54 protein-coding genes and 9 tRNA genes (1 of these 63 running past the window's edge) are annotated in these 57,671 nt (G+C 45.2%); 38 read left to right on the forward strand and 25 right to left on the reverse strand.

Annotation, left to right across the window (positions count from 1 at the left end):
- Positions 1-50 precede the first annotated feature (50 nt).
- The 9 genes from AC4EG4_RS14660 (at position 51) to AC4EG4_RS14700 (ending at position 1,402) form a co-directional block, all read left to right on the forward strand.
- Positions 51-134 (forward strand) — tRNA-Tyr (locus tag AC4EG4_RS14660).
- Positions 135-140: 6 nt separating this feature from the next.
- Positions 141-214: transfer RNA gene (locus AC4EG4_RS14665), tRNA-Trp, on the forward strand.
- Between the two features lie 19 nt (positions 215-233).
- Positions 234-309, forward strand: a tRNA-His gene (locus AC4EG4_RS14670).
- Between the two features lie 42 nt (positions 310-351).
- Positions 352-427 (forward strand) — tRNA-His (locus AC4EG4_RS14675).
- Positions 428-436: 9 nt separating this feature from the next.
- A tRNA-Gln gene (locus tag AC4EG4_RS14680) sits at positions 437-508 on the forward strand.
- A 6-nt stretch (positions 509-514) separates the two neighbouring features.
- Positions 515-589, forward strand: a tRNA-Gly gene (locus AC4EG4_RS14685).
- 6 nt (positions 590-595) lie between these two features.
- A tRNA-Cys gene (locus tag AC4EG4_RS14690) sits at positions 596-669 on the forward strand.
- Positions 670-679: 10 nt separating this feature from the next.
- Positions 680-763, forward strand: a tRNA-Leu gene (locus AC4EG4_RS14695).
- A 555-nt stretch (positions 764-1,318) separates the two neighbouring features.
- Positions 1,319-1,402, forward strand: a tRNA-Leu gene (locus AC4EG4_RS14700).
- Between the two features lie 64 nt (positions 1,403-1,466).
- Here the strand turns inward: AC4EG4_RS14700 and AC4EG4_RS14705 are convergent.
- From AC4EG4_RS14705 to AC4EG4_RS14715, 3 genes are read right to left on the reverse strand one after another with little or no spacing between them, the layout of a single operon-like run.
- A complete protein-coding gene (locus tag AC4EG4_RS14705; protein WP_490979771.1) occupies positions 1,467-1,919 on the reverse strand; it encodes a hypothetical protein in 453 nt (150 codons plus the stop codon).
- Positions 1,903-2,736, reverse strand: coding sequence for a DUF3100 domain-containing protein (locus AC4EG4_RS14710; protein ID WP_490979772.1), 834 nt, complete (start codon positions 2,734-2,736; stop codon positions 1,903-1,905). Before AC4EG4_RS14710 ends, AC4EG4_RS14705 begins: the two co-directional genes overlap by 17 nt.
- Positions 2,737-2,785: 49 nt before the next feature.
- Positions 2,786-3,982 (reverse strand): M20 family metallopeptidase, encoded by a 1,197-nt coding sequence (locus AC4EG4_RS14715; RefSeq protein ID WP_490988241.1) that lies wholly within the window; start codon positions 3,980-3,982, stop codon positions 2,786-2,788.
- Positions 3,983-4,153: 171 nt separating this feature from the next.
- Here AC4EG4_RS14715 and AC4EG4_RS14720 point away from each other — a divergent pair, with 171 nt between their 5' ends.
- Together AC4EG4_RS14720 and AC4EG4_RS14725 are read left to right on the forward strand one after the other, a co-directional pair.
- A complete protein-coding gene (locus AC4EG4_RS14720; RefSeq protein ID WP_490988242.1) occupies positions 4,154-6,814 on the forward strand; it encodes a cation-transporting P-type ATPase in 2,661 nt (886 codons plus the stop codon).
- A 149-nt stretch (positions 6,815-6,963) separates the two neighbouring features.
- The gene (locus AC4EG4_RS14725; RefSeq protein WP_490988243.1) at positions 6,964-8,043 is read left to right on the forward strand and encodes a C45 family autoproteolytic acyltransferase/hydrolase; all 1,080 of its coding nucleotides are present in this window, start codon (positions 6,964-6,966) and stop codon (positions 8,041-8,043) included.
- A gap of 19 nt (positions 8,044-8,062) precedes the next feature.
- On the opposite strand, the gene AC4EG4_RS14730 is transcribed toward AC4EG4_RS14725, so the two are convergent.
- Entirely contained in the window at positions 8,063-9,109 is a 1,047-nt protein-coding gene (locus AC4EG4_RS14730) for a C45 family autoproteolytic acyltransferase/hydrolase (protein WP_490988244.1), read from the reverse strand.
- 189 nt (positions 9,110-9,298) lie between these two features.
- Complete coding sequence (locus AC4EG4_RS14735; protein WP_490988245.1) at positions 9,299-9,961, reverse strand: B3/B4 domain-containing protein; 663 nt, start codon at positions 9,959-9,961, stop codon at positions 9,299-9,301.
- A 65-nt stretch (positions 9,962-10,026) separates the two neighbouring features.
- Between AC4EG4_RS14735 and queG the strand changes: the two genes are divergently transcribed.
- The 3 genes from queG (at position 10,027) to AC4EG4_RS14750 (ending at position 12,287) form a co-directional block, all read left to right on the forward strand.
- Positions 10,027-11,172: a tRNA epoxyqueuosine(34) reductase QueG gene (gene queG / locus AC4EG4_RS14740; protein ID WP_490988246.1), complete on the forward strand. Its 1,146-nt coding sequence runs from the start codon at positions 10,027-10,029 to the stop codon at positions 11,170-11,172.
- Positions 11,173-11,181: 9 nt separating this feature from the next.
- On the forward strand, positions 11,182-11,655 hold the full coding sequence (trmL, locus tag AC4EG4_RS14745; protein WP_490979779.1) for a tRNA (uridine(34)/cytosine(34)/5-carboxymethylaminomethyluridine(34)-2'-O)-methyltransferase TrmL: 474 nt from the start codon (positions 11,182-11,184) through the stop codon (positions 11,653-11,655).
- Positions 11,656-11,978: 323 nt separating this feature from the next.
- A complete protein-coding gene (locus tag AC4EG4_RS14750; RefSeq protein ID WP_490979780.1) occupies positions 11,979-12,287 on the forward strand; it encodes a hypothetical protein in 309 nt (102 codons plus the stop codon).
- A 40-nt stretch (positions 12,288-12,327) separates the two neighbouring features.
- Here the strand turns inward: AC4EG4_RS14750 and AC4EG4_RS14755 are convergent, their stop codons facing one another.
- Positions 12,328-13,629 (reverse strand): NCS2 family permease, encoded by a 1,302-nt coding sequence (locus tag AC4EG4_RS14755; protein ID WP_490979781.1) that lies wholly within the window; start codon positions 13,627-13,629, stop codon positions 12,328-12,330.
- A 148-nt stretch (positions 13,630-13,777) separates the two neighbouring features.
- Between AC4EG4_RS14755 and AC4EG4_RS14760 the strand changes: the two genes are divergently transcribed.
- Positions 13,778-14,608 carry an aldo/keto reductase gene (locus AC4EG4_RS14760; protein ID WP_490979782.1) on the forward strand — a complete coding sequence of 277 codons (831 nt, stop codon included), beginning with the start codon at positions 13,778-13,780 and terminating at the stop codon, positions 14,606-14,608.
- A 37-nt stretch (positions 14,609-14,645) separates the two neighbouring features.
- On the opposite strand, the gene AC4EG4_RS14765 is transcribed toward AC4EG4_RS14760, so the two are convergent.
- The 3 genes from AC4EG4_RS14765 to AC4EG4_RS14775 are packed head-to-tail and all read right to left on the reverse strand — an operon-like array spanning position 14,646 to position 16,444.
- Positions 14,646-15,491 (reverse strand): RluA family pseudouridine synthase, encoded by an 846-nt coding sequence (locus AC4EG4_RS14765; protein ID WP_490979783.1) that lies wholly within the window; start codon positions 15,489-15,491, stop codon positions 14,646-14,648.
- 54 nt (positions 15,492-15,545) lie between these two features.
- Entirely contained in the window at positions 15,546-16,016 is a 471-nt protein-coding gene (locus AC4EG4_RS14770; protein ID WP_490979784.1) for a thioredoxin family protein, read from the reverse strand.
- Positions 16,013-16,444, reverse strand: coding sequence for a disulfide oxidoreductase (locus AC4EG4_RS14775; protein WP_490979785.1), 432 nt, complete (start codon positions 16,442-16,444; stop codon positions 16,013-16,015). The genes AC4EG4_RS14770 and AC4EG4_RS14775 overlap by 4 nt, the downstream gene beginning before the upstream one ends.
- A gap of 132 nt (positions 16,445-16,576) precedes the next feature.
- On the opposite strand from AC4EG4_RS14775, the gene AC4EG4_RS14780 reads away from it, so the two are divergent.
- The 4 genes from AC4EG4_RS14780 to AC4EG4_RS14795 all read left to right on the forward strand — a co-directional run bounded on the left by AC4EG4_RS14780 (position 16,577) and on the right by AC4EG4_RS14795 (position 22,040).
- Complete coding sequence (locus tag AC4EG4_RS14780) at positions 16,577-18,121, forward strand: GNAT family N-acetyltransferase (RefSeq protein ID WP_490979786.1); 1,545 nt, start codon at positions 16,577-16,579, stop codon at positions 18,119-18,121.
- 190 nt (positions 18,122-18,311) lie between these two features.
- Positions 18,312-20,012, forward strand: a complete 1,701-nt coding sequence (locus AC4EG4_RS14785) for a phospho-sugar mutase (protein WP_490988247.1) — start codon at positions 18,312-18,314, stop codon at positions 20,010-20,012.
- A gap of 255 nt (positions 20,013-20,267) precedes the next feature.
- Positions 20,268-21,383: a GAF domain-containing sensor histidine kinase gene (locus AC4EG4_RS14790; protein ID WP_490979788.1), complete on the forward strand. Its 1,116-nt coding sequence runs from the start codon at positions 20,268-20,270 to the stop codon at positions 21,381-21,383.
- A 15-nt stretch (positions 21,384-21,398) separates the two neighbouring features.
- Entirely contained in the window at positions 21,399-22,040 is a 642-nt protein-coding gene (locus AC4EG4_RS14795; RefSeq protein WP_490979789.1) for a response regulator, read from the forward strand.
- A 34-nt stretch (positions 22,041-22,074) separates the two neighbouring features.
- Here the strand turns inward: AC4EG4_RS14795 and rsgA are convergent, their stop codons facing one another.
- A complete protein-coding gene (gene rsgA, locus AC4EG4_RS14800; protein WP_490988248.1) occupies positions 22,075-23,130 on the reverse strand; it encodes a ribosome small subunit-dependent GTPase A in 1,056 nt (351 codons plus the stop codon).
- Between the two features lie 341 nt (positions 23,131-23,471).
- Between rsgA and AC4EG4_RS14805 the strand changes: the two genes are divergently transcribed.
- From AC4EG4_RS14805 to AC4EG4_RS14820, 4 genes are all read left to right on the forward strand, one after another.
- Positions 23,472-24,536: a phosphotransferase family protein gene (locus AC4EG4_RS14805; RefSeq protein ID WP_490988249.1), complete on the forward strand. Its 1,065-nt coding sequence runs from the start codon at positions 23,472-23,474 to the stop codon at positions 24,534-24,536.
- A gap of 81 nt (positions 24,537-24,617) precedes the next feature.
- Positions 24,618-25,805: a cytochrome P450 family protein gene (locus tag AC4EG4_RS14810; protein WP_490988250.1), complete on the forward strand. Its 1,188-nt coding sequence runs from the start codon at positions 24,618-24,620 to the stop codon at positions 25,803-25,805.
- Positions 25,806-25,905: 100 nt separating this feature from the next.
- Positions 25,906-27,195, forward strand: coding sequence for a DUF2254 domain-containing protein (locus tag AC4EG4_RS14815; protein WP_490988251.1), 1,290 nt, complete (start codon positions 25,906-25,908; stop codon positions 27,193-27,195).
- A 51-nt stretch (positions 27,196-27,246) separates the two neighbouring features.
- Positions 27,247-28,302 (forward strand): mechanosensitive ion channel family protein, encoded by a 1,056-nt coding sequence (locus AC4EG4_RS14820; RefSeq protein WP_490988252.1) that lies wholly within the window; start codon positions 27,247-27,249, stop codon positions 28,300-28,302.
- 49 nt (positions 28,303-28,351) lie between these two features.
- Here the strand turns inward: AC4EG4_RS14820 and AC4EG4_RS14825 are convergent, their stop codons facing one another.
- Positions 28,352-29,245: a cation diffusion facilitator family transporter gene (locus AC4EG4_RS14825; RefSeq protein WP_490988253.1), complete on the reverse strand. Its 894-nt coding sequence runs from the start codon at positions 29,243-29,245 to the stop codon at positions 28,352-28,354.
- Between the two features lie 329 nt (positions 29,246-29,574).
- On the opposite strand from AC4EG4_RS14825, the gene chrA reads away from it, so the two are divergent.
- The 3 genes from chrA to kynB are packed head-to-tail and all read left to right on the forward strand — an operon-like array spanning position 29,575 to position 32,643.
- The gene (gene chrA / locus AC4EG4_RS14830) at positions 29,575-30,747 is read left to right on the forward strand and encodes a chromate efflux transporter (RefSeq protein ID WP_490988254.1); all 1,173 of its coding nucleotides are present in this window, start codon (positions 29,575-29,577) and stop codon (positions 30,745-30,747) included.
- A gap of 19 nt (positions 30,748-30,766) precedes the next feature.
- Positions 30,767-32,020: a kynureninase gene (kynU, locus tag AC4EG4_RS14835; protein ID WP_490988255.1), complete on the forward strand. Its 1,254-nt coding sequence runs from the start codon at positions 30,767-30,769 to the stop codon at positions 32,018-32,020.
- Positions 32,020-32,643 (forward strand): arylformamidase, encoded by a 624-nt coding sequence (gene kynB / locus AC4EG4_RS14840; protein WP_490988256.1) that lies wholly within the window; start codon positions 32,020-32,022, stop codon positions 32,641-32,643. The genes kynU and kynB overlap by 1 nt, the downstream gene beginning before the upstream one ends.
- A gap of 100 nt (positions 32,644-32,743) precedes the next feature.
- Here kynB and AC4EG4_RS14845 read toward each other — a convergent pair whose 3' ends face one another.
- Together AC4EG4_RS14845 and AC4EG4_RS14850 are read right to left on the reverse strand one after the other, a co-directional pair.
- Positions 32,744-33,187, reverse strand: a complete 444-nt coding sequence (locus tag AC4EG4_RS14845) for an arsenate-mycothiol transferase ArsC (protein WP_490979800.1) — start codon at positions 33,185-33,187, stop codon at positions 32,744-32,746.
- Positions 33,188-33,354: 167 nt separating this feature from the next.
- The gene (locus AC4EG4_RS14850; protein WP_490979801.1) at positions 33,355-33,873 is read right to left on the reverse strand and encodes a universal stress protein; all 519 of its coding nucleotides are present in this window, start codon (positions 33,871-33,873) and stop codon (positions 33,355-33,357) included.
- A gap of 479 nt (positions 33,874-34,352) precedes the next feature.
- On the opposite strand from AC4EG4_RS14850, the gene AC4EG4_RS14855 reads away from it, so the two are divergent.
- Positions 34,353-36,089: an ABC transporter ATP-binding protein gene (locus AC4EG4_RS14855; RefSeq protein ID WP_490979802.1), complete on the forward strand. Its 1,737-nt coding sequence runs from the start codon at positions 34,353-34,355 to the stop codon at positions 36,087-36,089.
- A gap of 2 nt (positions 36,090-36,091) precedes the next feature.
- Positions 36,092-37,846 (forward strand): ABC transporter ATP-binding protein, encoded by a 1,755-nt coding sequence (locus tag AC4EG4_RS14860; RefSeq protein ID WP_490979803.1) that lies wholly within the window; start codon positions 36,092-36,094, stop codon positions 37,844-37,846.
- A gap of 109 nt (positions 37,847-37,955) precedes the next feature.
- Here AC4EG4_RS14860 and AC4EG4_RS14865 read toward each other — a convergent pair whose 3' ends face one another.
- Entirely contained in the window at positions 37,956-38,159 is a 204-nt protein-coding gene (locus AC4EG4_RS14865; RefSeq protein WP_490979804.1) for a YheE family protein, read from the reverse strand.
- 81 nt (positions 38,160-38,240) lie between these two features.
- Between AC4EG4_RS14865 and AC4EG4_RS14870 the strand changes: the two genes are divergently transcribed.
- The 3 genes from AC4EG4_RS14870 (at position 38,241) to AC4EG4_RS14880 (ending at position 40,621) form a co-directional block, all read left to right on the forward strand.
- On the forward strand, positions 38,241-39,383 hold the full coding sequence (locus tag AC4EG4_RS14870; protein ID WP_490979805.1) for a DUF445 domain-containing protein: 1,143 nt from the start codon (positions 38,241-38,243) through the stop codon (positions 39,381-39,383).
- A 21-nt stretch (positions 39,384-39,404) separates the two neighbouring features.
- Positions 39,405-39,752: a YlbF family regulator gene (locus AC4EG4_RS14875; RefSeq protein ID WP_142828736.1), complete on the forward strand. Its 348-nt coding sequence runs from the start codon at positions 39,405-39,407 to the stop codon at positions 39,750-39,752.
- 89 nt (positions 39,753-39,841) lie between these two features.
- On the forward strand, positions 39,842-40,621 hold the full coding sequence (locus AC4EG4_RS14880) for an enoyl-CoA hydratase (protein ID WP_490988257.1): 780 nt from the start codon (positions 39,842-39,844) through the stop codon (positions 40,619-40,621).
- Positions 40,622-40,661: 40 nt separating this feature from the next.
- On the opposite strand, the gene AC4EG4_RS14885 is transcribed toward AC4EG4_RS14880, so the two are convergent.
- The gene (locus tag AC4EG4_RS14885) at positions 40,662-40,847 is read right to left on the reverse strand and encodes a YhzD family protein (protein ID WP_490979807.1); all 186 of its coding nucleotides are present in this window, start codon (positions 40,845-40,847) and stop codon (positions 40,662-40,664) included.
- 127 nt (positions 40,848-40,974) lie between these two features.
- On the opposite strand from AC4EG4_RS14885, the gene AC4EG4_RS14890 reads away from it, so the two are divergent.
- From AC4EG4_RS14890 to yhaM, 5 genes are all read left to right on the forward strand, one after another.
- Positions 40,975-41,874, forward strand: coding sequence for an ABC transporter ATP-binding protein (locus AC4EG4_RS14890; RefSeq protein WP_490979808.1), 900 nt, complete (start codon positions 40,975-40,977; stop codon positions 41,872-41,874).
- Positions 41,867-43,117, forward strand: a complete 1,251-nt coding sequence (locus AC4EG4_RS14895) for an ABC transporter permease (RefSeq protein ID WP_490988258.1) — start codon at positions 41,867-41,869, stop codon at positions 43,115-43,117. Before AC4EG4_RS14890 ends, AC4EG4_RS14895 begins: the two co-directional genes overlap by 8 nt.
- A 146-nt stretch (positions 43,118-43,263) precedes the next feature.
- Positions 43,264-44,481 (forward strand): metallophosphoesterase family protein, encoded by a 1,218-nt coding sequence (locus tag AC4EG4_RS14900; RefSeq protein ID WP_490979810.1) that lies wholly within the window; start codon positions 43,264-43,266, stop codon positions 44,479-44,481.
- 4 nt (positions 44,482-44,485) lie between these two features.
- Positions 44,486-47,326 (forward strand): ATP-binding protein, encoded by a 2,841-nt coding sequence (locus AC4EG4_RS14905; protein WP_490988259.1) that lies wholly within the window; start codon positions 44,486-44,488, stop codon positions 47,324-47,326.
- Positions 47,323-48,261, forward strand: a complete 939-nt coding sequence (gene yhaM / locus AC4EG4_RS14910; RefSeq protein WP_490979812.1) for a 3'-5' exoribonuclease YhaM — start codon at positions 47,323-47,325, stop codon at positions 48,259-48,261. Before AC4EG4_RS14905 ends, yhaM begins: the two co-directional genes overlap by 4 nt.
- 50 nt (positions 48,262-48,311) lie before the next feature.
- On the opposite strand, the gene AC4EG4_RS14915 is transcribed toward yhaM, so the two are convergent.
- From AC4EG4_RS14915 to AC4EG4_RS14945, 7 genes are all read right to left on the reverse strand, one after another.
- Positions 48,312-49,208 (reverse strand): peptidylprolyl isomerase, encoded by an 897-nt coding sequence (locus AC4EG4_RS14915; protein ID WP_490988260.1) that lies wholly within the window; start codon positions 49,206-49,208, stop codon positions 48,312-48,314.
- A 108-nt stretch (positions 49,209-49,316) separates the two neighbouring features.
- Positions 49,317-49,502 carry a hypothetical protein gene (locus AC4EG4_RS14920; RefSeq protein ID WP_490979814.1) on the reverse strand — a complete coding sequence of 62 codons (186 nt, stop codon included), beginning with the start codon at positions 49,500-49,502 and terminating at the stop codon, positions 49,317-49,319.
- Positions 49,503-49,563: 61 nt separating this feature from the next.
- Positions 49,564-50,109, reverse strand: a complete 546-nt coding sequence (locus AC4EG4_RS14925) for a DUF3267 domain-containing protein (RefSeq protein ID WP_490979815.1) — start codon at positions 50,107-50,109, stop codon at positions 49,564-49,566.
- Between the two features lie 101 nt (positions 50,110-50,210).
- Positions 50,211-50,774, reverse strand: coding sequence for an HTH-type transcriptional regulator Hpr (locus AC4EG4_RS14930; RefSeq protein ID WP_490979816.1), 564 nt, complete (start codon positions 50,772-50,774; stop codon positions 50,211-50,213).
- 220 nt (positions 50,775-50,994) lie between these two features.
- The gene (locus AC4EG4_RS14935) at positions 50,995-51,414 is read right to left on the reverse strand and encodes a YtxH domain-containing protein (protein WP_490979817.1); all 420 of its coding nucleotides are present in this window, start codon (positions 51,412-51,414) and stop codon (positions 50,995-50,997) included.
- Between the two features lie 125 nt (positions 51,415-51,539).
- On the reverse strand, positions 51,540-52,070 hold the full coding sequence (locus AC4EG4_RS14940; protein WP_142828760.1) for a tryptophan transporter: 531 nt from the start codon (positions 52,068-52,070) through the stop codon (positions 51,540-51,542).
- Positions 52,071-52,173: 103 nt separating this feature from the next.
- Entirely contained in the window at positions 52,174-52,605 is a 432-nt protein-coding gene (locus AC4EG4_RS14945; protein ID WP_490988261.1) for an HIT family protein, read from the reverse strand.
- Between the two features lie 240 nt (positions 52,606-52,845).
- Here AC4EG4_RS14945 and AC4EG4_RS14950 point away from each other — a divergent pair, with 240 nt between their 5' ends.
- On the forward strand, positions 52,846-53,595 hold the full coding sequence (locus AC4EG4_RS14950) for an ABC transporter ATP-binding protein (RefSeq protein ID WP_490988262.1): 750 nt from the start codon (positions 52,846-52,848) through the stop codon (positions 53,593-53,595).
- A complete protein-coding gene (locus AC4EG4_RS14955) occupies positions 53,579-54,781 on the forward strand; it encodes an ABC transporter permease (protein WP_490979820.1) in 1,203 nt (400 codons plus the stop codon). The genes AC4EG4_RS14950 and AC4EG4_RS14955 overlap by 17 nt, the downstream gene beginning before the upstream one ends.
- Before the next feature lie 42 nt (positions 54,782-54,823).
- Here AC4EG4_RS14955 and AC4EG4_RS14960 read toward each other — a convergent pair whose 3' ends face one another.
- From AC4EG4_RS14960 to AC4EG4_RS14970, 3 genes are all read right to left on the reverse strand, one after another.
- On the reverse strand, positions 54,824-55,993 hold the full coding sequence (locus AC4EG4_RS14960) for an amidohydrolase (protein WP_490979821.1): 1,170 nt from the start codon (positions 55,991-55,993) through the stop codon (positions 54,824-54,826).
- Positions 55,994-56,142: 149 nt separating this feature from the next.
- Positions 56,143-57,138, reverse strand: a complete 996-nt coding sequence (locus tag AC4EG4_RS14965; RefSeq protein WP_490979970.1) for a sodium:calcium antiporter — start codon at positions 57,136-57,138, stop codon at positions 56,143-56,145.
- Between the two features lie 61 nt (positions 57,139-57,199).
- Positions 57,200-57,671, reverse strand: the 3' portion of a protein-coding gene (locus tag AC4EG4_RS14970; RefSeq protein ID WP_490979822.1) for an antibiotic biosynthesis monooxygenase family protein. It continues 41 nt past the right edge of the window; the window shows 472 of its 513 coding nt (coding positions 42-513); its start codon lies beyond the right edge, outside the window; its stop codon occupies positions 57,200-57,202.

Raw genomic sequence — 57,671 nt, forward strand, 5'->3', positions numbered from 1 at the left:
TGTAATCAGTAGGTTGAGGGTTCAAGTCCTTTCTCCGGCACCATTTTTACGGTGGGGTAGCGAAGTGGCTAAACGCGGCGGACTGTAAATCCGCTCCTTCGGGTTCGGCAGTTCGAATCTGCCCCCCACCACCAGTTTTTAGGGGCATAGTTTAACGGTAGAACAGAGGTCTCCAACACCTCCGATGTGGGTTCGATTCCTACTGCCCCTGCCATTTTTAAAATTTTATGTTGGCGGTCGTGGCGAAGTGGTTAACGCACCGGATTGTGATTCCGGCACTCGGGGGTTCAATTCCCCTCGTCCGCCCCAAGTTTTCATTCACGTTTTTGTACTTATAAATTTAGTAAAGTGGCGGTCGTGGCGAAGTGGTTAACGCACCGGATTGTGATTCCGGCACTCGGGGGTTCAATTCCCCTCGTCCGCCCCATCTTATTAGTGGGGTATAGCCAAGCGGTAAGGCAACGGGTTTTGATCCCGTCATGCCCTGGTTCGAATCCAGGTACCCCAGCTTTATGCGGAAGTAGTTCAGTGGTAGAACGCCACCTTGCCAAGGTGGAGGTCGCGAGTTCGAACCTCGTCTTCCGCTCCAATTTTTGGCGGCATAGCCAAGTGGTAAGGCATGGGTCTGCAACACCCTTATCACCGGTTCGAGTCCGGTTGCCGCCTCCATAACTATTTTGCCGGCGTGGCGGAATTGGCAGACGCGCGGGACTCAAAATCCCGTTCCTTCACGGGAGTGTCGGTTCGACCCCGACCGCCGGTATCATCAAAGGGCCTGCCTGCCCTTTCAAAACCTCCTACAGTGAGTAATCACTGTAGGAGGTTTTTTGTTGTGTCAGTCGATTGTCTGATAGCTTTATATTAAAACTCAAATAGAAAAAATAACAAGCGGGAGGAGGTAGAAATAAACAATTATGTTTTGTAACAGCAACTTTTAAAAAACTGTTGCATAAATTCTTGTGTGCCACGGAATTTCGATGGGACACAGGCTCATGTGTGCGGTGAACCATTAAAGCACATCAAATTTAGACAAGCTCCGGTAAGTCTCGGGCTGAGGTTCTAGTATTACCGATTTGTGGTCTTACTGAAAGAGCTGGAGCAGCACTGAAAGAATCTGATTCGTTAGTAACTCGTTACCAGCTGCAATTTATTAGCTAGCAGATTTTTTGCACATGAATTTTTAAGTATTAACTGAAAGATCTTTTTTGTTTGGCTTTTATTCCAAATGTTATATAAAAGTTCATCTGTTATGTCGATAAAGTATTGGCTAGAGAAATAAGATGTGCTATAATAATTCTTGTCCGCTAAATCATTACTTGCCGGCGTGGCGGAATTGGCAGACGCGCGGGACTCAAAATCCCGTTCCTTCACCGGAGTGTCGGTTCGACCCCGACCGCCGGTATACAGCAAGTTAAAAACAACGCCCTGACGTTAACGTCAGGGCGTTGTTTTTTTGTGTAAACTTATTATATGATTCCCTGAAATCGAAGAATGACTTCAGCAATAACAGCTGATCCGAGAAAAGTACCAAGCAAGACGCACATGCCTACAACAATGGTTTTCCATCCCAACTGAACAAAATCAAACCATGAGCGTCCGATAGAAACACCGGCATAAGCCAAAATCGGTGTGGCAATGGCCAATAGATTAACTTCTGTTGTGTAAGTGACAATCTGTTCTGCACCCGGCATCCCAGGTATCGTCAAAATAAGGCCAATAATTCCTATGTAAGCGATGCTGGGCAGTTGGAAGGGAAGCAGCCGGTGAATGATTAAGCCGGATAGGCTGATGCCTATTAGGATGGCTATGCCGGGAAGCGCGTTCCAAGGCAGCACATCATAGCCAATCCAATTGCCGACCAGCATGATGGTGCCAATGATCATGAAGACCAAAATCCATTCCTTAAGGCTTTTTAACATAGTCTACGCTCCCTTTCGCTGCTTGTTCTTTTTTCTCTTTGTTTTTTGATAAGATTTCATACATTTTGACGGTCAATGGCAACCCGACAAAAATACTCATATACAAGCCAGTCACTGACGAAATCAAATTGCTGACTCCTGAAAAGGCGGTTAAGGTTTCGCTCATCTCGGGAAAGGCAGCAACTAAAGGTCCGAGAGAAGCTGCAGCCATGCTGCCGCTGCCGACACCCGTTGCCATCGCAAACGAAATCGGATGCAGTGGTGTCACGGTTGCCAAGAATCCTGAAATCAATCCAATGAAAATTGACCCGAAAACCGTACCGAAAATATACATGGCCATAACGCCGCGCCCTTCAGGAGAAGATAGTCCGTATTTATCGGTAATCAAAGCAAGGTTGGCTTCGCGGCCGATGGAATGTGTCATGCCGATGCTTTCTCTTTTAAGGCCAAGAAAGACAGCCAGGGGCAAAGCGATTAAAATGGTGCCCAGATTTCCAAATTCCTGAAGCAATAAAGCTGGACCTGCTTCAATAATCTGGGGAAGGGCAGGACCTGCTTGCACACCAAACTTCGCGATCAAAACGGAAACTGAAAGAAATACCAAAGGTTCTGCATTGATGGATTGTTTGTCGTTGACCAGTGGTGTGAAATATAATGCCAGACCGATTACTACCGCATAAAGCATCGGCAGCAACAGAATGGTTCCCGGTCCAACAGGAATAGCGAATGTACCGATCGATTCGGTTAAGGCCACAATGGCCAACACAATAACATGCAGCCGCCAATCTTTCCATAACTTCAGAGCTTGTTCGCTCATATAGCACCTACTCCTTCTGTGTGGGAGAACAACGGCTCTCCATGATTAATCAGTTTGCATTAACGGCGGGCTGATCTTTTTTTGTATAACTCAATGCCGCCGCGCCTAAAACTTTCGCAGCTATCAACAGGGCGCGTTCGTCAATAGTGAACTTAGGGTGATGGTGAGGGTATGCTTCAACCTCTTCTGGATTTTTAGCACCGGTAAAGAAGAATGTTCCTTTTTTATGTTGAAGGTAATAGGAAAAATCCTCGCCGCCCATGATAGGTTCGGTTTCTCTGACATTCTCTACACCAGGGACAGAAGGTGCAAGAGCCGCCACAAACATCGTTTCTACTTCATGATTGACCGTAGTTGGGTATCCCCGGGTGTAGGTATACTCATAATCAGCATCTGACACCAGGCACGTTCCTTTGATGACACGATCGATTTCCACTTCAATAAAATTGCGAATCTCTTCTTTGAATGTTCGAACAGTTCCAGTCATTTCAGCTGTATCTGCGATAACGTTGTATGGATTTTTTGCTTCAAAACTGCAGATAGAGACAACAGCAGATTCCAATGGATCAATACGGCGGCTGACAATCTGCTGCAGGTTGTTGATCAGCTGTCCTCCGATGACAATGCTGTCTTTTGTGTCATGTGGTCCAGCTCCATGGCCGCCTTTTCCGAGAATCTTGATATCGAAGCGGTCAGGCGCAGCTTGAAGAGGGCCTGAGCGATAGCCAATTTCTCCAAGGGGCATCTGAGCTTGAAGGTGCGTACCAAAAATGACATCGACACCATCTAGGCAGCCGTCTTCGATCATGGCCTTGGCACCGCCTGGAGGCAATTCTTCAGCATGTTGGTGAAGAAACACAATCGTGCCTTCGATGTTCGCCTGCATGCTGTTTAATGCTTTTGCTAACCCGAGCAAGCTTGCAGTATGCCCGTCGTGTCCACAAGCATGCATCACTCCATCATTTTTAGATTTATAAGCGACTTCCGTCTGTTCCTGAATAGGCAATGCATCAAAATCAGCCCGCAAAGCAATTGTGGGTCCCGGTTTGGCACCTTTTAGAAAAGCAAGAACCCCATTTCCACCAACGTTTGTCCGCACTTCGTGTCCTAGTTTTTCATGGAAATCAGCAATGTATTTAGCGGTTTCGACTTCCCCAAAAGACAGTTCTGGGTACTCATGGAGAAAGCGCCGGATGTCTACAATTTCATCGAACAACTCATCAAGCTTATCAAATAGTCGATCCACTGAAATCCCTCCTATGAATTAATATTCTAATACTATCATAATTATTCATAAGGAACTATAAGAAATATATGGAAAACAGGCAAAATTCAGTTTAAAATAATGAGCATAAGAGAGCACCGTAATTTTAAAGTCGTCGCAACCGTTTTATTCCATTAGCTGAGGAGGATAACCATGCAGACGGAAAACTGGTATGCATTGGAAACTGCTGACGTCCTGAAGGTTTTTAAGGTGGCAGAAGATGACGGTTTTACGGAAGAAGAGGTAGCAAAACGACAGTTGGAATTTGGGGCGAACGAATTGCCAGAACCGAAGAAAGACCCGGCGCTCATCAAGTTTTTTAAGCACTTCAACGACGTGCTCATTTATGTGCTGCTCGGTGCCGCTGTCATCACTTTGTTTTTAGGACATTACATCGATACAGCTGTGATTTTAATGGTTGTGGTCATCAATGCGATTATCGGCTATATCCAGCAGAGCAAAGCGGAAAAGGCATTGGACAGTATTCGCAAAATGCTGTCATTAAAAGCAACCGCGCTGCGCAGCACGGTGAGAAGACAAGTACCTTCTGCTGATTTAGTGCCCGGCGACATTGTGGTGCTCAGTGCTGGAGATCGTATTCCGGCAGATATCCGCATCTTGGTGGCGGACAATTTGAATGTAGAAGAATCGTCGCTAACAGGTGAATCAACTGCGGTCGAAAAAAATCCAGCCGTGCTGCCGGATGATACAGGGTTAGGTGATCGCTTGAATATGTTGTTTGCAGGGACGACGGTAGCTTCAGGTTCAGGGACTGGAATTGTTGTGGCAATCGGAGAAAATACCGAGCTCGGAAAAATCAGCTCTTCTATGGAAGAAGTCGATAAGTTGCAAACCCCTTTATTAAAGCAAACTGCAGCGTTTGGAAAGGTTATCTCGCTGATTATTGTCATCAGTGCTGCTGCGATGTTCGGAATCGGCTACTTTTTTCATGATTATGAAACAGCAGAGCTGCTGCTGGCAATTATCGGATTGACAGTAGCTGCGATTCCTGAAGGGCTCCCAGCGGTATTGTCAATTATTCTGGCGCTTGGTGTGCAGCGGATGGCAGGAAAGAACGCCATTGTCCGCAATTTGCCGTCTGTTGAGACGCTTGGAGCCGTGTCAGTGATTTGTTCGGATAAAACAGGGACTTTGACCAGAAATGAAATGACCGTTACTTCGGTTACTTTGTATGACAAAGAGTATACCGTGACAGGCACTGGCTATTCACCTGATGGGAGGATCCTTTTTGGCAAAAAGCCAATCAAACTTGCAGATCATTCAGAGCTGCAGGAGTTTCTGACAGCTGTCAAAACAGTCAATGAAGCGCATTTAAGGTGTGATGAAAAAGGGCACTGGGTCATCAGTGGTGATGCGACAGAAGGCTGTCTGATTACTCTTGCTGAAAAAGCAGAAGAAACGGTCGAAAGACTGCAAATCCTGTCGAAAATACCCTTTGATTCGAGTTACAAGTATATGGCGGCATTGGTTGAAATCGACGGGAGTAAATGGATTTATGTGAAAGGGGCGCCAGAGCGTCTATTGAAAATGGCGGGTTTAGAAATTTCTTTTGGAGAAGGTGAGCGGTGGCAGGAGAAGTTGTCTCAGCACACCAATAAGGGAGAGCGGCTGATCGGGGCAGCGGCAAAAAAAGTCGATGATGAGACTTTGTCAATTGACCATAAAGATATGAAGTCCGGATTCCGATTGATCGGGGTAGCAGGAATTATTGATCCTCCGAGAGAAGAAGTGATTGAAGCGATCCAGCAATGCCGGAAAGCTGGAATCATTGTGAAAATGATTACTGGAGACCATAAAGACACAGCCGTGGCTATTGGAGCTCAGATGGGCATAGGAGATGGCGAACGTGTACTTGAAGGCAAAGAATTGGACCGAATGGATGAGCGGCAATTGACGCACGCAGTGCTGAATTCCGATGTCTTTGCGCGCACCAGTCCGAATAATAAGCTGCAGCTGGTGAAGGCGCTTCAAGCCGAACAACATATTTGTGCTATGACTGGTGATGGCGTCAACGATGCACCAGCGCTCAAACGTGCGGATATCGGCGTCGCAATGGGGATCAAAGGGACGGAAGTATCTAAGGAAGCTGCAGGAATGGTCCTGGTGGACGACAACTTTAGCACTATTGTCAATGCGGTAAAAGAAGGCAGGCGTGTATATGACAACTTGAAAAAAACAATCCTGTTTATCCTGCCGACCAATGTATCGGAAGGTGCTTTAATCTTTGTCAGTATTTTATTCGGAACTGCACTGCCTTTAACGGCGGTTCAAATTCTCTGGGTGAATATGATTTCCGCTGTCACCATTTCCTTGGCCATTGCTTTCGAAAAACTGGAGCCGGGCGCCATGGAGCGGCCGCCGAGAAAACCAAATACAAAATTGCTGAGCCCTTATTATATTTTTCGGGTCGCGTTTGTTTCACTCGTCATCTGTGGAGATATTTTACTAATGAATACGCTGTTGGCCAGCCAGCAGTTGGACCCTGCGATCATCAATACGATGACGCTCCAAGCATTGGTCATGTCGCAATTAATGTACTTATTTAATTGCCGCAGCGAAACTGAATTTGCTTTAAACCGAAACTTCTTTTCGAACAAAGTTGCATTTTTGGTGTCAGGTATTTTGATTGCTGTACAGCTTGCGGTGACTTACGTGCCTTTCATGAACTTTCTGCTCGGAACAGTTCCATTGCAAGCTCAGTATTGGTTGTGGCCATTCGCAATTGGAATTTCAGTTTTTGCAATTGTGGAACTGGAGAAATGGACTGTGCGCCAGTTTAACGAATCCAGATGATCCCTTAAAAAAACTGTCTTATGATTTCCATAAGACGGTATTTTTGTGTTGAGGCTTGCGGGTTCTTCAAAACGGAGCTTTTGAGTTTCACTCTGAAAATGTGTATGCTGAGACATAATCGGTAATTCTGCAGAACAAAGGAGAATTTGATGAGACCTATACACAGTGACATTTTGGAGTTCAGAGGAAGCCATTACGATTTTGGGGTGAAGCAAGGAGAACTTTTAAAAGACAGCATTACCCTGGACAATCGCACAAAGCAATGGAAGGCGAAAAGACCAAGGTTTGAAATAGATGTACAAGACACAGAAGCGGCTTACCGCCAATTTGCCCCTGGCATTTGGGACGAACTGACGGGTTTGCAGGAAAGCCTTCAACTGCCGCTGGAGGACGTGCTGCGTGATTTTGGAGGCTACCGGATCGATGCAATGCCTTCCGGCTGTTCGATTGTGACCGGAAAAGATTTTATGGTCCGCAATTATGACTTTCACCCCCAAACCTACGAGGGGCGATTCAGTTTGTTTCAGCCGAATGACCAAGGCTATGCCATCATTGGACCGACTTCCCGCATTACCGGACGGATGGATGGCATGAATGAGAAAGGGCTGGCCATGGGGTATAATTTTACGCATCGGAAAAAACCGGGAGACGGATTTGTTTGCTACCTGATTGGCCGAATCATCCTGGAAACTTGCGCCACCATTGAAGAAGCTGTGGAACTGCTGAAAGAGATTCCACATCGTGGTTCGTTCAGTTACATCGTGACCGACACAAGCGGTGAAACACGAATCATTGAAGCAAGCCCCCGATCGGTCGATGTCCGGATCAACAATGTCTGCACCAATCATTTTGAAATCCAGCAACATGAAAACCGCAACTACTTAAAAGACTCGTATGATCGTCAGGAAGCCATATACAATCAGCAAAGCCAGACAGAAGATGCGCTGCAGGCGTTCCGTTTGTTCAACGATACGGACAAAGGTGTGTTCTCGCAGTTGTATAAAAGCTGGGCAGGGACTATACATACGTCTCTTTATTTGCCGCAGGAAAAGAGTGTTTGGTTCGCGCTTGGCGGAAACCAGCAGCCGGCAGTTTTCAATTTTGACAGCTGGCTGAAGGGAGAAGAGTTGAACATTCAAAAAATCCACGGAGCGGTGGATACGGATATTGGTTTTGCACACGTAGACAAGCAATTTCCATCCAAACAAGAAAAAGGCGCCGGCATTTAAATTGCCGGCGCTTATCATTTTATAGTTCCACCATATGAGCAAATGGTAGGTGTGTGTCGATTTTTCCGTTAATGCGTTTAGCGTATAAGCGTTCGCCCTGCAGCCATTTCTCGAAATCAAGCATGAGTGGCAGACGGTCCGGGCCAATGGCAAATCCAACTTCCAGGCTATGCTGGAAATAAGAGGCAGTATGCAAGGTGCCGGAAGCTGTACTGTATTTTTTCGAGAAAACCCCTTTATCGGAGTCATTCAGCAGCCGAAATGCACTGTAGGCGTCGATTTGGTTTTGCTGCTGCGCCAGCATTTCTCGCTCTCTTCTGCGGGAGTCGTCTGTCTGGTAGCGGTTTTCTTCCACCAGCAATTCAAAATGATTGGTGGAAACAGCGGATTCCCGAACCACAACAGAACGCGGAGAAGCTTCCACGACGACCGATTTCCCGGTGCGGTCCAACAGTACATAACTGAAAGAACGGCGATGCGGCAATTCTTCCAGCAATGCGACCGCGTCATCGATGGTGGCGCAGTTTTCTAAGATGAGTCGGCCGATCATATTGCAGATAAAGCCGTCCTCCGAATTGCGGCGGTTGATGAAATTATAGCCCATTACCAAACCTTTTTCGTTCATACCATCAGTGCGGCCGGTAATTTGCATGGTTGGTCCGATGGTTGCAAACCCGCCGTCCGTCGGCTGATACAAGGCAAAACGCCCTTCATAGCCTTCAGGTGAACTGTCGTAATTTCGGACCATAAAATCAGATTCGGTGTAAATGGAACAGCCGCTCCGAGTGTATTCAAGGTAGTAGCCACCGAACTCCTGGATAGCGTCATGCATTGGCCAATTCAAGGCATCGGCAAGGCCGTTGATTTCCTCCCACACTCTTGGGGCTAACGTCATTAAGATATTTTGTGCGCGTTGTTCGTCTATGATCAAATGGCGGCTGGAAGCTTTGCGTTGTTTTTGGCGGTTGGGAAGAATCAAAGACTCTTTCAGCAGTTCTCCCTGCATCCGGCCAAAATCGTAATGGCTTCCCCGAAACTGAACAATGTCGCTGTGTACTCGTTTCATCTGGATCCCTCTTTTATTCATCAATGTAAGAAGAGTTTACTGCATCGTTGTACGAATAGAAAAGAATATGCCTATAGGCTGGAATTCGGTTGTATGCGTCGTGCTGAGAAGGAAATTTTTAAGCACTAATGAAATAAAATAAAGACCGGCGCTCTGTTTCTCGAAGCGTCGGCCTTGCTATTTTTAGCGTTAAACTACGTAAAACTCAGCATCTCCACCGTTGATGCCGGTAAACATATTGGATGCAGCAGTCAGCAGCTGCAAAGCAGTGTCTCTCTCCATGGACGGACGCAAATAAAAGATATGCAAGGCATTTTTTGTCTGTTCGGTGACAGCGGTCCGTTTGGAATCAACATAGGGACTGCCAAAGGCACCTTCTGCATCTTTGGATACGAGAATGCCAGTTAGTGTGTTGACGCGGTTGTTCAAGCCCTCATAGCGGTCAGTGCTGGTCGCAACGGCAATTTCAACATCGCCTTTAATGCTGTCCGCATCATAAAGCCCAAGCGGAATTTCGTATTGCAGCGAAAGAAAGCTGTTCATGTCAATGGCGGAATTGATCGTCGACAAGTAATTTTGTTTTTTGATTCGCCGGTACAGCGCTTCTGCGGATGGCCGGTAACGGCTCGGATCAGCGCCCAGTGCTTTCCAGACCAATTGCCATTCAAGCAGTCCAGGAAAATCTGTCGGGTCTTTATCTTCCAAATCAAAGTACAGCTGCTCCTGAAAAAGCTGGAGGCGGCCTTTTAACATTTGAGGTGACTCTGAAACGGTGATATTGTTATAATGAATGATGCCAATTTTAAAATCGCTGATCGTTTCGTTTATGTGAGGATCGATTGTCAGTTTCATTGCAATCTTCCTTTCGCGTAGGGGTTTTTATTATCGTATCATAGAATAGAGTGAGGGGTTACGACATGAATCTTGATCAATTTCAAAAAGAGCTTGTTGCGTACGCCTCGGAGATCGGAATTGATAAAATTGGCTTTGCATCTGCAGAACCTTTTTATAGCTTAAAGCATCAGTTGATTCGCCAGCAGCAGTTGAATTACCAGTCGGGATTTGAAGAGCCGGACGTAGAAAAACGGACGCGGCCGGAGCTGCTGCTGAATGAGGCCGTCAGCATTGTTGCCATTGCGATCGCCTATCCATCAAAAATGGCGGATGCGCCGCAGGGAGTCAAAGGTGCGCGGCGCGGAATATTCTCGAGATCGTCGTGGGGCAAAGATTACCATGCGGCACTCAAGGAGCGGCTGACGCTGCTGGAAGCGTTCATAGCGGCGCGTTACCCGGAAGCACGCATGCGGTCGATGGTGGACACAGGAGAGCTGTCTGACCGGGCAGTGGCCGAACGCGCCGGCATTGGCTGGAGCGCAAAGAATACCAACATCATCACGCCGGAATTTGGTTCCTACGTTTATCTTGGCGAAATGATTACCAACATTCCGTTTCGTTTTGATGAGGCCATGGAAGATCAATGCGGCGACTGCCGATTGTGCATTGATACTTGTCCGACAGATGCAATTGTCGAAGGCGGGCAGTTGAATGCCCAGCGCTGTATTTCGTTTTTGACGCAGACCAAAGGATTTTTGCCGGATGAATTTCGCGGCAAGATTGGCAATCGGTTGTATGGCTGCGACACATGCCAAACCGTATGTCCGAAGAACAAGCGCAAAGCCAACCAGATCCACGCAGAATTTGAGCCGGATCCAGAAATTGCCAAGCCGCTGCTTGAGCCTTTATTGACGATTTCCAATCGGCAGTTCAAAGAAAAGTTCGGATATGTGTCCGGTTCGTGGCGGGGCAAAAAGCCGATTCAGCGAAATGCCATTTTGGCGCTGGCGCATTTCAAGGAAGAGTCGGCAGTGCCCGCGCTGATCAATTTATTGACGAGCGATGAACGGCCGGTCATACGTGGAACCGCTGCCTGGGCAATCGGCAAGATTGGGGCATCTGAAGGCCTGGAGGCGCTAAAACTTGCGCAGCAGGAAGAAAAAGATGGAGACGTTCAAGAAGAAATTCAAAAAGGATTGGCATTTTTTGCTGAAAGATTGAAAGGATAAGTGACAGATTTGGCTATTCATATTGTGTTGTACCAGCCGCTGATTCCAGCGAATACAGGAAATATCGCGCGTTCATGCGCAGGGACGGGAGTAAAGCTGCACTTGATCCGTCCGCTCGGGTTTTCCACGGACGATAAGATGCTGAAACGTGCCGGACTTGATTACTGGGAGCATGTCGATATTCATTATTATGATGGCTTGCAAGAGCTTTTCGACCGCTATCAAGATGGCGAATTCTATTATATTACAAAGTTCGGCGCAAAGCCGCATACCTCATTTGATTTTTCGGACAGAGAAAGTGATTATTTCTTTGTTTTTGGACAAGAGACAAAAGGATTGCCGAAGGAATTGCTCGAGCAAAATCCCGACCACTGCTTGCGCATCCCGATGAATGACCATATCCGGTCGCTTAATTTGTCGAACACGGCGGCCATTTTGATGTACGAAGCCCTGCGCCAACAGGATTACCCAGGCTTGGAATAGAAAAAAGGACAGCGAAGTTCGCTGTCCTTTTGTACTATTCTCTTTCGTTTGTTCCAGGCTTGTCATCGTATCCAGCAGTGAAAATAGCTACTAGGAACGAAACACAAATACCCAAAATAAGGATTAAGTTCATAATAATGACCTCCTTGAAATGTGCATCTTTGTTTAGTATAGCTTACCATAGGGAAAAATGAAATATGTAACATCTATTGAAATGTGGATAAATTCTGTCGGTCGGAAAGACTACTGACGAAAAAAATGAAACTTTTTTGATGCCCGTCCGTATATAGTAGATAAGATAGTTAAAGAAGGGATGATAATGAATGAAAATGAAAATTTCTGTCGCTTTGCTCTGGATCACGGGTCTGGCTGAAGCATTTCTGGCAATTCCACTAATTGGCGGAGGCTTTGTCATCAGCACCGGCTATTCAGTTTTGGGGGTCATGTTTGTACTTCATGCGATCACGTTGTTCTTCTGCTTCCGCGAGTATTCACCGAAATCCGGATCGATTCTTGGAATCATTACTAGTACGATAGCTTGGATACCAGGTATCGGCTGGGTGTTCCATTTGATTACAGCAGCCGTCTTGTTAATCACAGCAGCTGTGTCTGGCAATAGAGCACGCGTCTAAACAAAAAACCGCCTTTTGGCGGTTTTTTAAATGCAATCATTTAATGAGGCGCAATAAGCAATTGGATGACAAACAACACGGCAAATACATAAAGAATTGGATGAACCGATTTGCCTTTCCCTTTAAACAGTTTCATCAATGGATACGAAATAAATCCGAAAGCAATACCGGTCGCGATGCTTGAAGTTAAGGGCATTGCCAAAACAATGAGGAATGCTGGAAATGCTTCGTCGAATTTTTCCCATTCTATGTGTTTGACTGCACCAATCATCAAGCTTCCGACAATGATCAATGCAGGTGCCGTAATTGCGGCCACACTCGATAAGGAGCCGACTAAAGGACCAAAAAACGCAGCGATAATAAACAGGATGGCAACCGTCAAACTGGTCAAGCCGGTGCGACCACCCGCTGCCACGCCTGCAGATGATTCCACATAAGCAGAAGTCGGGCTTGTCCCAACCATGGCACCGGCTGTTGCCGCAACAGAGTCAGCGAGCAACGCTTGGCGCATTCTTGGCATTTTATTATCTTTCATCAAGCCTGCCTGCTTGGCTACACCAATCATTGTGCCGGTCGTATCAAACAAGGTCACCAGCAGGAACGAAAAGACAACGCCATACAGACCAAACTCAATCACCAATTGGAATGCTTCGATCGGGTTCCAAATGAGGATGCCTTCAGGCAATGAAGGCAATTGCATCAAGCCGCCTTCAAATTTTAGTTGGTCTGTAAAAAAGGCAACGATTCCGGTAACGATCATTCCATAGAAAATGCCTCCATGAATGTTCAAAGACATAAAGATAACTGTAACCAGTAAACCGAGCAGCGTCAGTGCGACCGGTGGGGAAGTCAAATCTCCCAATCCGACGAGGTTGGCTTCATTGGCAACAATCAAGCCGCTCAACCGCATGCCGATAAAAGCAATAAACAACCCGATTCCAGCTGTGATGGCATGCTTCAAGTTTTCAGGAATGGCCTGAATCAATATTTTCCGCATAGAGGTGAGTGACAGCAACACAAAAATAAGGCCAGCGACAAATACTGCCGCAAATGCTGTGACGTAGTCAATGGCACCATCCGAACCAAGCACCATGGAGGTGAAGTAGGCGTTCAAGCCCATGCCCGGTGCAATGGCAATTGGGTAATTGGCGGCTAATGCCATCCAGAGAGTACCGATGGCAGCCGCGATAATCGTCGCCAAAAACACCTGGTCAAACGGAACGCCCGCAGCACCTAAAATAACAGGGTTGACGATGACGATATAGGCCATCGTCAGGAAAGTCGTCATTCCGGCAGTAATTTCAGTTTTTATCGTGGTATTATTTTCTTTTAAATGAAATATAAGGGGTTCCTCCTAAAACACGAACATTTTTAAACAACAAAACATATATTATTCGTTTTATTAATAGAAAGCAAGGGCTTTTCAACAAAACCTTAAAGTCGAATTTATCTAATATTATTTGTACAATAAAAAAGAAAGGATGATGAAAATGAAATTAGCTATCGACTCGACAAAAACTTTACATAATGGTGTAGAAATGCCACGTTTTGGGTTAGGCGTGTACAAAATGACTGATAAAGAAGCGGCAGTAGAAGCGATGATCACAGCGATTGGGGCAGGCTATGGAGCAATTGACACGGCTACCGTGTACGACAACGAAGCCGAAGTGGGCGAAGCAGTGCGGAACTCCGGCGTTAAGCGGGAAGAGCTGTTCATCACATCTAAAGTTTGGAATACCGACCAGGGATATGATGAAACTTTGCGTGCGTTTGAAGCTTCGTTAGAGCGTCTCGGCTTTGATTATTTAGACTTGTATTTGACACATTGGGCGATCGAAGGGAAGTACGTGGATACTTACCGTGCCATCCAGCGCCTCTATGATGAAAAGTTGGTCCGGTCAATCGGCGTCTCCAACCACCAGCAGCACCATTTGGAGAAACTTTTGGCAACGGCCAATACCAAACCGATGGTCAATCAAATCGAATTGCATCCTCAATTGACACAGATCCCCCTTCGCAGCTTTTGTACCGATCAGGACATTGCGGTAACATCCTGGTCACCATTGGCGCGAGGTCGGCTATTGGAAGATCCGGTGCTTTCGGAAATCGCCAATATGTATGGAAAGACCATTGCACAAATCATCATCCGCTGGCATTTGCAAAGCAACTTGATCGTCATCCCAAAATCCGTAACCCCTTCGCGCATCAAAGAAAATGCACAGGTATTCGATTTTTCATTGACGACAGAAGAAATGAAAATGATTGACGGACTGAACCAGGACTGGCGCAGCGGCACACATCCTGACGATATTAAAGCATAAGAAAAGCAAGTTCCCCGAAAAGGAACTTGCTTTTGTCTTATCTTGCCGAATCTTCCACGACCACTTTTTCATTAGTGAACGGGTGGATGAATGACATGCGGAACGCGTGAAGATGGTAGGCGCCGTCTTGTGTAGACGGCCCTTCGTATAAGGTATCGCCAACAATTGGGTGGCCGATATGGGCAAGGTGGGTACGGATTTGGTGCGTGCGTCCTGTTTCAAGTGTCAGGTGAAGCAAGGATTTTCCTTCCATCTGCTTCAACACACGGTAATGCGTTACGGCGCTTTGGCCCGTTTGGGAAACCATGCGGCGGGTTGGGTGATGGCGGTCGCGGCCAATCGGGAAATCAATGGTGCCGGATTTATTATGGACTTTGCCTTTGACGACAGCTTCATAGTCACGGACCAACTGTTTTTGTTCCAACATACGGTCCAAGACATTTTTGGCGACAGGATGCTTTGCGACCATTAACAGGCCGGAAGTTCCTTGGTCCAAGCGATGGACGTGCTCACCGTAAGATCCACCGTTGCGGATGATATGTCCAAGGATAGCATTGATGAATGTATCGGTTTGGCCGACTTCGTTTGGATGCGTCGCCATGCCCTTTGGTTTGCGGGCGACGATAAAGTGATCGTCTTCAAAAAGGACCGGCAGCTCAACATCGTGTTTCGGTTCGTATGGCGAGTCCGCAGGCGGCAAGTCAAAGTGCAGGACAGTTCCAGCAGGCAATGGCTCTTTCCAAATGACCTCCTGGAATTTATCGTTTTTGACGCTTTTGGCCATACGCATTTGATGGACCACTTTCTTGCCAAGGCCCCATTCGGTTCTTAATAATTCTTCAACGGTCATGCCGTCATCTTTGATTTCGTAACTCCAAGTCATGTGGTTTCCTCCATAAAAAAGGATCATGTGACAGGCACATGATCCTTTTGTCAGTTATTTTTTAACTACATCAGTGAAAAATTGTTCAATGTTCTCTTTCGGCTGAGCACCGACCCAACGTGAAACTTCTTCGCCATTTTCATAATGGATCAATGTGGGTGTAGCCTCGATAGAGTATTGTTGCCATCCCTGATCATACTCTAACAGATTATACTGTAAGACGTCTACATCCATATCTTCAGCAACCGGCATCAAAACAGGTGTGGTCTCTTGGCAGTATTGGCAAGTCGGGCTAAAGAAATAAACCGTCGTCGGATCACCGCTGGCAATTTGTTCATCCAAATCAGTTGGTACGATGATGTTTTGGTAGTTCTCGTCATCCAACTGGTCAATTGTCGCTTGCTCTAAATCTTCTGTATCGTACGGATTGTCTGCCATTTTTTCATTATTTGCCTGGCTTGTCAAAAAAATGATTCCAGCGAATATGACAACAACAATTCCCGCGATGATTAATAATTTTTTCATTTGTGATTTTCCTCCTTAAGGGACTTCAGTAAATAAATGCTCATTCCAGCAATCAGGATAAATGCAATCAACGCTAAAAATGGAATGGTGATGAATCCGAGATAGTTGATGTATTCTCCAGTGCATGGAACCTGTCCACAAGATGGTGCGGAATCTGCCAAGAAATCAAGTTTCTGCAACCCGTAATGGTATAGCGAAATTCCTCCACCTACAATAGAAAAAATTAATGTGGTCGCTGCGATTTGCACATTTTTCTGGACATAGGCCACGCCGATGACGATGACGAGCGGATACATGAAAATGCGTTGGATCCAGCACAGATTGCACGGGGCATAGCCGCGGATTTCAGAAAAATAAAGCGAACCTGATGTGGCAATGAGAGCCACTACCCACATGGAAAGCAAAACATTTTCCTGGCGTTTCGTCATTTGGTGTTCCCTCTTTTCAAAAAATACTTCCATAGAATTATAATTGTTATCGTGATACAAGTAAAATAATATCAACCTGAGCAACTATGCTATATAATAAAGTTTGAAACTTTTGTGAAGGAGAGCTGTACTGTGGCAGAGCAATTCGATTTATCCCATTTCGAAAAAAGCATGATCATTCGTGAAATGAATTATGCAGATATAAATGCCATCCTGGAAATGCAGCGTTTATGCTTTCCTGGAATGGATCCATGGAAAGAAGAACAATTAAGAAGCCATTTGGGCGTTTTCCCCCAAGGTCAGATGATTGCTGAATTGGACGGCACAGTGATTGGCTCATGTTCGAGTTTGCTGATTAACTTTGATGAATACGACGATCGCCATACTTGGGACGACGTAACAGACGCCGGATACATTACTAACCATAATCCGGACGGCTACAATATGTACGGCATTGAAGTCATGGTGCATCCGGAATACCGCCGGATGAAAGTGGGGCAGCGTTTATACGAAGCCCGCAAGGAACTTGCCCGCGAACTAAATTTAAAATCCATTATTATCGGCGGACGCATCCCGAATTACCACAAACACGCGGATGAAATGTCGCCGCGTGAATACGTTGATTCGGTATCGCGCCATAAAGTATACGATCCTGTATTAACCTTCCAGTTGATGAACGGCTTCCAATTAATGCGCATCAACCCGAACTATTTGCAGGACGATTTGGCATCCGGCAAATATGCAACCTTGATGGAATGGAACAATGTCGATTACAAGCCGATATCCAAACGCCATTTTAAAACGAGTTTGCCGGTCCGGATTTGTGTCGTGCAGTATTTGATGCGTGCCATTAAATCATTCGACGATTTGGCCAGCCAAGTTGAATATTTTGTAGACGTTGCTTCTGACGCACATTCAGATTTCGTGGTATTCCCAGAAATCTTTACCACGCAGCTAATGTCGTTCCTGAATGAGCCGTCGCCAAGCCAGGCAGTGCGAAAACTGACTGAATACACGCCTCAGTATATTGAATTGTTTACGGACCTTGCAGTTCGTTACAACGTCAACATTATCGGGGGATCACATTTCGTCAAAGAAGAAGACGACGAAATCTACAACATTGCATACCTGTTCCGCCGCGATGGATCTATCGACAAGCAGTACAAAATTCACATCACGCCAAATGAACGCAAATGGTGGGGAATTTCTGCCGGAGATTCGGTCCGCGTCTTTGATACTGATTGCGGAAAAATCGCCATTCAGATCTGCTACGATATCGAGTTTCCTGAACTCGCACGCATCGCAACAGATATGGGCGCCAATATTATTTTCACGCCGTTCTGTACAGAAGATCGCCAAGGCTATCTGCGTGTTCGCTACTGTGCACAGGCGCGCGCAGTGGAAAACCAAATTTATACCGTCATTTCCGGGACGGTCGGCAACTTGCCGCAAACCGAAAATATGGACATCCAATATGCTCAATCGGGCATTTTCGCTCCATCCGACTTCGAGTTTGCACGTGATGGAATTGTCGGAGAAACCAATCCAAACCTGGAAATGGTGCTGATTGGGGATGTCGATTTGGAAATCCTGCGTCGCCAGCGCCAAAACGGAACGGTCAAGCAATTGAAAGACCGCCGCCACGATGTCTACAGAGTGGAATACAAAAAAGATTAATTACAGCCGCTTCCTTAAATGGGAGCGGTTTTTCTTTGGGTTATTTGGTAAACTGGAGACTAATCAAAAGAATTTATTTTTATAAAGGGCTTCCGGCACAACATCCGCAGGAATGCACAGGCCTTTTGTAGAATAGCTATAAGTGAGACTTTTTGGACATACTTAAATAACAATAGATGGAGGAATGTACATGTCATGGAAAGAACGCTTTAAACGCTGGTCGGATCACAAAGGGCTTGACGAAGAAACACGAAAATCATTAGATCTGCTAAAAGAAGATGAAAAGTTGGCAGAAGATGCTTTTTATCAGGATCTGGTATTTGGTACCGGGGGAATGCGCGGTGAAATTGGACCCGGCACAAACCGCATGAACGTTTACACGGTGCGAAAAGCTTCACAGGGCATTGCGGATTACATAAAACACAACGGCGAACAAGCGATGGCGCGTGGAATGGTGATCGCTTATGACAGCCGCCGCATGTCCCCTGAATTTGCGGAAGAAGCAGCCCGTACGTTTGCTGCAAACGGCATCCACACCTATTTATACAGCGCTGCCCGGACAACACCGCAGCTGTCATTCAGCGTACGCTACCTGAATGCATTTATGGGGATTGTCATTACGGCCAGCCACAATCCGCCGGAATACAATGGCTATAAGGTCTATGCAGAAGACGGTGCCCAGTTGAATCTGGAAGATGCTGACCGCGTGATTGATTATGTCAGCCGCGTAGAAGACGAACTGGCCATCGACAACGAAGGATTTGACGAGTCCCTGCTTGTCCGGATCGATGAAAAATTGGATACGGCTTATCTGTCCAATGTATTGACTGTTCAGGAGCATGATGCGAGACCGATCTCGGCTGTTTTCACGCCTCTTCATGGAGCTTCGGGTGCAACCGTCAAACGGCTCTTGGATTCGGCGGGCTATGATGAGATAACGTACGTGGCAGAACAGATGGAACCTGATGGCGAATTTCCAACGGTGAGCTCTCCAAACCCGGAAGAAGCTGGAGCGTTTGAATTGGCTGAGGAATACGGCAGAAAATCAGAAGCTGACTTGCTGATTGCTATTGATCCTGATGGAGACCGCGTCGGCATCGCCGTATGGAGCGGACGGCAATACGAATTGCTGAGCGGCAATCAGACTGGCGCTATCCTTATAGAATATTTACTGAGCCAAAAACAGATAAAAGACACCTTGCCAACAAATGGCCGTATTTTCAAAACCATTGTGACTTCTGAATTTGGCCGTGTAGTGGCTGAATCTTACGGCATTGGCTGTGAAGATGTTTTGACCGGCTTTAAATTTATCGGGGAAAAATTGCGCCATAATGATGCCGACCCGCAATTTGAGTTTTTATTCGGTTATGAAGAAAGCTATGGTTATTTAATTAAAGACTTTGCACGGGACAAAGATGCAGTGCAAGCAACTTTACTGCTGGTTGAAGCGGCATCGTTCTATAAAAAGCAAGGCAAAACGCTGCATGATATTTTGGTTGAACTTTATAACCGTTTTGGCTGGTACCGGGAATCGCTGGTATCCGTTACTAAAAAAGGCATCGATGGGGCACGTGAAATCACTGCGCTGCTGGAAGACTTGCGGAAGCAGCCGGTTCAGGCGCTTGCCGGCATTCCTGTCGTATCGATTGAAGACTATGAAACCCAAAACCGCAGTTTTGTCGATTTGGGGACTAATGAAAAAATCGAATTGCCGCAATCAAATGTTATCAAATATTTTCTAGAGGACGGCTCTTGGGTCTGTGTTCGCCCAAGCGGCACAGAACCGAAAGTAAAGTATTACTTCGGCATTACAGCAGCAACCCAACAGGAAAGCGATGAAAAACTGGAACTGTTGAAAGAATCGTTTTTGGAAGAAGTCAATAGCCGTTAATTAACCAGCTCCCTGAAAAGGGGGCTTTTTCTTACTGGTACAGGCACTTCACTTTTCTCGGTTGTCCAGACTTCAGCGCCCAGCTCTTCGGGCCATAAGCCAACCCGGCTGCGTGGCAAAGGCCGCCATCACCGGTAAGGCTTCCAGCGCTTGTCGGGGCTAACCGGCTGCTTCCGCTTTTCTCGGACAAAAGTACGAGGGAGGATTTTTTTGAAAACGTGTATGGTTAAATGAGGATGAATGAGGTGAGCGTTTATGGTGGTCGGAGAACCTTCCAATATCACATTGTTGAAAGAAATCGCTGAATTGCTTAATGAGGAAACCGACATGGTGCGCATGCTGGAAGGCGCTATCCGAAAATTGTTGGGCGGCTCTACTTTTGAAACGGCGTGGATTTTTTTTATTGATGAAAAAGGAAAACATCAATTGGTGGCACAAGCAAACTTGCCAAATTCGTTAGAAGATAATGGTTGCAGACATCTGCAAAAAGGCGGCTGCTGGTGCGTCAAGCGCTACCACGATGGCGATTTGGACAAAGCGTCCAATATTATTGCCTGTCAGCGAATCGAAAATGCCATGCCCGCCAAATCTCGAGAGCCTGGAAGCATTACGCATCACGCTACGGTTCCGCTGCAGTCAGGCAAGGAAAAATTCGGTCTGTTGAACATTGCTGCACCAGACACGGTCCGATTTTCTAATGACGAATTGGCTCTTTTGGAATCGGTGGCTTTTCAAATTGGATCAGCTATCAAAAGAATTGGCTTGACCAAACAGGAACAAGAACTGGCACTCGTCAAAGAACGCAATCGATTAGCCCGCGATTTGCATGATTCGGTCAATCAATTACTGTTTTCGGTAACCTTGACCGCTCGTGGAGGGGTAGAAATGTCAGAGGACGCACTGGTACAGGACACATTTCGCGATATTCAGCATTTGACGCAAGAAGCGCTGAATGAAATGCGGGCGTTAATTTGGCAGCTGCGGCCAAAAGGGTTGGAAAGCGGATTGCTTGATGCCATAAAAGGCTATGGTGAAATGCTTGGCCTGACAGTCGAAACCAAAATGACGGGCGTTATTCAATTGCCTTCCCGCATCGAAGAGACCTTGTTTCGAATTTCGCAGGAATCGCTGAACAATGTCCGGAAACATTCAGGGGTCAATAAAGTCGAATTGTATTTGTCGGTCACAGCAACAGATGTTTTATTGGTATTGAAAGACGAAGGGCGCGGATTTGTCTTTGACCAAGGAATAAATCTGCCATCTATTGGCATCCAAAGCATACGCGACCGCGCGAAATTAGAAGGCGGAACTGCTGACTGGTCGAGTGAAATTGGCAAGGGAACGGAAATCCTGGTCCGGATTCCGTATTAACGGGGAGTGAAAATCATGGTGAAAGTATTGATAGCCGATGACCATCATGTGGTTCGGCGCGGTTTGTTGTTTTTTTTAAAAACACAAAAAGACATTGAAGTGGTGGGCGAAGCAGTTAATGGCAAGGAAGCTGTGGAAATGGCCGCAGTGCTTCAGCCGGATATTGTATTGATGGATTTGATGATGCCGGTAATGGACGGCATTCAGGCCACTCGCATGATCAAGAAACAATTTCCAGATATGATTGTGCTGATGCTGACCAGTTTTTCAGATCAGGACCATGTGGTGCCGGCGATTGAAGCAGGAGCGGCTGGCTACCAATTGAAAGATATCGAACCGGATGAATTGGTCGCTTCACTGCGCAGTTTGATGCGGGGAGAAAATACGCTTCATCCGAAAGCCTCGTCCGAGCTCATGAAAGCTCCGGCTGAACCTGCGCCGCATACGATCAACCAACTGACGCCGCGAGAGCAGGAAGTACTTGCTGAATTGACGAAAGGCAAAAGCAATAGGGAAATCGCGTCTGCCTTGTTTGTTACTGAAAAAACAGTGAAGACCCACATCTCCAATATTTTTATTAAGCTGGTTGTCCAAGACCGGACACAGGCAGCGCTTTATGCAGTCAAACATGGGCTGACAGAGCCCGAAAGAAGATAAAAAGAGTGCAACGGAATTTTCCGTCGCACTCTTTTTACCGTTTTTTAACAGGCCGTTTCCGGTAGTCTTTGGTCAATTGCTTCCACTTGTTTCGTTCGGCTTTTTGTGCAGCCGCATCACTTTTTCGTTCCATATGGGCCAATTCGCGCTTCAGTTTCAAATAGCTCTGGTAACGTCCAGCGTCCAGTTCGCCGCTTTGGAGGGCTTCCTGCACGCGGCATCCCGGTTCATCGTGATGGGCGCAATCTCGGAACCGGCAAGCGAGCGCAAATTCTTCCACGTCACTGAATCCTGCTTCGACTCCTTCTGAATAATCCCCCAACTGAAATTCGCGCATGCCGGGAGTATCGATCATCAATCCGCCTGCTGGCAGTAAAATCATTTCCCGGTGCGTCGTCGTATGCCGTCCTTTGCTGTCATCTTCCCGAATGTCCTGCACCGTCATGCGTTCGCTGCCGGACAGGGCATTGATCAACGATGATTTGCCAACTCCGGAAGAACCGAGCAATGCACCGGTTTTGTATCCAGCCAACTGGTTTTGCAGCTCTTCGATTCCTTCGCCGGTAACTGCTGACACGGCATATACAGGAACACCGAATGCTACATTCTCTACTTCCCGCAGGTACGGTTCAATATCTGGACATTGGTCTTTCTTGGTCAACACGATCACAGGGTTCGATCCCGAATCCCAGGCGGCCAGTAAATAACGTTCCAGGCGCCGGACATTGAAGTCATGGTTTAGCGACATTGCCAAAAAGACATAATCCACATTAACGGCGATCCGTTGAATATCCGATGTTTCACCCGCCGTTTTTCTAGAAAACTGGGAAGTGCGAGGCAGCACTTGATGAATGATGCCTTTTTTTTCTCCTGGCATTTGTTCGGCCATAACCCAGTCACCGACACAAGGAAAATCGGTGTGGTTATGCTGGTGCCGGTATTTGCCGGACAATGAGCAAAGCCATTCACCATTATTTGTAACAACGCGGTATAAATTTTTATGTTCTAAAGTGACGCGCCCCGGGATTCCCGGTGCGTTTATTTTTTCCTGCCAGCTGCTGTTCCAGCCATACTGTTCTATCTTAGTCAATGTTGTTTCCTCCTAATTATGCAAAATAAAAAACCACGGATGCGCGCAATTCGCAGTCCGTGGTCTCCAGGCATAATGGAAGAAGCGTATCGTCAGCGATACACAGGGGGAGACACTATAGACTGGAATTGCGTATTCAAAAATAAAATAGCCATAATGCCTCACCTCTTTCTTCAAGTTACCTTAACGATAAATGAAACTCTCTTTCTGGTCAAGGGAAATTTTTTGAGTATTGAAAAAGAGGCTTCTTGCATTAACTGAATGATAGCGCTAACATAAAGTGACTATTCCGATTATTTCCGGCACTTAAACTTATTAGGAACAGAAGGGGTGGAGAAAAGATGATGCAAAAAGATGTGCTGATTCCCGTGAGATCAGGAGAAGAGCTCGACAAGTCCAAGCTTGAACAATTTCTGCGTACTGAAATAAACGACTTGCCTCAAGGAGCGCTTTACATACAACAGTTTGGCACGGGCCATTCCAACTTGACTTATGCCCTGCAGATCGGAAGTTGGGAAGCCGTGCTGAGAAGGCCGCCGATTGGTCCTGTCGCACCTAAAGCGCATGACATGGAACGGGAATTCAGGATCCTGTCTGCGCTGCATCCGGTTTTTAAGACTGCGCCAAAGCCATTGGTCTATTCGGACGATGCATCAATTATTGGCAGCCCTTTTTTTATTATGGAAAGAAGGCACGGTATTGTGTTGGACAGTGAGTTTCCAGAGGGAATTCAATCGACCGAAGAATTGGGACAGCAAATTTCAGAGAAAATGGTTGATGCCTTGGTCGAACTTCATTCGTTGGATTATCGGCAAACCGCTTTAGCCGATATGGCAAAGCCTGAAGGTTTCATGAAGCGGCAAGTCGAGGGATGGATCGGCCGTTATGAACGTGCACAAACGGATAACATTGAAGGGATAGACCGGCTAAAAAGATGGATGCTGGAGAAGATACCGGTCTCGCAAGCACCTGCCATTATTCACTATGACTTTAAGCTGAACAATGCCATGTTTTCAGAGGACTTTTCAGAAATGACGGGATTGTTTGACTGGGAAATGACAACGGTCGGAGATCCCCTTGCAGATTTAGGTGCTGCGATGAGTTACTGGATTCAGGCGGAAGACCCGGAATTGTTGAAAAATGGACTCGGCAAACCACCCGTAACCGTTTTGAAAGGATTCTATAGCCGCGAAGAGTTTATTGCGAGCTACGGTAAAAAGAGTGGGCGTGACGTTTCGGATATGAACTTTTATTTAACGTTTGCGTATTTTAAGTTAGCGGTCATTATCCAGCAAATTTACTATCGCTATCAAAAAGGTCAAACACAGGACACCCGGTTTGCCCATTTTGATCAATACGTTAAAAGTCTGATCGCCCATGCTCTAGCAACGGCTTCCCAGAAGTAGCCATCGTAGAGTATTTGGTAAATATGAACGAGGTGAATCCGGCGGATGGAGGGTATAGAAGGAGAAAAAGGAGGAATGAAAATGACATCAAATCATGACGGCTTGTTTACAGAGCAATTTACACAAAATCCTTATCCGGCTTACAGCAAACTGCGTGAAGAAGATCCAATACACTCCGTTCGTTTCCCAGATGGCCAAAGCGGCTGGATGGTAACGCGTTATGAAGATGCAGAAAGAGTATTAAAAGATCCGCGATTTACGAAAGATCTGTCGAAGATTTATGGTGGAAGCATGGATCAGATGAGCGTTTTCACTCAAAACATGTTGTTCTCAGATCCGCCAGACCATAAACGGCTGCGCGGTCTTGCCCAGAAAGCTTTTACGCCTAAAATGATTTCCGGCATGCGCGGCAGAATCCAGGAAATCACAGATGAGTTATTGGAGGCAATGGAAGGCAAGGAACAAGTTGACTTGATTGATGCATTTGCTTTCCCGCTACCCATTATTGTCATTTGTGAAATCTTGGGTGTACCATCTGCTGACCGCGACAAATTCAGGCTATGGTCAAACTCGATGATCGAAGGAACCAGTGGAGAGCAGGGAGTGACTGTCCAGCAGCACATGAATGAGTTTGTTCAATACCTGGGGCAATGGTTTGCTACCGTTCGCGAGCAGCCGGGGGAAGACTTGATCAGCAACTTGATTCAAGCAGAGGAAGAAGGAGACCGCTTGAGCGAGCGGGAACTTTATGGTGTGGTTTTGCTGTTGATCATCGCTGGCCATGAAACTACCGTGAACTTAATCGGCAATACTGTGTTGTCCTTATTGGAAAATCCGGAGCAGCGGGAACTGTTGGTGAACAATCCGGAACTTGCCAGTCAGGCAATTGAAGAGTCTTTGCGTTTTAATGGCCCTGTGGAATTCAGTACATCCCGGTGGGCAGCTGAAGACTTTGAGTTTCAAGGAAAATCGTTGGAAAAAGGGGACTTGGTCGTAGTGTCGCTGAATTCTGCAAACCATGATCCGGATCAGTTTTCGGACCCAAAATTGTTTGATATTCAGCGCGAGAAAAGTCCGCATCTGGCTTTTGGCAAAGGCATCCACATGTGCCTCGGCGCGCCTCTTGCGCGTCTGGAAGGTGAGATCTCAATTACCGGCTTGCTGAACCGTTTCCCACACATGGAGCTGGCGGTAAAGAGCAATGACTTGGAATGGCGGCCAGGCATGATTGTCCGTGGTGTCAAAGAACTGCCGATAAAACTGGAGTGAACAAACAAAAAGGCTGGACAGTCTCCAGTCTTTTTGTTTGTTCTAAAGCGAGCAAAGCAAAAAATATGGTAAAGTTTATACATAAGAAAGGGGAATGAAGATGAAGTCACTCACATTTTGGCTGAAAGAAAAGTTGTGGCTTACTCCCGCATTGTACATTGTGATGGCAGTTTTGCTGTCGGTCACTTTTTTTTACATTGATCTTTTATATATCGAAAGGCTGAAACCTTATATTCCTGAAATTTTGTTAACGAATGTCGATTTAGCAAAAACCATCATGGGTAGTTTATCGGGTGCGCTGCTGACGATGACAACTTTCACATTCTCAACCATTTTGGTTGTATTGACCATGTATTCATCTCAATTTTCGCCCAGAACATTGAAAAATTTCATTCATGATAAGGTCACTTGGCGGGTGCTGGGGATTTTTCTAAGCGGTTTTATCTACAATACGCTATCGCTTTTGTTTATGCGAGATGATTTGTACACAACGGATGTGAGTTCGACATTTGTTGGAATTGTCCTCGCATTTTTCTGCCTTTCGACCTTTGCTTACTTTATTCACTATATCGCAACCAATGTTCAGGTTGGCCAATTGGTCAATCAGCTGATTGCCGATACGGAACAAGCCATTTCCAAAATCAAGGATTTGCAGGAACAACAGGACGGACAAGAAACTGAATGGAATCCGGTGGGCATCAAAGAAACACATCGGGCTGACAAAGAAGGGTATGTTCAATATCTTTCTTTCGATAAGTTGGTGGATTACACAGAGGAACACGATCTTAAAGTAGAAATCCTCGTTGAGACGGGAGACTATGTATACGAAGGAAAGCCGATTTTCCATATTTTTAAAATCGGGGATGCCGAAGTGTCGATTGCTAAATTTTATTCACTCGGCTCTTCAAGAACTTCTGAACAGGATGTTGATTTTGCTGTTCAAAAATTGGTGGAAGTAGCGCTTCGTGCCATATCTCCAGGAACCAATGACCCGAATACGGCGAACGAAATCATCGTTCGCCTGGGCCGTTTGCTGGGCCAGTTGGGCCAATTAAAAACCGGACCGTTTCTGCTGGGAGCAGAACGGATCTTGTACCGATTTCCGGCATATAAAACGATTCTTTATAAAACGTTCTACCAAATCTCCCATTACGGCAAAGAAGATATTTCAGTATTGATTGCGACTCTTGAATCACTTAGAGTGGCAGCTGAAACCGCACCCCATCAGCATCATGAAGAATTATGGAAGATCCATGCGTACATTTTGGAAGGTGTGGAGCTTGGCGGCTTTAAATCATTTGACCAGGAAGCGCTTCAGGAGAAAGTTGATCAGCTGGCAGAAGCCACAGGCAACCATTCCTACAATTTCCTTTTAACGGAGAAAAGCTAATGAATCTTTTTTCGGAAGGTTCAGGGACAGAGCCTGTGGGGGAGGACAACGATGCAGAACAATCAGCTGTTTGAAGGGATTGCTTTTTTAAGAGATTTGTCTATCAGAGAATTTCTAATGTTTTTTGTTTATTTAGCGCTGATTTTAGTTGTGAAATCCCTGGTCTTGTATGTTTTGAGAAAGCTGGTTTCTTCCACTGATTTCAAGGAGCGTATTTATCCAGTCATAGAAGATGTACTGAATTGGCTGGTACTTTATGGCGGCATTCTTTTCTTTCTGTTCTATTTTTCCAGAGAGCAATGGCTGACACTCGCTTTTTATGAGACGGAAGGAGTAGAAATTTCCGTTTTGCTGATTGTCGTGGCCGTGATGATCGTCACGTTTGCAAGTCGCATCGTCAAAGCATTCAACCACTACGTAATGCCGTTTGTCTATGAACAATTTAATGTGGACATTGGAATGGGTTATACCATTAACCGGCTATTATACTATGTCGTGATGTTTTTAGCGCTCGCTATTAGCTTTACGACAGTTGGGCTGGATTTAACGGCGCTTGGCTTTGTATTCAGCGTTTTGGGAATCGGCATCGGATTTGGTGTCCGCAATATTGCAGCTAACTTTGTATCCGGAATCATCATTTTATTTGAGCGGCCGATGGAAGTCGGGGAAATGGTGGAGATTGATAAGAAAATCGGACGGATTACCAAAATCAAACTCAGATCCACTGTTATTGAAACCTTGAAAGAAGGCACGCTGGTAGTGCCCAATCAATATTTCATTGAACAAATTGTCAAAAATCGTTCCAGTGCCCAATTGTATGCACGTGTGGTAGTAAGTGTGGAATACGGCAGTGACACGGAAAGAATAGAGCAGCTTCTCACAGAATCTGCTTTGAAGGCGATGAAACTGATGAAAGGAATTCCTGAAAAACAACCGGATGTGCGGTTTATCGATTTTCGGAATTCGGCGCTGGATTTCCAAGTGGAAGTTCAAGTATTTGATGTCGAAATGAAAGACAGGCTTGAAAGCCGGATTCGGCATGCCATCGCCCATGACTTTATACAGAATGAGATAAAGTTGGCTCAAACATTGCATGAAAAACTATAAAAGATCCACGGCCTTAATCGGCCATGGATCTTTTATAGTTTTTTCAGTATCAAACCTCTTCATCATCTTGAGCATACGCATAATCCGGTTCAATATGCACCAGAATGACGCAATGAGGTTTTACTTTCTGGATCTTTCTTTCGATTTCTTCAGTAATCCAATGGCTTTCCACAACATTTAAATAAGGGCCGACGCTGACCGTTAAATCGATGAACATGACATTTCCGTGATTGCGTCCTTTAAAGTCACGCAGCGCGATGACGCCAGGTACCCTCCGCACTAAAACAGACAAGGTTTCAACTTCATCTTCATCAAAGCCATCCGTTAAGGTGATGACAGATTCTTTGAAGATGTCCAATGCAGTTTTGATGATGATCAGTCCAACAACAAACGCGGTAATGACGTCGAGAATCGGTGCACCAAAGATAGCGCCAATAATCCCGATTCCGGCACCAATACTGACTAAAGCATCTGAGCGGTTGTCATAAGCTGCAGCCCGGACGGCTGAACTTTTGATTTCCTTGCTGAGTTTCAAATTATAGCGATACACGGCATACATGATGATTGCTGAGAAAAAAGCGACCCATGCGGTGATCAGCGAAGGCGTTTCAGCAGCCGGTTCGAAAAGCGACCGGATAGCGTTGGTCAAAACTTGCAGACCAATGACCGCCATGATAAAAGAAGCCAGCAGGGAAGCGATGGTCTCTGCACGCAAATGTCCATAATGATGATTTTCATCAGGCGGCTTCTGGGAAATTCTGAGTCCGACCAAAACTGCAATGGAAGCAATAATGTCGGTCAAGTTATTAAAACCATCTGCCTTTAGGGCTTCAGAAGAACCCCAAAATCCAAATAAGAGCTTGATGGCGCTTAGAAATACATAAGCACCAATGCTGATCCAGGCCCCTTTTTCCCCTTTGCGTAAATTTGTATACAGGTCCATAAAGTTTCCCGCCTCCAAGTCGCTGAAACAAAGTGAAACGACCCTCAAAGGAGGGCCGTTTCACGATCTTTATTTTGTATGTTAGAAAGGTTCTAAATTTTATTAAGCAGTTTTTCATGTTCTGGCCTGCGTATGCAACAGGATATAGACGCAAAATATATGATTGCCGCGAAAGCGTCTTTAAATAGTATCGATGTCTTTTGAGGCAATGTCAATACCGAAATACCTCCGCGCAGAGCCGTTCATAAATTTTACATAAATTTAATGTTGAAACATATAAGCAAACAGTTATGCTTATAGATAGAATCTTTATTTTAAAGGAGAGGGCTATGGCTAAGAAAAAGAACAACTATGCAGAAATTTTAAAAGCTTCGACAAAATTGGGATTAACTTCTTTTGGGGGACCGGCAGCACATATCGGCTATTTCAGAGATGAATATGTCACTAGAAGAAAATGGTTGGATGACAAAGCTTATGCGGACTTAGTGGCACTGTGCCAGTTTCTTCCTGGACCGGCCAGTTCACAGGTCGGAATTTCTATTGGCATGCTGCGCGGCGGGATATTCGGTGGGTTTTTATCCTGGTTCGGATTCACGATGCCTTCAGTTATTCTGTTAATGTTGTTTGCACTTATCGTCACCAACGGTTCGTTTGACAGCGGATGGATTCAAGGGCTAAAAATCGTTGCCGTCGCTGTTGTAGCCCACGCTTTGCTTGGGATGGGCAAGAGTTTGGCACCGGATAGGCAGCGAATTGCAATTGCTGTGGGAGCGGCAATCACTATATTGCTGATACCCACTACATGGGCTCAAATCGGAGTCATTGTTCTGGCTGGGATTCTTGGTTATGCCATTTACCGCAAAGACAAAGCACCTGATCCAGTCAAACTGGTATTGAGCTTTGGGAAAAAGACGGGCTTGGCAGCTTGGGCTATTTTTGCTGCATTATTGATTGGCTTGCCACTGATTCGGCCATTCATTGAAAACACTTCATTTGCTATTTTTGATATTTTCTATCGTGTTGGTTCGATTGTTTTTGGCGGTGGGCACGTGGTGCTGCCGATGCTTGAGCGCGAAGTCGTACCGGAATGGATGACGCCGGACACATTCATCGCTGGATATGGAGCAGCACAAGCTGTCCCAGGGCCACTATTCACCTTGGCGAGTTACTTGGGGCAATTGATGAACGGCGGTTGGGGAGTGGTGATTGCTGTGGTTGCGATGTTCTTGCCATCATTCTTATTGATCATCGGAACTTTGCCTTTTTGGAGCATCATCCGAACTAAATCCGGAGTGCAGGCAGCGCTGAAAGGTGTTAACGCAAGCGTAGTCGGAATTTTGCTGGCTGCGCTGTATGATCCTGTGTTCACTTCAGGAATCCGTGGGCCAGTTGATTTTGCGATTGCGATAACCGCCTTCACAATGTTAGTCTATTTTAAACTGGCTCCGTGGATTGTTGTTCTGGTGACGGCAGTTCTTGGTGCAGTCGCATATGCGATGTAATGGCTGAAGGAGGATGGAAATGGCAACGAGCAACGAAAGAGATCAGCAGGATCCGTTAGCAAATTTCAAACAGGAGTTTTTTGTAGAAAAAGGTACGGTATACATGGACGGCAATTCACTTGGACTCATGTCCAGAAGGTCAGAAGCAGCACTAAATACCTTGATGGACAGCTGGAAGACGTTTGGAATCGATGGATGGACTGAAGGAGAACATCCTTGGTTTACTTTAGCGGAAGCAATGAGTGCGCGCGTTGCACCATTGGTTGGCGCAAAAGCGCATGAAGTGATGGTTACAGGATCGATTACATCAAACATCCATCAGATGCTATCAACCGTATATCAACCGACAGCTGAGCGTTACGCAATCGTCGTGGATGACTTGAACTTTCCTTCGGACATCTATGCGGTAGAGAGCCATCTGCGTCTGCGTGGACGGGATCCAGTTGAGGCCATGCGCAAAGTCGGAAGCCGAGAAGGTTATACACTGGCACTTGATGATATTATCGAGCAGCTAAAAGACGACGTAGCTGTTTTATTGCTGCCATCTGTGTTGTACCGAAGCGGGCAATTATTGCCGATTCGGGAAATTACGGACGCAGCCCATCAAAAAGGAATTTTGGTTGGTTTTGACCTGGCCCATTCAATTGGTGCCATGCCGCATGAATTGCATGATGCAGGAGTAGACTTTGCCGTGTGGTGCCATTATAAATACATGAACTCTGGACCCGGCGGAACGGGTGGACTTTATTTGCATGAGCGGCACCATCATCTGCTTCCGGGCAACGCCGGATGGTTCGGTTCTGATAAGACGCGCCAATTTGACATGGACCATGAGTTTTCGAAAGCGCAGGGGGCAGGTGCCTACCAGATTGGCACGCCGCATATTTTCAGCATGGCGCCTTTACTGGGAAGCCTTGAATTGTTCGAAGAAGCGGGAATTCATGCGGTTCGCCAAAAGTCGCTTGAACTGACAAGTCTTTTAAGACAGTTGGTTGGACAGCAAGTTCCTGAATTGATTGACGTAACACCTATGGAAGATGCGGAAAGAGGCGGCCATATTGCCTTTTCCCATCCGGAAGCTGCGCGGATTTGCAAAGCATTGAAAGAAGCAAAAATCGTTCCGGATTTTCGAGCACCGAATATCATTCGGTTGGCGCCTATCGCTTTTTACACGTCGTTCAGCGACGTGGAACAGGTAGCAGAAAAGCTCCAGAGCATCATGGAAAATGAAACGTATAAACAGTTCAGCAATGAACGAAATGTGGTGGCTTAATGGAACCTAAAAAAATTATCGATATTTCTATGGAATTGAGCAATGGAACGCCGGAATGGCCCGGCGATATGCCATTTAGCTACGAATTGTCTGTTACCAGAGAACAAAGCGGATCAGTCAATGTTGGCAAATTGCAGTCAAGCACCCATATTGGCACCCATGTCGATGCCCCTTTTCATTACGATGACCAGGGAATCAAAATAGATGAGCTGCCTTTGGATATTTATTTGTCAAAAGCGCAAGTCGTGGACGTTAGCGGATTGAGCACAATCCGTGCAACAGATTTGGCATCGCTCGAAGAAGGCGTAACGACTTTGTTGTTAAAAACCGTCTCTTGGCAAGACAGAAGCCGCTTTCCTGAAAAGTGGCCGGTGTTTGACGAGTCTATCGCGGAATGGATGGCGGGCAATGGAGTCAAGCTTCTTGGAGTCGACGTGCCATCAGTAGACCCCGAAACAAGCAAAGAATTGCCGATGCACCAAGCAATGAACCGGAATCAGCGATTTATTCTGGAAGGCATCGTATTGGACGATGTGGCAGAAGGCATTTACCGTTTGGCGGCATTGCCATTAAAAATTAAAGGCGCAGAAGGCAGCCCCGTACGAGCAATTCTTTATATCTAAGAAAAGCGAAAGCGCCCGTGTAGATCCGACGGGCATCTCGAGCCAACATATTGTATTTTAAAGACAAATAAAACCTTCACCGAATTTACCGGTGAAGGTTTTATACGTAATCTGCACGGAAATAGGATTCCATGTTTTTAATGTTCATCGCAATTTCATCACAGATTTCCTGGTACAGTGCCCATTGTTCAACACTGTCAGTGGTACGGAGCTCAGGATTGCGAATGTCCCAACGCAATAACTTCTGGCTGGGCAAATCAGATGGAATGTCGTCCTGTTCCAGTTCGCCGTCGTGAAGTGCAATGATTAAATCAGCCTCGCTTACTTCGTTTGGATCATAAGTTCTGGCTTTAACTGCTGGAAGATCCAATATAACTTCTTTCATGACTTCCAAAGGCATGTCATTGGCAGAGGAGGTTGGATCCTGCGTCCAGGCAGCACTGCGAATTTCCCAATCAGGAAGCATGAGTCGATTAGCCCAAATTTCAGCCATTAAACCACGGTGCTGATGAGAAGATAAAAAGTAAACTGTTTGTCTTGGCATGGGTGATCCCTTCTTCCTGTTGGTTCCCTTATTTTTTCTTCTAGTAATCTTTACCCATCAACTGGGAAAGTAAACTGTTGAATTTGTGATGAATTTGTGATTTTTTTATTTGAATTTTGAAAATCCGATCTGCCGGTAAAATAACCTTCGCCAGCAAATCGGATTTTTTATTTGACGACCAATATGGAACTTGAAGAATCTCTAATCAGCTTTTTGCTGACTGAGCCAACGAAGAACTTTTGCAATCCTGATTTTCCGCTGTTGCCAATTACTAAAAGGTCAATATTTTGTTCCTCGATAAAAGCAGAAATCGTTTTGGTGGCATTGCCTTCTAAAGCAAGGACGGATGCTTTGGTGTTTTGTGCATCCAACTGCTGCTGAATAGAGGTATGCATATGCTTCGAATATTCAACTGTGGAATTGTCATACTCTTTTGGAGGACTGAATCCCTCATCGCCAATTCCAGGTGGCATAAACTGCGCGTAATTGCTGTCAACATTGGCTGAAATAACAGGAGCTGAAGCATTTCCAGCATCCATATAACCAACACTCTCTTTATAGTCTTCATTCACATAAATTACGGAAAGCTTGGCATCTGGCAATGCATTGACAAGTTCAACTGCTTTTTCGAGTGCAATCCGGCTTCCGTCAGATCCGTCGTATGCAACTGCAATGTTTTTATACATTTCCTTCACCCCTGTCTCATTAACTCTTATTTTTAAATTACCCTCAAGCCCTAGAATGAAACATTCGTAAACAATTCATCAAAGAAAGTATTTTCGAAAAATGTTGACAATTCAAAAAAGACTTTGGTACTCTTGAATTAACAAATAAAAGGAAATGGAGGTTATGATAATGAAAAAGACTAAAACTGTTGAGAAAAATCAATTTAATATCATTATCAGACCCTCCTGTATTTTTTTCTGAGCTTATTTCGGAAATAGAAATATTCGGGATGGATCTGTAAAATTGTCCTGTTTTCATGAGCGTGCGCCCATAAACGAGGCGTGCGCTTTTTTGTGGTTTGATCAGTTTAGAAGCTGTTTAAATAAAAATACAACGAGGAGCTGTTGAAGATGAAAATACTTCACAAAGGAAAAATTATGATCAAGGAATCTCTCGAAGGCGATTAGCGGATTTGCAGAAAAGAAAGAAGGCGTAAACAATGTTTGATGTATTATGGAAACTAAAATGGTTTTTTAAAGAAAATTGGCTGCGGTATACGACAGCGATTGTGCTGCTATTTATAGCCAATATTTTAGAAATTATTCCGCCCTGGCTGATTGGCGTCGCCATCGACTCTATTGCCCAAGGAGAATTGACGGCACAATTGATGTGGCAGTATATTGCTGTCTTGGCAGCAGCCATGGTGCTAGCCTATTTAATCAATTTTGTTTGGCAGTACCAATTGTTTGGCGGTGCGTACGTAATTGAGCGGCAGCTTCGTTCCAGTTTGATGGGACAGTTTTTAAAGATGACGCCGACATTTTACGAGAAAAATCGAACAGGCGACTTGATGGCTCGTGCCACCAATGATTTAAAGGCCATTTCTGAAACAGCTGGATTCGGTATTTTGACATTGGTGGATTCTACTTTATATATGGCAACCATCATCATTGCAATGGGTATGCTGGTTTCTTGGGAGTTGACCTTTTTCGCCATGATCCCATTGCCAATTTTAGCGATTGTGGTCCAAATGCTAGGCAAGAAAATTCATGCCCGCTATATGGAAGCGCAAGAAGCGTTCGGCGATATGAATGACAGTGTGCTGGAGTCGGTCGGAGGCGTTCGCGTCATCCGGGCCTATGTCCAGGAGCGCGCTTCAGAACAGCAATTTGCTGACATGACAGACGATGTTTATGAAAAGAATATGGCTGTAGAGCGGATTGATGCTTTATTTGCGCCGGTGACCAAAGTGCTGACATCGATTAGTTATATGGTGGGCCTCGGCTATGGAGCTTTTTTAGTAGCAGAGGGAACGATGTCACTCGGAGATTTAGTAGCGTTTAACGTTTACTTGGGGATGATTGTTTGGCCAATGTTTGCAATAGGCGAACTCATCAATATCCTGCAGCGGGGAAATGCCTCTTTGGATCGTGTCAATGAAACTTTGGACTATCCGGAAGATGTCACAGATCCGAAAGAACCTGTCAAAACCGGTCGTCCGGAACAGATCGGCTTTAAGGATTTCAGCTTTACTTATCCACAGTCCAGTTCCATCAATCTTCAAGGCATCAATCTTTCGATGAACAGTGGACAAACATTGGGGGTTGTCGGCAAGACGGGCAGTGGGAAAACGACTTTCGTCAAGCAGTTGATGAGGGAGTATCCAACCGGACAAGGGTCCATTTTAATGAATGGAATCGAATTAAAGAAATTGACAAAAGATCAATTGCGCAGCTGGATCGGCTATGTTCCGCAGGATCATGTGCTGTTTTCACGAACGATTCGAGAAAATATTTTGTTCGGCAAATCGGATGCCAGTGAAGAAGAATTGATCGAAGCCCTTCGCTTGTCTTATTTTGAAAAAGATTTGGCGCTCTTGCCAAATGGGCTGGATACATTGGTTGGCGAGAAAGGTGTTGCGTTATCGGGTGGTCAAAAGCAACGGATTTCGATCGCTCGTGCATTGATTAAAAACCCGGAAATCTTGATACTGGATGATTCCTTATCAGCAGTCGATGCGAAAACAGAAGCACGCATCATTGAAAACATCCAGGCTGAACGTTCCGGCAAAACAACCATCATCACTACGCACCGGCTCTCTGCAGTGAAGCATGCCGATTGGATTGTCGTACTTGATGATGGAAAAATTATAGAAGAAGGAACTCATGGTGATTTGCTGAAAACAAAAGGCTGGTATAACGAACAATTCCTCCGACAGCAAATCGAGGAGGTGTAGACATGGGGACAGGAAAACGATTACTGCAATACGCATTAAACTTTAAAAGCGTCCTGACATGGGGGTTAATCATGTTGGCGATTGCAGTGGCAGCCGATTTAGCCGCACCGCTGATCGCTATGGAGATCATTGATAATCACATAGCCGTGTCAGGAGAGACGGTGGACTTTGAGCCGATCGCGTATCTCTTGGCTTTGTTTTTCGCACTGGCAATCGTGACGGCGTTTTTCCGTTATTGGCAATCCATTTTGTTGCAAAAAGGAGCCAATCGGATTATCCGGAAAATGCGCAATGATGTTTACGAGCATACACAAACCTTGCCGATTCGTTATTTCGATAATTTGCCGGCAGGAAAAGTAGTGGCCCGCATTACCAATGATACAGAAGCCATCCGCGATTTATTCGTGACGGTATTGTCTCAATTTGCGACAAGCTTTATGTACATGGGCGGGATTTACGTTGCGTTGTTTTACCTTGATTGGAAAATGGCGGCCATGACCTTGGTGCTGATTCCCTTGCTGTATATTTGGATGCTGATTTACCGCAAGTATGCAGCCCGCTACAATCATGTGGTGCGGGAGAAAGTCAGTGAAATGAATGCCATGATCAACGAGTCGGTCCAAGGGATGACCATTATTCAGGCATTCCGCCGGGAACGCAAGATGAAAGATGAATTTGAGGAAATGAACGATGAGCATTACAAGTACCAAAAGAAATTATTGGTGCTTGAAGGAGCAGCTTCCTACAATTTGGTGGGAGTATTGCGGTCAATGACCTTCATCCTGTTTGTTTGGTATTTTGGAGGAGCTTCCATGTCCGGCAATACCATCGTCACAGTTGGTGTGTTGTATGCATTTATCGACTACATCATTCGGCTGTTTAATCCGATCAGCGGCATCGTTAATCAGTTTGGCCGTCTCGAACAAGCTTTGGTCGCGGCAGAACGGGTATTCCGTTTGCTGGATCAGAGCGGGGAAGCAGTCGTCGATAAGAAACTTGCGCGTTACCAAGGAAATGTTCGGTTTGAGAAAGTTTGGTTTGCTTATAAGGAACAGGAGTATGTGCTGAAAGATCTTTCTTTTGAAGCAAAGCAGGGGGAAACAGTGGCATTAGTTGGCCATACTGGTTCTGGCAAAAGTTCTATCATGAACTTGTTGTTCCGCTTTTATGATGTTTCGAAAGGGACAATTACGATTGACGGCGTTAACATTAATGACATGCCAAGGCAATCAATCAGGCAGCACATGGGCATTGTTCTGCAAGACCCTTACTTGTTCAGCGGAACAATCGAATCAAATGTAACGCTTGGCGATGAACGAATCACCAGAGAAATGGTGATTGATGCATTGGCGGCGGTTGGCGGTGAGCGGGTATTGGCCCACTTGCCGAAAGGAATCGACGAGCCGGTGGTCGAAAAAGGCAGCACGCTTTCTTCTGGACAGCGGCAATTGGTGTCCTTTGCCCGTGCCCTGGCATTCGATCCAGCTATTTTAATATTGGACGAAGCCACATCCAATATTGATACAGAGACAGAAGAAATCATTCAGCACGCGATGGACGTATTGAAAAAGGGCAGAACAACCTTTATCATTGCGCATCGTTTATCAACAATCAAAAATGCCGATCGCATATTAGTACTGGAAAAAGGCGAAATTGCAGAATCAGGTTCTCATGAAGAACTAATGAAACTCGGCGGCACCTATTTCCAAATGTATAAAATTCAATCAGGAATGTCCCAAACCCAATCTGTTGGGTAAAAGGGACATTCCCTTTTTTGTCTGTAAAGAAGCTATCGCTGTTAAATTCGGCTGGTGTTCCCTATAATTGAAACAGCGAACGAAAAAAGCGCAGGAACTTTCCCGCGCTTTAATCGTATACATGGTAGAGCATGAGCTCATGAATCATGGTTTTGATGGTCTCTTCGTCTTGAGGGGGCGTTGAATTCCAACTGATGCTGCCATCCGGATGATACTCTCCGGTTATCCGTTCGTTTTTATAAAAGAAGGAAATGTTCCATCCTGGCAGTTGATGATTTTCAAACATCGGTGTGAATTTAAAATGCTGAAGCATGCAGATCCTCCTTTGCCTTACTCCTCCATTATAGGGGAATACTACGAATACACAAAGCAGAAAAAGAAAAGAGTGACAACAGTGAATATTATATGGACGTTAGCTTTTATGGCAGTGGTCGGCGCATTGATCGGTGGCGTTACCAATCACCTCGCAATCAAAATGCTTTTTTGGCCGTATGAGGCAAAATACATTGGCAAATGGCGGATTCCGCTGACGCCGGGTTTGATTCCTAAGCGGCGTGATGAACTATCTCGTCAACTCGGACGAACGGTCGTAGAACATTTATTAACACCGGAAACGTTCAAAAAACGTTTTTTTAATAAAGAAATGCATATGAAAACAGAAAAATGGATCAACCGGCAGCTGGATAAGCACTTGTTCGACTCACCGAAATCTTTTAATGACTGGCTCCTGGCAGCTGGGCAAACAGGTGTAGATGTGAAAATCGAAACCAAGCTGGATGAACTGGTTGACCTGCAAAAAGATTCTCTTCAATCTTATATTTCTGGAAAAACCATTCGTGAACTAATGCCAGACAACTGGAAAGTTGAAGCGGAGACAAAGCTGTTTGAAGGTGTGCAGTATGCGATTGACCAAGGTACAACTTATTTTGAATCACCGCATGGCAGACAAACCATCAAGTCGCTGCTGGATGAGTTTCTTGAGTCACGCGGACGCTTTGGCCATATGCTGCATTCCCTGCTTGGCGAGTCCAAGCCTCTAGTCGACCGCATTCAACCGGAAATCATTAAATTCCTTAATTCACCGAGAACCTTTGAACTGGTTGGAACGTTGGCGTACAGTGAATGGGAGAAAGTACAAGACCGGAGAGTCGATGAACTATTAAATGAATTTGATTTTGAGCCGGCATTGGACGCAGTAAAGCAGTATGTCCGTGAAAAAGCAGCGGTATCCACGCGTTTAAACGCAACACTTGCAGAGACTTGGCCTGGAGGGTTAGAATGGACAAGTGTCAATATTACTCCACTTGTGACAGACTTTGTCTTCGAGCAAGGAGAGCATAAACTGGAAGAAACCATATTGAAGATTGATATGGAAGGTATGGTGAAAGAGCAAGTCGATTCTCTGCCGCTCAGCCGCCTGGAAGAATTGGTGCTTGGGATATCACGGAGAGAATTTAAGATGATTACCGTATTGGGCGCTTTTCTGGGAGGATTCATCGGGATCTTCCAAGGAATTTTCGTTATGATACTAAACTAAAAACAGAGGAGAATGATGAAAATGGCAGTAAACATTTACGACGACATCAACAAATTGGAAAGCACGTTCCGTTCGACAGACGAGTTCAAGAAATTGGAGGAGGCTGTTGCACAAGTCACTTCAGACAACGAAGCAAACGAATTGTTCAAGAGCTTCCGCGATTTACAGATTTCTCTTCAGCAAAAGCAAACACAAGGTGAAGAAATTACAGAAGAAGAAATGATGAACGCGCAAAGCACAGCACAAGCAGCTCAGCAAAACGAAAAAATCTTGGCAATGCTTGAAGCCGAAATGGGATTGAGCCAAATGATCGAAGAAGTAAACCGCGTCTTGATCAAACCGGTACAATCTTTATACGAAAGCATGTAATTTTTTCTGAAATAAAGGAATTACACAGAGACACCCCGAATACGTAAAGGTGAATGACAATTCATTTTTACGAAGGGGTGTCTTTTTTTATGTACGAGACGATTAGATTGACGAAACAAGGACGAATTGGCCATTTGGTATTGAATCGGCCGAAATCGATGAACGCCATGAACGGAACGATGATGAAAGAATTGGCGGATTGCTTTGAATCACTGCTTCAGGACAGCACTGTGCAAGTGTTGATTATTCGCGGAGAAGGGCGTGCGTTCTCAGCTGGCGGCGACATTAAAGAAATGATGGATCCGGAAAACCCAATGGACATTGAGTTGGTCATGAAAGATGTCAGCCGCTTGGCCAAAGCGCTTTACACGCTGCCACAAATTACGATTGCTGCCATTCACGGGGCATCGGCAGGACTTGGATTTAGTATGGCTTTAGCTTGCGACCATGTCATTGCAGAAGAAAACAGCAAATTGGCGATGAACTTCATTGGCATCGGGCTGGTGCCGGATGGCGGGGGCCATTTCTTCATGAAAGAGCGTGTCGGCGTGCCGAAAGCCCAACAGATTATTTGGACTGGACAAACTTTAAAAGCACATGATGCACTCGCAAAAGGCCTAATCGAAGAAGTAACTGCCGAAGGGCGTGGCTTGGAACAAGCGGAAGCCTACGCAGCAGAAACCATCGCCTCTCCGGTCAGTGCCAAGCTTGCATCCAAGCACATACTTCATCAGCTGAAGGTCCATGAGTTGGAGGAAGTGTTGGAGATGGAAGCGGCAGCGCAAGCAGCGATGCGAAAATCGGCCGACCACTTGGAAGGCATACAGGCCTTTGTCGAAAAGCGCAAACCTGAATTTAAAGGCAATTAAAAAAACATGGCGGGAATTTTCCGCCATGTTTTTTGTGCGCTTATGAATGGAAAAGAAGAAGTTTGCCGGTTGGTGACGCTAATCGATGCGTTTGTTTGAGCAATTCTTTTTCTTCCAAAATCCCTTGTCCTTTGCCGCGTGCCTCTTCATCTGTTTCAGCTGTAAATGTTTCGTCCAGAATTTGTTTTCCTGTTTTTTCGAATGCAGTCAATTTGTAGGTTTTCAAGCAAATTCAATCCCTTCTGAATGGATATTCAGTTTAAGTATAAAGGGTTTCTTTTGAAAAGTCCTGCAATTGTTGAAACATTTCGGCAGATGCTTCGTAGTAAGTAGAAAGAGAGGGGCGAGCGGAAATGGCTTTGCATGTTGAACGAGTGACAAAAAAGTTCGGTGACTTTACGGCAGTGGACAATCTGTCGCTGTCGATTGAAGAAGGGGGAATGCATGGATTTCTCGGGGCAAATGGTGCCGGCAAGACGACAACCTTTCGAATGATTCTCGGGCTGTTGGATCCAACCCATGGCACCGTCCGTTGGAAAGGAAAACCCATTACCTATGCAAACAGTCCGGAAATTGGCTATTTGCCGGAAGAGCGCGGACTGTATCCTAAAATGAAAGTGGAAGAGCAGCTGGTGTATTTGGCTCAGTTGCGCAAGATGTCGAAATCGGATGCCAAACGTGAAACGTCTGCTTGGCTGGAACGCTTTGAAGTGCCGCATTATGGACAGAAAAAAGTAGAAGAACTGTCAAAAGGAAATCAGCAAAAAATTCAGTTGATTGCGTCGCTCCTGCACAAGCCTTCACTGCTCATATTGGATGAACCTTTTTCTGGGCTTGATCCAGTAAATGTGGAGATGCTGAAACGAGCTATTTTGGACTTCCAAAAACAAGGAGCAACCATTGTCTTTTCCAGTCACCGCATGGACCATGTGGAAGAATTATGCGATGACATGAGCATTTTGGATCGCGGCAAAGTTGTGGTCGGCGGTTCCATTAAAGAAGTGAAGCGGTCATTTGGCAAGCAAAAAGTCCGCTTGAATATGGATGCCGACCTGAGCGGATTGAGTACAATTCACGGCGTCGACCATTTCACCAAAACCAAAGACGGCGCATTGTTTCAAATTTCTGATGAAGAGGTGGCACAAGTGCTATTGGCAAACGCGATGAACCTTGGGACGCTTCGCCATTTTGCAGTAGAAGAACCTTCTTTGGAAGAAATTTTCATTGCGAAAGTGGGGAAAAATCATGCATAGTTTCTGGATTATTTTCAAGCAGGCATTTCTGACTAAAGCAAAAACAAAATCGTTTATTATCACAACATTGGTTGTTGTTGCCTCTTTTTTTCTGCTGGCAAACATACCAAACATCATCGCAGCTTTTGACGGCGATGAAGCTGAAGAAAATGTGTTGCATGTTCTGGATGAAACCACAGGGCTAATGGCGGAACTGCAAGCTCAATTGGATTTAATGGACAGTGGAATCGAAGCTGTACCGACGTACTTGACTGAAGATGAGTTGCAAGAAAGCATTGGGGAAGGCACAATTGACGACTATTTGGTGTTAACACAAAATGATCAATTGGGAGCCCGCTATATTTCAGAATCTGCCAATGAATTAGGAAGCGGCATCGAGATTGAAACGGCAGTTCAAGCCTTACATACAGCATTGACTGCGGAATCGCTTGGTTTGGATGATAACCAGGTAGGCCAGCTATTTATGCCAGTCGAATTTGAGCGCCAGGCAGTCTCAGAATCGTCTAAATCCCAAGAAGAACTGAGCCAGGCAAGAGGGCTGGTTTATGTTCTCATCATGCTCATTTATGTGGCAGTGATCTACTACCCGAACATGATTGCTATGGAAGTGGCAACGGAAAAATCTTCCCGTGTCATGGAAATCCTCATTTCCAGCGTGTCGCCGGTTAAGCACATGTTTGCAAAAATTTTAGGCATCGGCAGTTTGGGGATTTTGCAGATGATGATTTTCGGATTGGCTGGCTATTTTGCCATTCAAACGGCTGGCACGGATCTGACGGAAGGCTTCTTTAGCGTTATGGGCTTTTCTGAAGTCGAAATCAGTACATTCCTTTTTGCGATTCTCTTTTTCCTGTTGGGCTATTTCCTGTATGCAGTGCTGGCAGCTTTGCTTGGATCATTGGTCAGCCGGACAGAAGATGTGCAGCAATTGATGCTGCCGATGATGATTTTGATTATTATCGGATCGCTTATCGCATTTTCAGGCATTTCCATACCGGAAGCCGGTTATGTGACCGTCTCCTCTTTTATTCCATTTTTTGCGCCTTTAGTGATGTTCCTGCGCGTCGGCATGCTCGATTTGCCGCTGTGGGAGCCGCTGTTGTCGATTGCGATCATGCTGGTGACCATCGGCATCCTCGGCTGGTTCGGCGCCCGCGTTTACCGCGGAGGCGTTCTAATGTATGGCTCATCCCAGTCACTGAAAGATATCCGTAAAGCGATCCGTTTAGGGAATAATAAGTAGTAGATGTCAGCACCATTATAAAAGGTGAACTTTTTTGGCAGAACCTTAAGAAAGCTGTTTGCAGGAAGTTTCTTGCAAACAGTTTTTTTTATGGGATTTCCATGGTAAAATAAGAACAAATATTCGGTCTTTAAGAGGGGTTAATTATGGAATCGATTCGATTTATCCACACGGCAGATTTGCATTTGGGCAGCCCGTTTATCGGCATGAAGGGCTTGCGGAAAGAACATTGGAAAAAGCTGAAAGACAGCACCTTGGATGCTTTTGACCGGCTCGTTCAGCATGCGCTGGATGAGCAGCCTGATTTTGTGCTGATAGTCGGAGACATCTACGACGGAGAAGACCGAAGCATCCGTGCACAAGCACGCTTTCAGCAAGGAATGCAAAAGCTCTCAGAAAAGGAAATTCCGGTCATACTCAGCTACGGCAATCATGATCACTTAAGCGGCAATTGGACGCGTTTTGAACTGCCAAAAAATGTCCATGCGTTTGGTGATTCCGTCTCTCAATTTAAATTGGAAACGGCAAGTGGTCCGGTAACCTTTACCGGTTTCAGTTATGGCAAACGCCATGTCAGCGAATCGATGGTGGAACAATACCCGGCAGCGCAAAGTACGCAAGAATACCACATTGGCTTGCTGCATGGCAGTCTTGACGGTGAGTCGACACATGCTGTGTATGCACCTTTTAAAAAAGAGCAGCTGCTCAGCAAACAGTATGATTATTGGGCACTTGGCCATATTCATAAGCGTCAAGAACTGTTCCGCGAGCCGTCAATTGTTTACCCCGGCAACATTCAAGGGCGCCATCGCAAAGAAACTGGCGCAAAGGGATTTTACGACGTGACCTTGTCAAAAAGTGAAACTTCCCTGGAATTTATTCCAACCTCAGTCGTACAATTCGAGCAGCTAGCGATCTCAGTCAAAGGAATCTCTCACATGAACGAATTGATCGATGCCTGCCGAAATAGAATCAGTTTTTTGGGAGAGGCGATAGGAACAGCAATAGTCGATGTCGTCTTTACAGAACTGGATGAGGAAAGTTTGCAGCTGCTATCCGAAATTCCAGAAAGTGAACTGCTGGAAACCTTACAGGAATCGCTGGATGTGCTGGACCATTTTTGTTGGATTCAAGGAATTCAAATTCAGAAAGCAGGGATGGAAACAGAACTTTCGCCTCTTGGGGTTTCGCTAATTCAAACAATGGATGGTTGGAGCACAGAAGACTGGAAAGTTGTTTTAAAGGATTTATACAGACACCCCAAAAGCAGCCGCTTTTTAGAACCTCTGGAAGATCAGTCCGTCGCAGATCTTCAACGGGCCGCCGCACAAAAAATTCAACGCAGTATGCAGGCAGGAGAGTAACCGAATGAAAATCGACAAACTGGTCATCTACGGTTTCGGCAAACATGAAAATCGGACAATTGAGTTGACGGACCAACTGGCATTATTTTATGGCCCCAATGAAGCTGGGAAAACAACCATGCAGCAATTTATCATTCAAATTCTGTTTGGCTTTCCGTCTCGCAATCATGCACAATTGCGCTATGAACCAAAGAACGGCGGGAAATATGGCGGTCAGCTCCATATTACCGATCCGGACTATGGGAAGCTTGTAGTGGAACGAATAAACGGGAAATCTGCTGGGGATGTGACAATCTTTTTTGAAGATGGCACAAGAGGGTCAGAAGCAGAATTAAAGCAGTTGTTGCGCAGTTATGACCGGGACTCGTTTGAAGCCGTTTTTTCTTTTTCCATTCATGAGCTGCAAGGGCTTGAAGGGCTAAATGAAACGGAGCTGAGCCGAACTTTGCTGGCTTCTGGGACAACTGGCATTGATACAGTGACACGTTTGGAAAACCAGCTTGAAAAGGAACTGGCGTTGCTCTTCAAAAAGAGTGGCCGCAATCCGGAAATAAATGTGTTGGCAGACGAACTCCGTGCCATTGAAGCCGAGCTGAAGGAATACCGGCATCAGACCGAGCTATATGCTCCTTATTTGGAGCGGCTGCGGGAAATTGAGTTGCGTTTGATCGCAATTGAAACTGAAGAAATGACAACGGAACAAAAACGAAAGCAACTTGGCAAATGGCAACAGGCAGCACCATTGCTTTCGGACAAAAAAGCATTGGCTGAACAAATCAAAGCATTGGGCTTTAAACAATTTCCGGTGGATGGCAAAAGGCAGATGGACCGATTGGTGGATAAACTGTCGGAAACCAAAGCCAGCCTGGAGCATTTAACCAATCAGCAGAACCGCATGCCAGAATTGGAGGCTGGAGAATCCATTTTGGCGCTGGAAAACCTGTTGAACCGTGAAACTGACTGGCATCAATTGAGACTGCAGCTGGAGCATAAACGCAGTGAGCATGCACAGCTGTCAGAAGACCGCCAAACAACTTTACTGCTGCTTGGCTTGTCTGAACAGCAAGCCCTGGCTGTGGATGTTTCTTTGAGCAACGAAGAGCAATTGGTCAGCATACTGAAAGACTTGGATGTCGAAGAAGAGGATCAGCGTTACCGTCTTCGCAATCTACAGGAGGAAAAAAACAAACTGGCACAGACGGAAAAGGAGCTGACTTCATTTTTAGCAGGTGAGCCCTCCGGAAAAGAACGCTTGGCAGCAGAACAGTGGCCAGCAATTTCGGTTAAATTGGCTGAAGCAAAAGCAGCTTCAAAGTTTCAAACTGCCACTAGTGGAAAGGATCGGCTCGTCAACTACATGTTAATGGCTCTGGGCCTGATCATAACGGTTTTTGGATTGATGGAGCCATCCGTCCTAATGGTGGTGCTGGGGATAGCGGCAATCGGAGCTGGCGTCTGGCTGTTTTTGAAAATGGCTAAACCGGTAGAGTTCTCAACAGGATACCAGGCAATTTTAAAAGAATACGATGGGAAAGAAAGCGAACACGAAGCCATATCAAGAAAAGTTTCAGAATTTGACCACCATTTGGATAGTCTAATGGCGCAACGGGATGCCAACAAAAAGAAGCTCGCTCTCTATTCGGCAGAAAACCACAATCCGCCTGCAAGAGCCGCCTACCAACAGTTCCTGCTTGAAATTGGCATTCAGCCTCAAGCAAGCCGAACCATGGTGCTGGAGCTCTTCGAAAAACTTCGGAACGTACAAGGCATCTACTCGAGACTGGAGCGGATCACGACAGAAATTCAGCTGTTGGAAGAGCGCCAAAAAGAGTGGCTGGACAAAGCAGAGGCAGTGTGCGGCAAAGAACTCGCTGCGGGTGAGCTGATCCCAGCCTTGCGTACAGAACTGACGCAACGAAAGCAAAAGCAGGAATACTGGTTAAAAGGGGAAGAAAAAAAAGCAGAGCTGCAGCAGGAGATTGACCGCTTGACGGTTTACCGTAATCAGCTTGAAAAAGAGCAGTTTGTTTTGTTGGACTATGCCCATGCAAAAGATGTTTCTGCATATTACCAGACATCGGAAGAGTGGGAGCGAAAACAGCAGCTGGAAAAAGAACTTGTGCTAATTGATGGCCAACTGTCAGCCATTGGAGAAGTGGACTTAGGAGATGACTGGCAGCCTGAAGGGATTCAACTGGCATTAGAGAAGGGACAGCTCCATTTGGCCCAGTGCAAAACGGAGCGAAACCAGCTATTGGCTGAACATGCCGATAAGCAGCAGCTGACACGTTTGTTATTGTCGGATACTTCTTATGAAGAAAAACAGCAGGAATTTGAAGAGAAAAAGGCTGAATTTGCAGAGTTGGCAAGCCAATGGTCCATCAACAAAGCGATTGTGGAAGCAATCAACCAAACCATGGATGAATTAAAAGACAAGAAACTGCCGGCAGTATTGGACAATGCACAGCTTTATTTCAACCGATTGACCAATGGTTCCTATAAGGGCTTGGCTATGAATGCAGCTGGCTATTTCGAAGCTGAAAGACAAGATGGCACCTATTTCCGAATCGCGGAACTCAGCCAGGCAACGAAAGAACAAGCTTATCTGGCGTTGAGGCTGTCTTTAGCCCAATCCATGAAGAACAGCCATCCTTTTCCTATAATTATGGATGATGCTTTTGTCCATTTTGATCGCAGTCGGCTTCAGCAAATGATAAACTTAGTGACAGAGCTGCAAAAAGAGCATCAGTTCATTTATTTTACTTGCCACGAAGGCATGCAGGAGGCTTGGCCGAATGCGCAGATCATCAAAGTGGCCAATACCGAAAGGAGCGTTCATTCATGACTAAAGGAATTACACAGCGTGCAGTGGGAGAGACCGTCGATGAGTTCTTACTGATCAAGCAGTCGATCAAGGGCGTCACAACTACTGGCAATCCATTTATTTCACTGGTATTGCAGGATAAAAGTGGGGATATCGAAGCAAAATTATGGGATACCAAAGACGAACAGGAAAAAACATTTGCAGCGGAAACAATTGTGCGGGTTGGCGGGGAAATCCACAACTACAGAGGGAAAAACCAATTGCGCATCAAAAGCATCCGGCCGGCAAAACCCGAAGAAAATCAATCCATAGCAGACTTAATGCCATCGTCAGAAAAATCAACAGACGAGTTGCTGGAAGAAGTCATGAAGTATCTGTTCGAAATGGAAAATCCGCAAATTCAACGGATTACCCGTTTCATGCTGAAAAAATACCAGCAGCAATTTCTGACATTTCCAGCAGCAACGCGCAATCATCACGACTACGTGTCAGGTCTAGCAGACCACGTCGTTTCCATGCTGAAATTGGGCAAGGCGTTGGTGGAAATTTATCCGGGATTGAACAAAGATTTGCTGTTTGCGGGGATTATCCTGCATGACATTGGCAAAGTTATCGAGCTTTCAGGTCCAATCGCTACAACTTACACTGTAGAAGGCAACTTGATCGGCCATATCTCCATCATGGTGACAGAAGTGGCAAAAGCTGCGGAAGAGCTGGAGATTGAAGGAGAGGAAGTAATGCTGCTTCAACACATCATCTTGTCGCATCACGGCAAGGAAGAGTGGGGCAGTCCAAAAAAACCGATGTTGAAAGAAGCGGAAATCTTGCATTATATCGATAACATCGATGCCAAGATGATGATGCTGGACCGCGTTCTTGGAAAAACCAAAGAAGGCGAGTTTTCCGAACGCGTCTTTGCATTGGATAATCGCTCATTCTACAAACCGAAGATTTGAGAAAAACCCCCACTTCCAAACAAGGAAGTGGGGGTTTTGGGTTTCATTTATTATTCTGCAGGAGCAGCTTCTGGAGCGGGTTCTGGATTTAAAATATCATCCAAAGCGCCTTCAAGATCTTCGTCTTGGATTTCTACATTGGCTTCTTCCATCAATTCAGCAACTTTCGGCAGCAAAGTGGTTTGATCTGCTTTTGAAAGTGCAATTTCAGAACGGATGTCTTCTTCTTGGTCTTCAAGTGCGGGTTGGTCTTCTACTTGGCGCGTCTCAAGAACTTGAATAATGTGGAATCCAAATTCTGAAGCTACCGGCTCGCTGATCTCATCAACTTCAAGGCCGTATGCAACTTCTTCGAATTCAGGAACCATCGCTCCTGGACCGAACCAGTCAAGGTTTCCGCCATTTGCAGCAGAAGCAGTGTCCGTAGAATTTTCTTCAGCTAAAGCAGCAAAATCGCCGCCTTCATCCAATTCTGTTTTAAGAGAATTGGCTGTTTCTTCATCCGCCACGAGGATATGGCGTGCGTTCAACTCAGTGCCTTGGCGCTCGTATTGTGTTTGGATTTCTTCATCTGTCACTTCGACGCCTTCAGTCAATGCTTTTTCCTGCAATAAATTCAAACGGATGACTTTTTTGTAGCTGTCTTCTGTTTGGTTGTTTTGCGTTAGAAATTGCTCAAAGCTATCTCCAAGTTCTTCTTTGTTGCTATCAAATTCTGCGTTGACTTCTTCGTCAGTCACTTCATAATTTTCAGCAAGCACTTTCTCAATCATGAGAATTTGGACTGCTTGCTCACCGATTGATGTTTTCATTTCTTCATAAAGCTCATCTTTTGTGACATCTCCAGCGTCAGAGGTAATGATAACTTCTCCATCACCGTTGTCGCTGCATGCGGCCAATGCCAATACAGATGCAGCTAAAGTAACTGTTAAAAAAGGTTTTTTCATTCAATATCGCTCCCAACTTCTATCTAGATGCAGTTCTTATCAATAGTATACACGTTTTAGCAGCTAAAAAGTTCCTAAAAAAAGACACTTGCCATAAGGCAAGTGGATTTAAGGTGTAAATTCTACGCCTACATACAACGAGACCAACAATATTGTGATTAATATATTTATCGTACGGAATATTTTTTGATGATTTTCTTCCGGGATTTCCCGAGAAGTGACAAGTGCCAATGTCATCCGGTTAATCTGAAACAGATAAAACACGGAGAACATAACAATGAGTGCGATAATCATGAGTTTCCTCCCCTCTGGCTTTACTTTCTAGTATAACAAAAACGGGAAGAAAAAACAGGAATCAGCTAACCACTGGTGGCACAAGGATTTCAAAACCAGTTTCTGTTTCTTCTATAAACGCATGCTTAGGAGAACGCAGCAAGTTGCGCAGGTAGATGAGGTCTGTCAAACATAGAGCCGAGTGATAGGCCAAAAGCATAGCAAAGTAGTGGCTGTACGAAGGCATGGTAAGACTTGCTGCCACAATAACCGTGTTTAAAACAAGAAATGGCGTAGCTAGCGACAGCAGGAAACGGACCTTAGAAACCGGCTCATTGACGTGCAGTGAAATTCCTGGACAAACTTTCATGTGTTTTCGGATGATGAGTTTTAATGATTTATGGCAGCCGATCATTGGCAAGAAATGTAAGGTTTTGTGAACGGGATAAATGGCTATTACAGCCAAAATAAAAAATAGGAAATACTGATCGGATAATGGTGCAGCGTATGCGATCGCCAGTCCAATATAGGACGCCATAAAAACCGCGATTCCAAAAAGTGCAGAGATCATAAAAAGTCGATCAAATCCGTATTGCTTTTTCATGTTGATTGTTTTCCAGCAGTGCATGCATGCATCTCCTAAGTACTAAATTCATTTTCGAGTCGATACATACAATACAACGATTTATAGGGAAATGCAACCATAAATTTCAATCAGGAAATTGTGGATTATTGCTTGCTTTCCTGATGTGTAATCACGTGATTTTCTTCACTGAACTTATTTTCAATATTTTTGAAGGACGCTTCAAAAATTTCCATGAAATCATCGCCATAAATATTGCGAATCACGGCCATGATGTCCATGAATTCAGGAAACTTTCCATACATTTCACGCAAAGGAAGGGACCCATCAATAACCGAGTGTGGCGTGTCATGATAGTTTTCTATCATTTCCTGCATCAACTTTTCACCTTTTTCGGTCAACTGTACATACGTATTCCGTTTGTCAGTGTCACGTTTTGAAAAAGACAGCAATTCACGTTCTTCCAACTTTTTCGAAAAATTAAAAGCTGTTGATACATGCATGACGCCAAATTTAGCAACATCTGAGATGGAAGCTCCCTTTAAGTGGTAGGAAATCCAAAGAATGTGGTGCTCATTAATATTCAAATCATAAGGTTTTATCCACATTTGCCAGTCTTTTTCGACAGCTTTCCATAACGCTTTTGATAATTGCCCAATGCGTTGGCTAAACAACATAGCCTCTTTCATGGTATATTCCTTCTCGTTCACACAAGCACCAACTTTCTTCCGAAATATTTTCTTTATTATAGCAGTAAAGCAAACGTAATTAAAGTAAGAATAGTAAAATAATTTACAGGTAAAATATGAAATATTCTGATATTAATGAAATGCAGATTTGGAAGGAGGATCTTCCTTGCAGTGAAGGGTTTTTTGCCAAACAAGCGTGGTGATTTTGACTAAATAAAAAGCCGCCTGTGAGGGCAGCAGATTAAGCACTTTGTGTATCGTCATCGACTTTTTCTTTTTTCGGTTTATCATCATCTTTATCTTTCTTGTCTTTGCTGATCGTGTTTTGCAACTCTTCGATGGCATTTTGGATGGCCATGATTTCCAGCTGAAGGTGTTCTTTAGCCGGAGCGGTGCTCTCTGTCCAAGTTTCAAGTGAAGCTTTCAACCCATCAATTGCTTCAGGAAGCTGTGTTTTGGCTTCTTCTGTCAAATGATTAATCGACTCTTTTAAGCCATTTACTTTTTCTTTTAGGTCATTTAAGTACTCTTTCCACTCAGCCGATGTCGATTTCACCGTCGTACGGAACTCTGGCCCTGATTGTGGAGCAGAGAATAACGCTGTTGCAGCTCCAGCCACTAACCCTGTTGCTAATCCTAAGAAAAATCTTGATGCTTTCATGTATGAAACGCCCCTTTCATCCTATATGCTTCTTTTCCTTTATTTTACCTAATTAAAACATAAAGATGAATGACTATTCAATAAAAAAAAGCTTTCGCCCCAAATAATGGCGAAAAGCTTCTTTTTTAAGCGGCTTGAGAAACAGCCGTATCGAATTTGGAACGCTTGACCAATGTAATGACAATCGGATAGATAAAGGCGAAAGCGACTCCGTTCATCAGTACTGCAGGCAAGACCACTGTTGCAAGCAACAGGCTGAAAGGAATATTGGCCCCAATCACGAAAATGGCTGCAGAAAGGAAAATCGTTCCGGACAATAGCGTACCGACTGCACAAAGGGCAATCGTGACTGGCAGTTTGGAAACAAATTTCTTCAGGATCATTACCAAAGCAAGAAAAACAAAAGCAGTGATGAATTTATCGATGATGTTCGGGAAAAATCCACCTGGGAAAGTAGAAAACAACCCGGATAGGACGCCCGTAGTGACCGCCAATAAAAACACGCTTTTTACATTTGGGAATAACAGAATGCCGACAAACATCATCGTCAACATGAAATCGGGTTTCATTCCACCATTGATGCCTGGAATCACCACGTAAAGTGTGGCTCCAACGCTGACCAGCAGCGCCATTAAAACTAAATTCTTTGTATTCATTTCTCATCTCTCCTCAGCTATGTGCTAGATCTTTTTCCCGGTCGTGTCCTCATGACCGCCGGCGAAAAACTCTTTCTGATTTTATCCTGTCCACTTTCGGAAATCAAGCGTCAGCGTTTAACTTTTGTTTAACACTCTCTGCAAGCTCCTGAATGCGTTCTGAAGTGAATTCTTTCTCTTTGGTCATCCATTTGGCTCCGAAGCCGTCGGTTTGACCGTAGCGGGGGATAAAGTGCAAATGAAAATGAAGAACACTTTGTCCGGCTTTTGCACCATTATTGTTTAATAGGTTCATGCCTTCGGGTTGAAAGGTTTCATTGATCGCGCTGGCAATTTTCGGTGCAACAGAAAACAGGTTGCCTGCTTCTTCTGGCGTCATGTCATAGACAAATTCACGATGTGTTTTGGGAATGAGCAGGGTATGGCCTTTAGATAAGGGCATGATATCCATAAAAGCAAAGACGTGTTCATCTTCATAAATTTTTACGCTCGGAATTTCACCTGCAACGATTTTACAGAAAATACAATTTGTCATCGGGATCATCCTTTCTATTTTTCTCATTTTACCATATTTGCCTTATCAGAAAAGAATTTGATAGCTGGTTTTGATACAATAGGTAAATGCATGAGTTATGGAATTTATTCGAAGTCATGTGCAGCAATTTACTTCATCTCCTAAAGAGTTGCTGGTAGTATAATGTTCATTTACGATTATTCCAAGCTAACTTAAAGACTGAGTAGTTTAACTTATTTAGAAAGAAAGAGGGTGTGTTGCATGGCTATTTTAGAAGTTGAGGCGTTGACAGGCGGTTACACACGCAAACCGGTCTTGCAGGAAGTAACGTTTTCGATTGGAAAAGGAGAACTTGTTGGGCTGATCGGTTTGAACGGTGCCGGAAAAAGTACCACTATCAAGCATATTATCGGATTGATGGAACCGAAATCAGGACAGATTCGTTTGAATGGAAAAACCTTTGAAGAAGATATGGACACGTACCGCTCGTCTTTTTCGTATATTCCGGAAACACCGGTTCTCTATGAAGAATTGACGCTTCGCGAGCATCTGGAACTCACTGCAATGGCTTATAATTTAGAACCGAAGCAGTTTGAAAAACGCTCTGCCGAACTCCTGAAGGAATTTCGGATGGAAAAGCGCTTAAAGTGGTTTCCCTCGCATTTCTCGAAAGGAATGCGCCAAAAAGTAATGATCATGAGTGCATTTTTAGTGAATCCAGCGCTTTATATAATTGATGAACCTTTTGTGGGGCTTGATCCGCTGGGCATCAAATCCTTATTGGACCAAATGGAAAAGCAAAAGAAAAAAGGGGCATCGGTGCTGATGTCGACACATATTCTCTCTACTGCTGAACGCTATTGCGACCGGATTATTTTGCTTCACAATGGGCGGGTGCGGGCAAGTGGAACGATGGATGATTTGCGGAAAGCCTTTGATATGCCGGAAGCGTCACTGGATGATTTATATATTGCGATGACCGAGGATGAGCTAAATGAAGAGTTTGCATGATGTTTGGTCCAAGCGGCTTCATAAATACACAGTTGAAGTCCAAAATTACCTGAAGTATATATTTACTGGCCATATTGCTGTTGTCCTGCTGTTTGCGATCGGAGCGGCTGGATTTGCATACAGTGAATGGATTCAAGACATTCCGCCAGAATTTCCAGGAGCACTGGTACTGGCAGTGATCTTCGGCTTGCTGCTGGCACTCAGTCCGCCGTCGACCTTGTTGAAGGAAGCCGATTCGGTGTATTTTTTGCCATTGGAAAGCAAGTTGGATACGTTTTTAAAGCCGGCTTTGAAATGGTCATTCTTTTCTCAATTGTACTTGCCGGTTATTGTGTTTATTGTGTCATTGCCGATGGTTAATGCGCTTTATGGCCTGCCATCGTCTTTCTTGATCGGCTTTCCCATATTGCTGTTATTGATCAAGTGGTGGAACGTTCAGACGGAGTTTGCTTTTCGCCGGCAGGGCGCAGGTGAGCGTGTGTGGCTGGACCGGCTCGTGCGATTCGTCTTAGTTGGATTGTTCGTTTACTTTTATATAGAGGAGCAGCTCATAATCGCTGTGCTCGTCTTGTTCGTTATCATTTTTTATGGGAAATGGGTTGCCCGTAAAGCGGTGGGAAAACCTTTTGCTTATGAACATTTCATTGGATTAGAAGAAAATCGCATGCTGCGTTTTTACCAGTTTGCGAATTATTTTACCGATGTTCCCCATCTGAAAGGCAAAATCAAAGCGAGAACGTGGCTGAACTGGATTTACCGATTGGTGAAACCGGGTCCAAAAAATGCGCATTTGTTTTTGGTCTGGAGAACTTTTGTCCGGTCCGATGAATTGTTTTATTTATGGGTGCGCCTAACGGCCATCATCATGGTGGGGGCATGGTTTATTCCATTCCAAATTGGTGTCGCGTTGTTTGCGGGTGCACTGGCATTCGCGACGGTCATTCAAATTTGGCAGGGGCTGACGCATACCCAGCATTTTCGGATGGACAATTTGTTTCCGTTGACCCGGTTCAGCAGGCAACAAGCTGTGCGGAAATTGATCCTGGCGATGCAAGTTTTGCAAAGCATTGCTGCTGCGGCAGTGTTGTTGGTGATGGGAGAGCCAATTACGGCCTTGTTGACTTTTGCTGTCATTCTAGCTGTTTCTTTCATAACTGCTGCCGTTTTAAAAAGCGGTAAAAAATAATCCAAGTCCGGCATCTGAAATCGATGCCGGACTTGGTTTTTGTTATTTATGGAAATTGACTGCTGCTGCGCCTAGTGTTTTAGCGGCCAACAGCATGGCTTCTTCTTTAAAATCAAATTTCGGGTGGTGGTGAGGATAAACTTCACCGTCCGGCATTGCACCTGTAAAGAAGAACGCTCCTGGAATTTCCTCCAAGTAATACGCAAAATCTTCTCCACCCATCTGAGGCGGACAGTCATAGACTTCTTCAACGCCAGGAACCGTTTGTGCGATATCTTTTACATACAAAGTTTCTTTTTCATGGTTGACAACCGGCGGGTATCCGCGCTTGAAATTGAATTCATAGCGGCTGTTGTTGGCCATGCTCGTTCCTTCGATAACACGCTCCATCTCTGTTTCCATCAAGCTTCGAACATCTTCCTTGAACGAACGGACAGTACCCGCCAGAATGGCTTGGTCTGCAATGATGTTGAATGGATTTTGCGCTACGAACGAACCGACGGAAAGAACGGCAGATTCCAGTGGATCGACACGTCTGGATACGAGCGGCTGAAGGTTCGAGACAATCTGGGAACCGATGACAACCGCATCAATCGTTTCATGTGGGCTGGCGCCATGGCCGCCGCGTCCTTGGACTTTGAGTTCAAAGCTGTCTGCAGCAGCCATGATTGGGCCGACACGCGTATCGATTCTGCCAAATGGGGTTGTGGACCAAAGGTGAGTGCCGAAAATGGCATCAACCCCGTCCAGTACACCTGCTTCGATCATCGATTTTGCACCTCCAGGAACAAGCTCTTCGGCATGCTGGTGGATCAGTATGTAAGTTCCTGATAATTGATCCCGCAGATTGTATAAAGTTTTGCCTAGCACGAGAAGCGTGGCTGTGTGGCCGTCATGGCCGCAGGCATGCATGACGCCATCGACAGTTGATTTATAAGGGACATTTTCTTTTTGGTCCTGGATTGGCAAAGCATCAAAATCGGCACGCAACGCAACCGTTTTACCGGGTTTGGCTCCTTGAATCGTTGCAACGACTCCGTTTCCGCCAACACTATGTTTAACATCAATGCCTAGTTGTTCATAATAATTGTGAATGTAACGGGCTGTTTTGATTTCATGAAACGATGGTTCGGGATTCATATGCAGGTGGCGGCGGATTTCCACCATTTCCGGATAAGCGGCATCTAGCTCAGCGTATAGTGTATCAATCATTTTCAAAACCCCTTTCTGGCATTAAGCATATCATACATGGCTATAAATGGGAGCAGAGAGGCCGGTTCATAGGATGGCGGGAAGAATAACAGAACTTAAGAAAAGAAAAAACGCAGCAGATTCCTTTTGGAATCGCTGCGCTTTGGTTGTTAATACGTGAAGTTCATATAAGATGCTGCAAAGTACACGATGAGAATAATCACCGATGGGATTGCATAAGACAATGTTGAGGCACTTTCCTTGCGGTAAAGCGAGAACAAAGCCAGCAACGACATAATCAATACGCCGACCGCGATAATCATGTTTGCTCCGGAAACATCCAGCATGATCGGTCCTGCCGTATAAACTGGGTCAGACAAGGCCAAGATAATCATGTTGAAAATGTTGCTTCCGAGAATCGCGCCGACGGCCATGTTCACATTGCTAAGCCTCAATGCCACAAAAACAGAAATGGCTTCCGGTAGGGAAGTTGCAGCAGCAATTAAGAAACTGCCGATAAAGCTGGAGCCGATGCCAGTGATGATTGCAATTTGGTCTCCGGTAATCGATAAAGCTGTACCAGCAGCCAAGATGACAAGTGCCGCGATAACAAAACGGAAAATGGCTGCTTTTGATGATAATGCACCACTTGGATTGTCAGGCTCTTCTTCCGACTCCGCAACAGCTTCTCCTTCAGGATCCAATGAAGGCAGTTTGTTGATGGCAACCATACCGACAATATACGTAATCGCGATAATTAATGCATCCAGACCAACACCAAGAATTTGGATATCAATGCGCAGCCAAAGGGCCATAATGACAAGCACTGTCAATAAAATACCCAGAAGCGCTGTGTAAATATTGTTTCGAGAAGCGCGGTTTAAAATACGGCGTCTTCTCAGGAAAAAATCAAATCCAGCCAGGATGAACAAATTGAATAAGTTCGATCCGATCATGTTGCCGACTGCGATATCGGCGTTGCCGATCGCTGCTGCCGAGAAACTGGTGGATACTTCCGGCAGGGAAGTGGCCCCTGCAAGTAAGAGTGTACCGACCATCATGCCGCCCATTGCCGTTTTTGAACTGATGACATCAGCGTATTGGGACAGCTTAATAGATGCGAATACGGTTAATACAGCTGCTAATATGAAAATAATGAAAACCATGTAATTCCCCAACTAACTTCCTCCTTAAATTTGCAACGAACCTGCCTTAACAGGTTTGAGGTCATTCTTCTTCAGGTTTTGCTCGATAGGTACTAATGTAGGACACACCAGAAAAAATATTCGGGCGCTGAGAACCCACTGCACTTTCTGGCTTAGCCGAATGTGCTTGTGCAAAAGCTTGCGACTCTTTCCATTTTTCATAAAAAGCGGGAGATTCCCATTCAGTCAAAACGATATAGGTGTCCGAATCGAGCGGTCTCAGAACACGGAAAGCTATGTAGCCGGGTTCGTTTTCGATTGCCCCTGCCCGATTTTTAAAACGGTGTTCAAAGACAGGGCGCCCTTCATCGGAAACCGGAATGTTGTTGAAAACAAAAAATCCTTTTTCCTTGAATTCGCCTGTTCCATCAACTACTTCATACCGGCGAGGTGTTTGGAAAATCGTCTTTCCTTCAGTTTCGTGGATCATCAAGGTGGTGTTTTCTCCTTGCATGAGGACCATCGTTTCTTCCGAATTTTTTTCACGCATTTTC

The sequence above is a fragment of the Planococcus sp. TJ-201 genome, from assembly GCF_058268495.1.

Coding starts and splice junctions, on each gene's coding strand:
- AC4EG4_RS14935 (WP_490979817.1), bottom strand. CDS start 51,414: ATGAAAGCATCAAGATTTTTCTTAGGATTAGCAACAGGGTTAGTGGCT.
- AC4EG4_RS14795 (WP_490979789.1), top strand. CDS start 21,399: ATGGTGAAAGTATTGATAGCCGATGACCATCATGTGGTTCGGCGCGGT.
- AC4EG4_RS14730 (WP_490988244.1), bottom strand. CDS start 9,109: ATGAAACGAGTACACAGCGACATTGTTCAGTTTCGGGGAAGCCATTAC.
- AC4EG4_RS14770 (WP_490979784.1), bottom strand. CDS start 16,016: ATGAAAAAATTATTAATCATCGCGGGAATTGTTGTTGTCATATTCGCT.
- AC4EG4_RS14895 (WP_490988258.1), top strand. CDS start 41,867: ATGCATAGTTTCTGGATTATTTTCAAGCAGGCATTTCTGACTAAAGCA.
- AC4EG4_RS14925 (WP_490979815.1), bottom strand. CDS start 50,109: ATGCACTGCTGGAAAACAATCAACATGAAAAAGCAATACGGATTTGAT.
- chrA (WP_490988254.1), top strand. CDS start 29,575: ATGGCTAAGAAAAAGAACAACTATGCAGAAATTTTAAAAGCTTCGACA.
- AC4EG4_RS14735 (WP_490988245.1), bottom strand. CDS start 9,961: ATGAAACTGACAATCGATCCTCACATAAACGAAACGATCAGCGATTTT.
- AC4EG4_RS14805 (WP_490988249.1), top strand. CDS start 23,472: ATGATGCAAAAAGATGTGCTGATTCCCGTGAGATCAGGAGAAGAGCTC.
- AC4EG4_RS14705 (WP_490979771.1), bottom strand. CDS start 1,919: ATGTTAAAAAGCCTTAAGGAATGGATTTTGGTCTTCATGATCATTGGC.
- AC4EG4_RS14880 (WP_490988257.1), top strand. CDS start 39,842: ATGTACGAGACGATTAGATTGACGAAACAAGGACGAATTGGCCATTTG.
- AC4EG4_RS14890 (WP_490979808.1), top strand. CDS start 40,975: ATGGCTTTGCATGTTGAACGAGTGACAAAAAAGTTCGGTGACTTTACG.
- AC4EG4_RS14945 (WP_490988261.1), bottom strand. CDS start 52,605: ATGACAAATTGTATTTTCTGTAAAATCGTTGCAGGTGAAATTCCGAGC.
- AC4EG4_RS14750 (WP_490979780.1), top strand. CDS start 11,979: ATGAAAATGAAAATTTCTGTCGCTTTGCTCTGGATCACGGGTCTGGCT.
- AC4EG4_RS14790 (WP_490979788.1), top strand. CDS start 20,268: ATGGTGGTCGGAGAACCTTCCAATATCACATTGTTGAAAGAAATCGCT.
- AC4EG4_RS14875 (WP_142828736.1), top strand. CDS start 39,405: ATGGCAGTAAACATTTACGACGACATCAACAAATTGGAAAGCACGTTC.
- AC4EG4_RS14825 (WP_490988253.1), bottom strand. CDS start 29,245: ATGGACCTGTATACAAATTTACGCAAAGGGGAAAAAGGGGCCTGGATC.
- AC4EG4_RS14710 (WP_490979772.1), bottom strand. CDS start 2,736: ATGAGCGAACAAGCTCTGAAGTTATGGAAAGATTGGCGGCTGCATGTT.
- AC4EG4_RS14810 (WP_490988250.1), top strand. CDS start 24,618: ATGACATCAAATCATGACGGCTTGTTTACAGAGCAATTTACACAAAAT.
- kynU (WP_490988255.1), top strand. CDS start 30,767: ATGGCAACGAGCAACGAAAGAGATCAGCAGGATCCGTTAGCAAATTTC.
- kynB (WP_490988256.1), top strand. CDS start 32,020: ATGGAACCTAAAAAAATTATCGATATTTCTATGGAATTGAGCAATGGA.
- AC4EG4_RS14865 (WP_490979804.1), bottom strand. CDS start 38,159: ATGCTTCAGCATTTTAAATTCACACCGATGTTTGAAAATCATCAACTG.
- AC4EG4_RS14920 (WP_490979814.1), bottom strand. CDS start 49,502: ATGATTATCGCACTCATTGTTATGTTCTCCGTGTTTTATCTGTTTCAG.
- AC4EG4_RS14940 (WP_142828760.1), bottom strand. CDS start 52,070: ATGAATACAAAGAATTTAGTTTTAATGGCGCTGCTGGTCAGCGTTGGA.
- AC4EG4_RS14815 (WP_490988251.1), top strand. CDS start 25,906: ATGAAGTCACTCACATTTTGGCTGAAAGAAAAGTTGTGGCTTACTCCC.
- AC4EG4_RS14775 (WP_490979785.1), bottom strand. CDS start 16,444: ATGACGAAACGCCAGGAAAATGTTTTGCTTTCCATGTGGGTAGTGGCT.
- AC4EG4_RS14845 (WP_490979800.1), bottom strand. CDS start 33,187: ATGCCAAGACAAACAGTTTACTTTTTATCTTCTCATCAGCACCGTGGT.
- AC4EG4_RS14950 (WP_490988262.1), top strand. CDS start 52,846: ATGGCTATTTTAGAAGTTGAGGCGTTGACAGGCGGTTACACACGCAAA.
- AC4EG4_RS14820 (WP_490988252.1), top strand. CDS start 27,247: ATGCAGAACAATCAGCTGTTTGAAGGGATTGCTTTTTTAAGAGATTTG.
- AC4EG4_RS14915 (WP_490988260.1), bottom strand. CDS start 49,208: ATGAAAAAACCTTTTTTAACAGTTACTTTAGCTGCATCTGTATTGGCA.
- AC4EG4_RS14720 (WP_490988242.1), top strand. CDS start 4,154: ATGCAGACGGAAAACTGGTATGCATTGGAAACTGCTGACGTCCTGAAG.
- AC4EG4_RS14760 (WP_490979782.1), top strand. CDS start 13,778: ATGAAATTAGCTATCGACTCGACAAAAACTTTACATAATGGTGTAGAA.
- queG (WP_490988246.1), top strand. CDS start 10,027: ATGAATCTTGATCAATTTCAAAAAGAGCTTGTTGCGTACGCCTCGGAG.
- AC4EG4_RS14965 (WP_490979970.1), bottom strand. CDS start 57,138: ATGGTTTTCATTATTTTCATATTAGCAGCTGTATTAACCGTATTCGCA.
- AC4EG4_RS14765 (WP_490979783.1), bottom strand. CDS start 15,491: ATGACTTGGAGTTACGAAATCAAAGATGACGGCATGACCGTTGAAGAA.
- AC4EG4_RS14855 (WP_490979802.1), top strand. CDS start 34,353: ATGTTTGATGTATTATGGAAACTAAAATGGTTTTTTAAAGAAAATTGG.
- AC4EG4_RS14955 (WP_490979820.1), top strand. CDS start 53,579: ATGAAGAGTTTGCATGATGTTTGGTCCAAGCGGCTTCATAAATACACA.
- AC4EG4_RS14785 (WP_490988247.1), top strand. CDS start 18,312: ATGTCATGGAAAGAACGCTTTAAACGCTGGTCGGATCACAAAGGGCTT.
- AC4EG4_RS14905 (WP_490988259.1), top strand. CDS start 44,486: ATGAAAATCGACAAACTGGTCATCTACGGTTTCGGCAAACATGAAAAT.
- AC4EG4_RS14960 (WP_490979821.1), bottom strand. CDS start 55,993: ATGATTGATACACTATACGCTGAGCTAGATGCCGCTTATCCGGAAATG.
- AC4EG4_RS14900 (WP_490979810.1), top strand. CDS start 43,264: ATGGAATCGATTCGATTTATCCACACGGCAGATTTGCATTTGGGCAGC.
- AC4EG4_RS14850 (WP_490979801.1), bottom strand. CDS start 33,873: ATGTATAAAAACATTGCAGTTGCATACGACGGATCTGACGGAAGCCGG.
- AC4EG4_RS14725 (WP_490988243.1), top strand. CDS start 6,964: ATGAGACCTATACACAGTGACATTTTGGAGTTCAGAGGAAGCCATTAC.
- yhaM (WP_490979812.1), top strand. CDS start 47,323: ATGACTAAAGGAATTACACAGCGTGCAGTGGGAGAGACCGTCGATGAG.
- AC4EG4_RS14860 (WP_490979803.1), top strand. CDS start 36,092: ATGGGGACAGGAAAACGATTACTGCAATACGCATTAAACTTTAAAAGC.